The organism is Pedobacter foliorum (assembly GCF_013266735.1).
Lineage (GTDB): Bacteria > Bacteroidota > Bacteroidia > Sphingobacteriales > Sphingobacteriaceae > Pedobacter > Pedobacter foliorum.
Window position 1 is genome coordinate 1 of sequence record NZ_JABSNU010000004.1, and the last position, 57,671, is coordinate 57,671.

49 protein-coding genes and 1 tRNA gene (1 of these 50 running past the window's edge) are annotated in these 57,671 nt (G+C 36.7%); 45 read left to right on the plus strand and 5 right to left on the minus strand.

Annotated features, from left to right (window positions below; all coding sequences use genetic code 11):
* The first annotated feature begins 472 nt into the window (after positions 1 to 472).
* The 9 genes from HQN83_RS09750 to HQN83_RS09790 all read left to right on the plus strand — a co-directional run bounded on the left by HQN83_RS09750 (position 473) and on the right by HQN83_RS09790 (position 5,953).
* A tRNA-Asp gene (locus HQN83_RS09750) sits at positions 473 to 546 on the plus strand.
* 303 nt (positions 547 to 849) lie between these two features.
* On the plus strand, positions 850 to 2,073 hold the full coding sequence (locus HQN83_RS09755; RefSeq protein WP_317172498.1) for a site-specific integrase: 1,224 nt from the start codon (positions 850 to 852) through the stop codon (positions 2,071 to 2,073).
* A gap of 69 nt (positions 2,074 to 2,142) precedes the next feature.
* On the plus strand, positions 2,143 to 2,643 hold the full coding sequence (locus HQN83_RS09760; protein WP_173090160.1) for a DUF6922 domain-containing protein: 501 nt from the start codon (positions 2,143 to 2,145) through the stop codon (positions 2,641 to 2,643).
* On the plus strand, positions 2,601 to 3,305 hold the full coding sequence (locus tag HQN83_RS09765) for a nucleotidyl transferase AbiEii/AbiGii toxin family protein (RefSeq protein WP_173090161.1): 705 nt from the start codon (positions 2,601 to 2,603) through the stop codon (positions 3,303 to 3,305). Before HQN83_RS09760 ends, HQN83_RS09765 begins: the two co-directional genes overlap by 43 nt.
* Before the next feature lie 350 nt (positions 3,306 to 3,655).
* On the plus strand, positions 3,656 to 3,934 hold the full coding sequence (locus HQN83_RS09770) for a helix-turn-helix domain-containing protein (RefSeq protein WP_173090162.1): 279 nt from the start codon (positions 3,656 to 3,658) through the stop codon (positions 3,932 to 3,934).
* Between the two features lie 4 nt (positions 3,935 to 3,938).
* Positions 3,939 to 4,232 carry a hypothetical protein gene (locus HQN83_RS09775; protein WP_246254430.1) on the plus strand — a complete coding sequence of 98 codons (294 nt, stop codon included), beginning with the start codon at positions 3,939 to 3,941 and terminating at the stop codon, positions 4,230 to 4,232.
* Complete coding sequence (locus tag HQN83_RS09780; RefSeq protein WP_173090163.1) at positions 4,225 to 4,431, plus strand: hypothetical protein; 207 nt, start codon at positions 4,225 to 4,227, stop codon at positions 4,429 to 4,431. The genes HQN83_RS09775 and HQN83_RS09780 overlap by 8 nt, the downstream gene beginning before the upstream one ends.
* 22 nt (positions 4,432 to 4,453) lie before the next feature.
* Positions 4,454 to 5,005 carry a BfmA/BtgA family mobilization protein gene (locus tag HQN83_RS09785; RefSeq protein WP_173090164.1) on the plus strand — a complete coding sequence of 184 codons (552 nt, stop codon included), beginning with the start codon at positions 4,454 to 4,456 and terminating at the stop codon, positions 5,003 to 5,005.
* 6 nt (positions 5,006 to 5,011) lie between these two features.
* Entirely contained in the window at positions 5,012 to 5,953 is a 942-nt protein-coding gene (locus tag HQN83_RS09790; protein WP_173090165.1) for a DUF5712 family protein, read from the plus strand.
* Here HQN83_RS09790 and HQN83_RS09795 read toward each other — a convergent pair.
* On the minus strand, positions 5,950 to 8,664 hold the full coding sequence (locus HQN83_RS09795) for a DEAD/DEAH box helicase family protein (protein ID WP_173090166.1): 2,715 nt from the start codon (positions 8,662 to 8,664) through the stop codon (positions 5,950 to 5,952). The two genes, HQN83_RS09790 and HQN83_RS09795, sit on opposite strands and share 4 nt — an antisense overlap.
* A 64-nt stretch (positions 8,665 to 8,728) precedes the next feature.
* Here HQN83_RS09795 and HQN83_RS09800 point away from each other — a divergent pair, with 64 nt between their 5' ends.
* Complete coding sequence (locus HQN83_RS09800) at positions 8,729 to 9,451, plus strand: phytanoyl-CoA dioxygenase family protein (RefSeq protein ID WP_173090167.1); 723 nt, start codon at positions 8,729 to 8,731, stop codon at positions 9,449 to 9,451.
* Positions 9,452 to 9,503: 52 nt separating this feature from the next.
* On the opposite strand, the gene HQN83_RS09805 is transcribed toward HQN83_RS09800, so the two are convergent.
* Together HQN83_RS09805 and HQN83_RS09810 are read right to left on the minus strand one after the other, a co-directional pair.
* Complete coding sequence (locus tag HQN83_RS09805) at positions 9,504 to 10,298, minus strand: hypothetical protein (RefSeq protein WP_173090168.1); 795 nt, start codon at positions 10,296 to 10,298, stop codon at positions 9,504 to 9,506.
* Entirely contained in the window at positions 10,299 to 10,883 is a 585-nt protein-coding gene (locus HQN83_RS09810; protein ID WP_173090169.1) for a hypothetical protein, read from the minus strand.
* 83 nt (positions 10,884 to 10,966) lie between these two features.
* On the opposite strand from HQN83_RS09810, the gene HQN83_RS09815 reads away from it, so the two are divergent.
* From HQN83_RS09815 to HQN83_RS09885, 15 genes are all read left to right on the plus strand, one after another.
* Entirely contained in the window at positions 10,967 to 11,611 is a 645-nt protein-coding gene (locus tag HQN83_RS09815; RefSeq protein ID WP_173090170.1) for a tetratricopeptide repeat protein, read from the plus strand.
* Between the two features lies 1 nt (position 11,612).
* Positions 11,613 to 12,371, plus strand: a complete 759-nt coding sequence (locus HQN83_RS09820) for a DUF4262 domain-containing protein (RefSeq protein ID WP_173090171.1) — start codon at positions 11,613 to 11,615, stop codon at positions 12,369 to 12,371.
* Between the two features lie 358 nt (positions 12,372 to 12,729).
* Positions 12,730 to 14,223: an alpha-L-fucosidase gene (locus tag HQN83_RS09825; protein WP_173090172.1), complete on the plus strand. Its 1,494-nt coding sequence runs from the start codon at positions 12,730 to 12,732 to the stop codon at positions 14,221 to 14,223.
* Between the two features lie 983 nt (positions 14,224 to 15,206).
* Positions 15,207 to 18,167, plus strand: a complete 2,961-nt coding sequence (locus HQN83_RS09830; protein ID WP_173090173.1) for a SusC/RagA family TonB-linked outer membrane protein — start codon at positions 15,207 to 15,209, stop codon at positions 18,165 to 18,167.
* A gap of 29 nt (positions 18,168 to 18,196) precedes the next feature.
* Positions 18,197 to 19,738, plus strand: coding sequence for a RagB/SusD family nutrient uptake outer membrane protein (locus tag HQN83_RS09835; RefSeq protein WP_173090174.1), 1,542 nt, complete (start codon positions 18,197 to 18,199; stop codon positions 19,736 to 19,738).
* Positions 19,739 to 19,791: 53 nt separating this feature from the next.
* Positions 19,792 to 20,472 carry a hypothetical protein gene (locus HQN83_RS09840; protein WP_173090175.1) on the plus strand — a complete coding sequence of 227 codons (681 nt, stop codon included), beginning with the start codon at positions 19,792 to 19,794 and terminating at the stop codon, positions 20,470 to 20,472.
* 10 nt (positions 20,473 to 20,482) lie between these two features.
* Positions 20,483 to 21,517 (plus strand): DUF5007 domain-containing protein, encoded by a 1,035-nt coding sequence (locus tag HQN83_RS09845; protein ID WP_173090176.1) that lies wholly within the window; start codon positions 20,483 to 20,485, stop codon positions 21,515 to 21,517.
* A 34-nt stretch (positions 21,518 to 21,551) separates the two neighbouring features.
* Positions 21,552 to 24,725 (plus strand): SusC/RagA family TonB-linked outer membrane protein, encoded by a 3,174-nt coding sequence (locus tag HQN83_RS09850; protein WP_217277367.1) that lies wholly within the window; start codon positions 21,552 to 21,554, stop codon positions 24,723 to 24,725.
* Positions 24,726 to 24,741: 16 nt separating this feature from the next.
* Positions 24,742 to 26,253, plus strand: coding sequence for a RagB/SusD family nutrient uptake outer membrane protein (locus HQN83_RS09855; RefSeq protein ID WP_173090178.1), 1,512 nt, complete (start codon positions 24,742 to 24,744; stop codon positions 26,251 to 26,253).
* Between the two features lie 83 nt (positions 26,254 to 26,336).
* Positions 26,337 to 26,999, plus strand: coding sequence for a fasciclin domain-containing protein (locus HQN83_RS09860; RefSeq protein ID WP_173090179.1), 663 nt, complete (start codon positions 26,337 to 26,339; stop codon positions 26,997 to 26,999).
* An 85-nt stretch (positions 27,000 to 27,084) separates the two neighbouring features.
* Positions 27,085 to 28,671: a DUF5008 domain-containing protein gene (locus tag HQN83_RS09865; protein ID WP_173090180.1), complete on the plus strand. Its 1,587-nt coding sequence runs from the start codon at positions 27,085 to 27,087 to the stop codon at positions 28,669 to 28,671.
* A gap of 26 nt (positions 28,672 to 28,697) precedes the next feature.
* Positions 28,698 to 30,437, plus strand: a complete 1,740-nt coding sequence (locus HQN83_RS09870; protein ID WP_173090181.1) for a DUF4983 domain-containing protein — start codon at positions 28,698 to 28,700, stop codon at positions 30,435 to 30,437.
* 6 nt (positions 30,438 to 30,443) lie between these two features.
* On the plus strand, positions 30,444 to 32,381 hold the full coding sequence (locus HQN83_RS09875) for a M60 family metallopeptidase (RefSeq protein WP_173090182.1): 1,938 nt from the start codon (positions 30,444 to 30,446) through the stop codon (positions 32,379 to 32,381).
* A gap of 22 nt (positions 32,382 to 32,403) precedes the next feature.
* Entirely contained in the window at positions 32,404 to 34,104 is a 1,701-nt protein-coding gene (locus tag HQN83_RS09880; protein WP_173090183.1) for a LamG-like jellyroll fold domain-containing protein, read from the plus strand.
* Between the two features lie 28 nt (positions 34,105 to 34,132).
* A complete protein-coding gene (locus tag HQN83_RS09885; protein ID WP_173090184.1) occupies positions 34,133 to 35,005 on the plus strand; it encodes a discoidin domain-containing protein in 873 nt (290 codons plus the stop codon).
* Between the two features lie 60 nt (positions 35,006 to 35,065).
* Here the strand turns inward: HQN83_RS09885 and HQN83_RS09890 are convergent, their stop codons facing one another.
* Entirely contained in the window at positions 35,066 to 38,407 is a 3,342-nt protein-coding gene (locus tag HQN83_RS09890) for a VCBS repeat-containing protein (RefSeq protein WP_173090185.1), read from the minus strand.
* A gap of 158 nt (positions 38,408 to 38,565) precedes the next feature.
* Between HQN83_RS09890 and HQN83_RS09895 the strand changes: the two genes are divergently transcribed.
* Complete coding sequence (locus HQN83_RS09895) at positions 38,566 to 39,102, plus strand: ExbD/TolR family protein (protein WP_173090186.1); 537 nt, start codon at positions 38,566 to 38,568, stop codon at positions 39,100 to 39,102.
* A 61-nt stretch (positions 39,103 to 39,163) separates the two neighbouring features.
* On the opposite strand, the gene metK is transcribed toward HQN83_RS09895, so the two are convergent.
* Positions 39,164 to 40,414: a methionine adenosyltransferase gene (metK, locus tag HQN83_RS09900; RefSeq protein WP_173090187.1), complete on the minus strand. Its 1,251-nt coding sequence runs from the start codon at positions 40,412 to 40,414 to the stop codon at positions 39,164 to 39,166.
* A 232-nt stretch (positions 40,415 to 40,646) separates the two neighbouring features.
* On the opposite strand from metK, the gene HQN83_RS09905 reads away from it, so the two are divergent.
* The 19 genes from HQN83_RS09905 to HQN83_RS09995 all read left to right on the plus strand — a co-directional run.
* Positions 40,647 to 41,537 (plus strand): diacylglycerol/lipid kinase family protein, encoded by an 891-nt coding sequence (locus HQN83_RS09905; protein WP_173090188.1) that lies wholly within the window; start codon positions 40,647 to 40,649, stop codon positions 41,535 to 41,537.
* The gene (locus HQN83_RS09910) at positions 41,527 to 41,880 is read left to right on the plus strand and encodes a translation initiation factor (RefSeq protein ID WP_173090189.1); all 354 of its coding nucleotides are present in this window, start codon (positions 41,527 to 41,529) and stop codon (positions 41,878 to 41,880) included. Before HQN83_RS09905 ends, HQN83_RS09910 begins: the two co-directional genes overlap by 11 nt.
* A 134-nt stretch (positions 41,881 to 42,014) precedes the next feature.
* Complete coding sequence (pckA, locus tag HQN83_RS09915) at positions 42,015 to 43,619, plus strand: phosphoenolpyruvate carboxykinase (ATP) (RefSeq protein ID WP_173090190.1); 1,605 nt, start codon at positions 42,015 to 42,017, stop codon at positions 43,617 to 43,619.
* Positions 43,620 to 43,924: 305 nt separating this feature from the next.
* Positions 43,925 to 44,767 (plus strand): MotA/TolQ/ExbB proton channel family protein, encoded by an 843-nt coding sequence (locus HQN83_RS09920; RefSeq protein ID WP_173090191.1) that lies wholly within the window; start codon positions 43,925 to 43,927, stop codon positions 44,765 to 44,767.
* Positions 44,768 to 44,853: 86 nt separating this feature from the next.
* Positions 44,854 to 45,471 (plus strand): biopolymer transporter ExbD, encoded by a 618-nt coding sequence (locus HQN83_RS09925; protein ID WP_173090192.1) that lies wholly within the window; start codon positions 44,854 to 44,856, stop codon positions 45,469 to 45,471.
* A gap of 9 nt (positions 45,472 to 45,480) precedes the next feature.
* Positions 45,481 to 46,011 (plus strand): ExbD/TolR family protein, encoded by a 531-nt coding sequence (locus HQN83_RS09930; RefSeq protein ID WP_173090193.1) that lies wholly within the window; start codon positions 45,481 to 45,483, stop codon positions 46,009 to 46,011.
* Between the two features lie 28 nt (positions 46,012 to 46,039).
* The gene (locus HQN83_RS09935; RefSeq protein ID WP_173090194.1) at positions 46,040 to 46,861 is read left to right on the plus strand and encodes an energy transducer TonB; all 822 of its coding nucleotides are present in this window, start codon (positions 46,040 to 46,042) and stop codon (positions 46,859 to 46,861) included.
* 234 nt (positions 46,862 to 47,095) lie between these two features.
* A complete protein-coding gene (locus HQN83_RS09940) occupies positions 47,096 to 48,001 on the plus strand; it encodes a substrate-binding domain-containing protein (protein ID WP_173090195.1) in 906 nt (301 codons plus the stop codon).
* 150 nt (positions 48,002 to 48,151) lie between these two features.
* Complete coding sequence (locus HQN83_RS09945; RefSeq protein WP_173090196.1) at positions 48,152 to 49,891, plus strand: tetratricopeptide repeat protein; 1,740 nt, start codon at positions 48,152 to 48,154, stop codon at positions 49,889 to 49,891.
* 77 nt (positions 49,892 to 49,968) lie between these two features.
* Positions 49,969 to 50,340, plus strand: coding sequence for an NADH-quinone oxidoreductase subunit A (locus tag HQN83_RS09950; RefSeq protein ID WP_173090197.1), 372 nt, complete (start codon positions 49,969 to 49,971; stop codon positions 50,338 to 50,340).
* Between the two features lie 107 nt (positions 50,341 to 50,447).
* Positions 50,448 to 50,990 carry an NADH-quinone oxidoreductase subunit B gene (locus HQN83_RS09955; RefSeq protein WP_173090198.1) on the plus strand — a complete coding sequence of 181 codons (543 nt, stop codon included), beginning with the start codon at positions 50,448 to 50,450 and terminating at the stop codon, positions 50,988 to 50,990.
* Positions 50,990 to 51,493 carry an NADH-quinone oxidoreductase subunit C gene (locus HQN83_RS09960; protein WP_173090199.1) on the plus strand — a complete coding sequence of 168 codons (504 nt, stop codon included), beginning with the start codon at positions 50,990 to 50,992 and terminating at the stop codon, positions 51,491 to 51,493. Before HQN83_RS09955 ends, HQN83_RS09960 begins: the two co-directional genes overlap by 1 nt.
* Before the next feature lie 3 nt (positions 51,494 to 51,496).
* The gene (locus tag HQN83_RS09965; RefSeq protein ID WP_246254435.1) at positions 51,497 to 52,708 is read left to right on the plus strand and encodes an NADH-quinone oxidoreductase subunit D; all 1,212 of its coding nucleotides are present in this window, start codon (positions 51,497 to 51,499) and stop codon (positions 52,706 to 52,708) included.
* On the plus strand, positions 52,701 to 53,213 hold the full coding sequence (locus HQN83_RS09970; protein ID WP_173090200.1) for an NADH-quinone oxidoreductase subunit NuoE family protein: 513 nt from the start codon (positions 52,701 to 52,703) through the stop codon (positions 53,211 to 53,213). Before HQN83_RS09965 ends, HQN83_RS09970 begins: the two co-directional genes overlap by 8 nt.
* On the plus strand, positions 53,213 to 54,580 hold the full coding sequence (gene nuoF / locus HQN83_RS09975) for an NADH-quinone oxidoreductase subunit NuoF (RefSeq protein ID WP_173090201.1): 1,368 nt from the start codon (positions 53,213 to 53,215) through the stop codon (positions 54,578 to 54,580). The genes HQN83_RS09970 and nuoF overlap by 1 nt, the downstream gene beginning before the upstream one ends.
* A gap of 5 nt (positions 54,581 to 54,585) precedes the next feature.
* Positions 54,586 to 55,590: a 2Fe-2S iron-sulfur cluster-binding protein gene (locus HQN83_RS09980; protein ID WP_173090202.1), complete on the plus strand. Its 1,005-nt coding sequence runs from the start codon at positions 54,586 to 54,588 to the stop codon at positions 55,588 to 55,590.
* Positions 55,590 to 56,627, plus strand: coding sequence for an NADH-quinone oxidoreductase subunit NuoH (nuoH, locus tag HQN83_RS09985; protein ID WP_173090203.1), 1,038 nt, complete (start codon positions 55,590 to 55,592; stop codon positions 56,625 to 56,627). Before HQN83_RS09980 ends, nuoH begins: the two co-directional genes overlap by 1 nt.
* Before the next feature lie 36 nt (positions 56,628 to 56,663).
* Positions 56,664 to 57,161, plus strand: coding sequence for a NuoI/complex I 23 kDa subunit family protein (locus tag HQN83_RS09990; RefSeq protein WP_173090204.1), 498 nt, complete (start codon positions 56,664 to 56,666; stop codon positions 57,159 to 57,161).
* A gap of 59 nt (positions 57,162 to 57,220) precedes the next feature.
* Positions 57,221 to 57,671 carry the 5' portion of an NADH-quinone oxidoreductase subunit J family protein gene (locus HQN83_RS09995; protein ID WP_173090205.1) on the plus strand. The gene runs 47 nt beyond the window's last position, so the window shows 451 of its 498 coding nt (coding positions 1-451); its start codon is at positions 57,221 to 57,223; its stop codon lies beyond the right edge, outside the window.

The following is a 57,671-nucleotide window of genomic DNA, read 5'->3' on the forward strand; positions in this document are numbered from 1 at the left end:
TTCTGGTAATAATAAACTGATAAGGGTTTCTGCAGCTGCGCTCAAAATGAAAATTGTCGTTTGATTTACAATCGCAAAAGAAAGAAATTATTTTCTTCCCCCCAAGAATTCCGCTTGATCCTTAAAAACTGAACTAAATTTGCAGCGTTCTATCAATTTAAAGATATGGTTTCAGGGTCTAAAAAGTTCTGAGTTGCGGCTTAAAATATAGTCGTCTCATGCAGCACCTTTAAACGCACTTCGTTCGGACCTTGTTCGACGGGTGCCGAACGAGGTCCTTACTAGATACGTATCAGATAGGAGAGAGTTGAAAAACCCAAAAAGGAGCCGATTTTTTTGAGACATAACCTAATTGGCTTTAATAAATTGTTTCTTATTCTACTTCAATAACTAAAATAAATGTTGGAATTTTAAATAAAGACGCTATATTTGCAATCCCAAAACGAAACAAAGAAACGAAATTAGGGAAAACGGACCGGTAGTTCAGCTGGTTAGAATGCCGCCCTGTCACGGCGGAGGTCGCGGGTTCGAGTCCCGTCCGGTCCGCAAGACAAGACGTCAAATACATTAGAAAGCCTGTAAATCAAATGATTGCAGGCTTTTTTCATTTTAGGCTCCCTCCGGAATATTCGGATTTCACCATGTAATTCGTGAGTAATTCAGTGAGTCATGCCAACGGTTGTGGAACTCAGGGTAACAGTAATTAAATGAAGAATTCGTGAGTCAGAGGTCGGATGACATTACTCACGGATAGACTTATAATGTTATGATTTTCAACTTGTTTTGAAATCGAACATCTTGATTACTACTCACAGCAACGCTAATTTTGTTTAACTTTTAATCTGTAAAATGATGAAAAACAACTTTAGTTTGCGCTTCTATTTAAAGAAGCCAAAGAATTATGTGTCGGGTAGCATGCCGATATATATGAGAATTACTGTTAACGGAATGCCGAACGAGCTTGCATCGGGAAAACAATGTGTTCCTTCAAGATGGAATACGAAAGCTGGTAGAGTGAATGGATCGAGACAGGAGGATAGATCAATCAATGCTTATCTTAATGCCTTAGAGAGACGAGTTGGGGAAGCGCATACAGACTTGGTAAATGCTGATAAGAAAATCACTGCTGAAAGCATTAAAAATAAATATCTTGGTATTGAGGAGCAGGAGAAGCAGCTTATAGTTGTCTTTAAAATGCATAATGAGCGAATTGAAGCGCTTTTGGGTAATGGGTTTGAGAAAGGAACGTTGACGAAGTATAATGCGACCTTAAAGCATCTTAAAGCCTTCCTTCGTTTAAAATACAATACTGTTGATATCCCGGTTTCTAAAGTTGACCATTATTTCATTTCTGAATTTGATTTCTACGTTAGGACCACAGGGAAATGTGCCAATAATGCAACAGTCAAGCACCTTAAAAACCTTGGGAAGATAATGCGCATCTGTTTGGCTAATCATTGGATTACTCATGACCCATTTCTAAACCACAAGAACACTATTGAAAAGGTGACTCGCGTAATTCTTACACCGGAAGAAATTCAAGGATTATATAACAAGGAGTTTGTAATTGGTCGGCTAGCTTTTGTCAGGGATGTTTTTTTGTTTAGCTGTTACACGGGATTAAGCTTTGTAGACTTGCAAAGATTGCATAAGTCAGAAATCAGAAAGGGGATTGATGGTTCGTTATGGATTTTCAGAAGCAGGGTAAAGACTAACATTGTTACCAATATACCGCTACTGCCTATGGCGCAGGAAATAATGGAACGTTATGCTGATCATCCTAAATGTGAGGACACAGGGAATGTATTTCCGGTATTTAGTAATCAGAAGATGAACGCTTACTTAAAGGAGGTGGCGGATCTTTGTGGAATTTCAAAACACCTTACCTTTCATATTGCCAGGCACACTTTTGCAACAACGGTGACTTTAAGTGATGGTGTACCAATAGAAAGTGTAAGCAAAATGTTGGGGCATACCGATATTAGGACAACTCAGATTTATGCAAAAATATTGGATGTTAAGGTGAGCAAGGATATGCTTTCTCTTAAGCAGAAATATGGATCAAATAATTAATTATAAACCTTCAGTTGACCAATATTTGTAAATATTTGGCATTTCGTGAGAATTATGTTAGATTTGAGTATGATATCTGAGGTAAATAAAAGAGTAGTTGTGGTGCAATGGAAACGTTTTGCCGGAATGGATATTGATGTTTTTTCGAGCCTTAAAGGCTTTTGCGAGAGCTATCCAGACTATAATTATCATACACTTAACAATTACCTGTCAAAAAAGAAAATCCCGTTTGAGAACGATGAAATCAAAATAGAAAGGCAGCCTTTACTCAGTAATGTAAAAAGGCCAAACTTGCCAAGAGTGCTATTTTGGGACTTGGATTTCGATAAAATTGACTGGAAGCGATCTTACAGAATGGTTATGGAGCGAGTGCTGGATAAAGGCAATACTGCGGAATGGGAAGAGATGATTAGGTTTTATGGGAAGGTAAGTGTGATCACTGCGCTAAAAAATGACATAACCTATCTTTCTGACATGACTGCTGATGCCGTTTGCACGTATTTTCAGCTGAGTAAACAAGAACTCAAATGTTATTTAAAGAAACAGTTAAACAAGGGACACTGGATTTAATTTCCAGACTGATGCAGGATCAGCTCCTGCATAGTTTTTACCTAGTGGGTGGTACGGCCTTATCCTTAAAGATCGGGCACCGGGAATCTATTGATATCGACTTGTTCAATTCTGGGGATTTTGATGGCGATCATCTTGCCGGGTACATGAAGGAGGTCTATGGAGCGGACGTTAGACGACATAAAAGCAATTATGTCAGCGGAAGCATTGATAATGTAGATTTTGATTTCATCTCCCATAAATACCCATCTATTAAACCTTTGGAAACGATTGAAGGAATCAGAATGATGTCACTTCAGGATATTGCGGCGATGAAAGTTAATGCTATTGTAAACAGTGGAGAACGGGTGAAGGATTTTATTGATATTCATTATCTACTTAAAGGGATGGAGATTAGTGACATACTTGATCATTATTGCTATAAATATCCAAATGTGGATGTGAACACAGCTATATCTTCTTTAAGTTACCATCAGGATGTGGATTTGAATGTGCCTGTTGTGTTAAAAGACAAAACACTGAAATGGCAAGATGTATCCAAAAGTATAAATCATGCTGTGCGTAAATACCATGAACAGCAGAAGAGTATGAAAAGCTATCTGAAAATCAAGAAGAAAGGTAAAGACCGTGGCAATGATCCGGAACAAGGATTAGGCTTATAGCAAGTATATTTTATTTAGAGCGTATATCCACAAGGGTATGCGCTTTTTTTATTGGAGAAAACCTCATTCTTATCTACAATCTTTCCCATATGGGATGCACTACAAACTTGTATCTGTTACTTTGATAAGAAGTACTGGTATTCCTAAAAACTCATTGATAGAAGCTGATAATAAATTAGGGGAGTCCCCCTAAAACTCCTGAATGCCTATTTGCCTGTGGCGTTAAATTTGAGAAAATATTAGGAAGGTGGTAACAAGGTGTGAAAAATATATTTATCACTACTAGAGATTTGATTAATCAAAAAATCAGGTACTTGCCTGACTGAATAGAAACATAAATTATAAAGCCTATGACTACATTGGATTTAATTACCAGAGAGGATCTGGAAAACTTTAAAAAAGAACTCTTTGAAGAACTAAGGAAGCTCAAAATTGACGGTGCGGATAAAGCTCAAAAGAAATGGCTTAAAAGCGCGGATGTAAGAAAGATGCTTGGCATTTCTCCGGGGACGCTGCAAGCCTTGCGTATCAATGGTACACTTCGTTTTACCAAGGTTGGAAACATTCTGTATTACAAAAATGAAGACCTCACTAAAATTCTAGAAGAAAACCTGACTGAAACTTATTAAGCCTATGAAATTATCATTTCCTATCGAGAACTTTTTGGAAATGGCGGCTGATGACAGTCGCCTATTGCCCTCGCATATTAGTCTTTTTATGGCTATATTTTATTACAGTCCTGCTGACCCAAAGGCGGTGTTTCGGGTGTGCCGGCGAAAGCTTATGCAGTTTTCCAGAATCAGGTCTTTGTCAACCTATCACAAATGCATGGCGGAATTGGTGGCCTATGGGTATATTAACTATCAGCCATCTTACGATCCCATTCGTGCCAGCACAGTTTCCTTAATTCATATAGAGAATGGATAACGGTCTATTTGCAGTTCTTGTGGCATTTAGGTTTGTGGATGGTGCGATAGTCCTTTTCTCAAAAGAAAAGGAGCAAGCGGAAGTTGGGCAGAGCCCTACTTTTCCAGCTTTTAGCTATCGCCAAGCTGGGTCGAAGTATACTCCGGGTATACTTTCGTGCCTTTTTGGTCATTACGTTGTACAAAACAGTATACCATAAGGTATACCCCAAAGTATTGCCTATGAAAATTTTAAAAAATAAGACCATTCGCTTTACAAGCGATTTAGATCAGAAGCTGGAGAAATTAAGCCATAAGCTTGGAAGAAACAAGCTTATGGTGTTTGGTCAGATGGTTGAATATTTCTATCGAACTGGCAAAGATCCGCTGGATATCAATGATGAATTATTGAGAAAGGCGATAGTCAAAAATCATGATGCGTATGTCAGTTTTACAAGGGTACAGGAAAAAGATCTGCTGATTCCGATGAAAAATAGTATGGATTCGGTTTTTGAAGGGCAACAAAATATTGTGAAGTTTTTGAGGGAAAAACAAGTGCCAGAAATCCAGCAACTAAAACAATTACAGCTAAACCAGGCGAACAAGTTTTCAGAGACAGATAAGCTGATACATAATATCTACCAGCTGCTCGACGATAAGTATAAATTGAAAAACAAGTTCTCTTTGATCCTGGAAAATTATATAAAAGGGCGGGAGGAAATTTCAGGGGCCTTTAGAAGCAAGAGCAAAGAAGAACTCGTCGAGCGGTGCAGGCAAATGGTAAACGAATTATAGTTTCTTATGTATATTAGCATTACAGATAGCGAGAAAGGGAACAATAAGGGGAGCAGTGGACAACTGGTTCATTATTTGGATAAAGAAAACCGATTGTTTGGTGAACTGCAGGAACAGCACTGGTTCAATGGTGAGCAAAGCTATATCCCTTCTTATGAGGTTAGGGGTAGTTTGGATCAGAATGTTGCCAAGCTATGTCGGGACGATGCGAAGTTCTTTTTGATCAATGTCAGCCCAAGTCAAAAAGAAATAGGATTTCTAAAGGATGAGCTTGGTGTTGATGCGGAAAAGGGGCTTAAGGACTATGCAGTAAAGGTGATGGATGCCTATGCGAAAAACTTTAACAGACCAGGTATTAATAGCCACAAAGATCTGCTATGGTTTGCTAAACTAGAACGCCATCGATATTATAGTTTTCGGGATAAAGAAGTGAAAAGCGGGCAAGTAAAAGCAGGGACGGCAAAGCCTGGCGAGCAGATGCATGTACAGATTGTTGTAAGCAGAAAAGATATCGGCAATACGATTAAGCTAAGCCCAATGAATAAATCAAGAGGTAGGAATGTGGAACATTCCAAAAAGCTAGGTCAGTTTGATCGGACAGCTTTCAAGCAATCAGGTGAGGAGATGTTTGACAAGTTTTTCGGGTTTGATCGTAAGATAGAGGAAACTTTTAGATATGCGAATGTGCAAAAGAAGGGGACACTAGAACGGCGCATGAGCATAAAAGTAGAGCTAACCAAAGAATTACAAGATAGGAGAGCTAGTGTCCACAAGAAATCAAAGTCCATTGAGCTCAATGAGTCTAAAATTTCTTTTAAAAAACCCATTATAAGTGATTTTCTAAATATTGCACTTAAATCTCAGGAGCAGAATTATGCTGTACCGTTTCAGAAAAGGAAAAAGAAGAAGCGCAAAGGTCTACAGGAGGAACTGGGGTTGTCTCTTTAATGTCTCCATTTATTTACTCGCTCAATTTTATTTTCAAACTCTGATGCTAATGATTTGATTCTAGATCTCAATAGAGTTTTTCTACCCTCTATGGTTCTGGCAAAAATAAGATCACAAGATCCAACAAGCTTTTCCCATTCATCTTTAAAATATACAGCAGAGGCTTTATTTCGGCTTAAAATTTCAGGAACTGTATGGTAATCTTTCTGCTTAAGAAAGCGCATAAATAACCCTTTTCTAACGATAAAGTATCGTGGATTATCAATCGGCGCCAGGATTTCCTGTAAAGCATTGATAAATGAAGACCTCTCAAAGGTAGAGCCTCCTTCAAGGTGACAAAGAACAGCTCCATTACTGTCCATTGAAGATACAACGTGTAGATTTGAATGTTCAGTTTTAATGATTCCAGTAGTGATTAGTCCGTTTAATAATGCCTCACCTATTTTTTGGATATCCTTTGAAATATCTCGGTATTTAATGTAGAGTCGGAGTGTTTTAAGGGCTAAACCACCATAGAGTAAAAAGCCGATAACCCCCATAATTTTAAGATAAGCGTAGACGTCGTTTGGCGATTTCATGTGCCTGAGTGAACGCAAAAATATTTCAAAAAACATAGAGAAACCAAAAGCGAGTGTCGCAATTAAATTGGCAATGGTTTTACGGAGGTATAATTGTTTTACAGCTTGGTAGGGCTGTTCTTCTAGAAAAGGAATTTTAATTTCCTCAACAAGTGAAATACCTTTTTCAAGTGCGTGATCCCATTGCATTTTGAGTGACTGACGATCTGTCGCAAGATGGATAGTTTCAAGATTTTTCTGATCAACTTCTCCGGCAAGACGGAATTGTTTGGGTATGTTTAAGCGGCTAGCTCCATTTTCAATTCCCCCTTCTTTTTTAAAGGAAACGCCTACAAAGCTCTTAAATCTTCTTTTTAAAAGTTTTATATCTTCTCCTCCCATGTCAGAAGTTGGGTCAAGACAGGCAAGGTGCCAAATGTTACCTGTTTTATCTATACATCCTCGATGTGTTCTGATCGCTCTGCCACGCATTTGGTTAGAAGACACAAAAGAGCCAACAAAACTTGCCAGTATTAATGTGTTAATTGCTGGAGCATCCCATCCTTCACCTAATAAGGATTTTGTGCCGATGAGTACCTCTATTTCCCCTTGCTGGAAAATATGTGTAATGACATGGACAACATCATGTTTTAATTGCTCAGTTTGTTCAATTAGTATGTAGTTGTCGTCGAATGGAACCGGATTACAATTAATGTTTTTGATATTGTATTTTGCGGCTAGCTTCTCAAATGCAGAGTATGCCGATTTAGGAATAATGACAATTGAGCCTGTAAGCACTCCAATTTTTATGTCTGTTTTATTTTCACGCCTTAACTTTTCAAAAATTGTGATAACTCCAATTTTGTTAAGTTCCAGGTTGTTTTCAGATGTGTTAACGTAAAATTCTTTTCTAATGAAATCCGATAGGATTACAAGCCTAAGTGCTGAACCTAACTGCTTGTACTCGAAATTAACAATTTGCTGTATAGCGGTTAACTTGTTAATGCTTGTAGTTAGGATGTTGGTGATTTGTTTGTTTTGAGACAGATTTATCTGTCGGTTCTCAATGGCGCCTTTTCTGCGTAGCTTGTGTTCCAGGTCTTTTTGATGTTCTACAAATGGTTTAAAATTTATAGGATCTTTAAATAGATAGAACTCCAAAAGGGTTTCAGCCCATTGGTAATCAAAATCGGGAATTTTTAAACTTTTGTCGCCAATAATTTCAATGTGAGTTTCTGGGATTACTTGCCTATTAGCATTTAAATAAATAAGCGATGCAGAATAAAAAGGTAGATTCGTATATATCCATTCGAGATTATCGGTCGGATTAAGCCAAATAGGATGATTAGCTAAAGCAGTGATAATGGTCTCATCATTTTTTATGACTTCAAACAGATTTTCAATCCCTTTTCTAAATTCAATTATATGTTGGTTCTCTGTTGGGGAAGGAAGCGCATAGAAAATATAGTCCTGATGTGGGCAGAGATCCCCTTCTATAACCAATTCGGGAACTGAAATTTCTATGTCAACGGGGCCGTTTAACTCTGTATATCTTTGCCACTCCAAAGGTGTAACATCATAGGGGGGCGTAGCGGTAAGTCCTACAATAATAGGGTCAAGCGCTTCTTTAACTTTTGTTAATGTTTGCCACCATTCGTTTTTTAGGTGATGAGCTTCGTCTACAACTATAACACCTACCTGTTGTTTTTTTAAACCTTGGACAATGTTGATTAGGTTTTTGTTGGAAGATTTAATGACTTCATTTTTATCTAAATCGTCTTCGCATTCCGATTCTTCATCAATCGCTTTCAGATTGTTACAAGCAGCATACAGTCCTTGATAGGTAACTACAGTCAAAAATTTCGGATTATATATGTCTCGGGAAATCCAATCCGGTGTAATATCTGTTTGTAGAAACAGTTCGCAAAATTTTTGGACCCACTGATTGCGGATAGCCGTAGTTGGCGCAAGAATTAAAGTGGGTTGGTTAATTCTTAGTGCGACCTCCAAGCCTAATATAGTTTTACCTGAACCGGGTGGAGCAATGACGTGTAAATGCCGATCCTTTAAATATTCATCCAAGCTGTTTAGTACACGTTGCTGATATTTTCTCCAGGTGTACTTGAATTTTATGGGGTGCGGAAATTCTGTCAATTCGAAAGCTTAAAATTTAAAGCTACAAGTTAACAATTTCAATCATATCAGTATCTTCGTTTTGATGATAAATCTTGACTTTTATAAATCACAATTAGAAAGTAGCGGTTTTACTACAATAGACCATATCTTTTCGAATGAGCAGATTGAACGGATGCTAAAACTGATCAGCCAGGTGGATACGTCGAAAGGGACATTCAGAAAATCTATTGACCTATTTGCAATCAGGCAATTTTTAAAAGAAGTACCTGAAATAGATAAGCTAATTCTTAATGATGAATTTAAGCTGTTCATTCATGGTCTTTTTGGTTCAGATTACTTTATTGTAAAATCTATTTATTTCGATAAGCCGGAACAATCTAACTGGTTCGTTTCCTATCATCAGGATTTGACAATATCGGTGGACAGAAAGGTAGAGCTTGATGATTACAGTAAGTGGACTGTTAAACAAAATCAATTTTCAGTTCAGCCACCTTTGGATGTCTTAAAGCAGATATATACCGTTCGTATTCATCTTGATGATACGGATGAAAATAATGGAGCGTTAAAAGTTGTTCCTGGCTCTCATTTAAAAGATGTCTTTAGACCTCAAGATATCGATTGGTCAAAGGAAACCGAACATATTTGTGCCGTTCCTAAAGGTGGAGTAATGATCATGAAGCCGTTATTGTTGCATAGCTCTAGTCGTACTACCAATAATAATAAACGGAGAGTGATCCACATTGAGTTTTGTAATCAAGAGCTGCATGAGGAATTAAAATGGGTAGAACGAATAAACTTTCTGTAATGCCCCACGCTCATTTGCGGCCTGCGAAAACCGGAGGTTTTCGCTTTGGGGTTTACGGAGTTAATGCTCCAGTTTTTTCAGTCCATAGATATTTACTATCATACTTCTGATTGTCTTTCACTGTTTTGTATTTAATGTCCTCTCTGTTATCGACAAGATAATATTGAATTAGGTCGTGATATTGTTCATTAGAATAAAAAATGAGCGAATTGTTTTTATCCCAGGTCCCATACAAGATGTAGTCAGAGGTATTATCGGCTATGAAGTAATTTCCATATTTCGGTATTTCTCCTCCTTTTGGAATTACAGAAATATGGATGAAATTTAAATTATTGTCATCTTTTAAATACCTGTATGCAACTAATTCGTGTTTCCCATTGGGAGAGGTTTCTCTATGCTCAATTTGTAAATGATAATCCGATCCTATATAATCTAAGGGGGAAACCTTTACAGATACATCATTTATTTTTGTGTCTGTAATTTTTATTCTCTCACCTGACCTTATGGAAGGTATTATATCGACTTTTGCAGATATAGTTTTGTTGTCGACCCACTTTGTATAAATAAGGGTGTTCGGAAGAGAGAACGGTCTTAAATCTTTAGTTGTATCAGCTGTTTTCAGTATCGCAGTTCCTGCTTGACCATATCCGAAGGCACCTTGGTCAATACTATAATTAATTAAAATCATTGAACTGTCCGGGGAAAGTTCTCTGTAATTTTCGACAAAATCCTGGTCAGCCATAATTACACTTTCCTTTCTGTCATACAGAGAGCAGGAAGATAAAGATATTAGTATTAGGAATATAGTTTTCAAGTTTGGGAGTAAACATCTTCGATTATTGTTCATTTATAATAGGTTAGATGTTTTGGAGTTTCTACCCATTGTTTTATGTCTCCAAATCGCAATGACATTACAATCTGCATGGTGTTCGTTTGGATTATTTTCCAGCAACCTCTTCTTAATCGCGTAAGCTTTTTCGAATTCTGATATTAAACCAACATCATTGATATCAGAAGGTAAAAAGGTCTCATCAAAGCCTCCACAGTTCGTTAAGGCACTAGTATCATAGGATTGATCTAATAAATCATACCCCATGAATTCAAAATATTCAATAGTTATTGAGTTACACTCTTTTGTTGGTTCTTGCGTTACGGTTAAAAGATTGAATATTGGCGTTTGCGGCATTCTCTTTATGACATAATCTAAATCGGTAAAGCATCCTGTTTCATAAAGGCGGTTAGTAACAATATGATCCCAATCCTCGGCATTATTGCGATCAGGCTCCACTAAAAGTTCGTTAAGCATCATGTCTAGAGATACAACTTCTTTAAGTTGTGATAGCTTGCTCCATTCAATATACTTTTTCCATGACATACCATCTCGGTCATAGTACTTATCATAAGTTCCCCGAGCGGTGTACCAGAATTTCATTTTTGAGAGTTTATCATATGTTGCAAGTTAATTATTTTTCGATGTATATTTATATTTGTTAGATTGATGCCTGACAGACATATATGATAGATTGGTACCGAAGGAAGACCTGGACAAACAAAGACGAAGAGGAATTTTTTGCTAAGCTTAAACGGGCAAGAGTCGAGGGACGTGCTCAATACCTAAAAATTCAAGCGATTGAATTGGTTGAAACTAAGGAAAAACATTTGTTAGATATTGCGGAGGCCTTATTGAACAAGGTTTTGACGGAATATCCCGAAAGTAAGATCGAAACAAGTTCGGTTTTACATACGCTGGGGGATATTTACAGATTGAGAGCAAATTATGAAAAGGCCTTGGAGTATTATGGTCAGTCACTGGATTTCGAAAAAGTTTTTCCGAAGGTCATTACGACATCTTACTTGGATTTTTCTGAATTAGTGGTTAAAACAGCCAGTGCAAATCTTTATAATTTTACAGAAGCTTTGTTAGAAGACAAACTTGCGGAACAACTATTTCCGGTTGCAAAGTATAAAATGTGTTCGATATTGTCCATTATTAACCATGAAAAAGGCAATTTGGTCAAAGCAAAATACTACCATGACTTAGCGGAAGAAAATGCTAATGCTGAAACATCAGGTTTGCGTTATCATAAACACTTAGGTGTTGTGGTGAAACGTGACAGCTGGTTGGACAAGATGATGGGAAGGAACATTTCATTTTTGTAACATGAAAGCAGAACAAATGCACAGCTGTAGGGATAATCAAAGAACAGTATCTGACATTGAGAAATTTGGTCTATCTGTTATCCTTATTCAAGCGACAGATTATTTGCCATCTTTTGCATACAGTATTGGTCTTTGGCAAAAATTTGGTCATCCTGAAATTCTCTGCTTTGGATTAAGTGTAGAAATTTTGCATGGCCTAATAAATGATGTTGCGGAAATGGTAAAAAATGGCGGAACTATTGAAACAGGCAAACAATATAATGATTTTTTTGAAAGTGGTACTACGGAATTTGTAAATGTTGACCTCCGAAACCTGCCTGACTATTTTGGAACTGCAATTGATTTTTATGGCTCGAGTGATTTTTCTGCTCTTCAACTTGTTTGGACTGACAGAAATAATAAATTTCCATGGAACGAGGGATTTGAAAAGGAATATCTCTATAAACAACCGCTCCTTGACAGGAATGCTGAATTTAAATTTATAGAGGTTGCGAACTTAGGAGTATTCACTACACGACAATGGCTTGAAGAACAAAAACCTATTCTGCACGTTGTCCACGATGTGGATGGAGATTGGCAGTTTCTTACAGGAGATCAAATGCCAGAAGATATAAAAATTGTGGCATTGAAGGAATTGGTTTTTAGAGACCTGACTTTGAATCAAATTTTTGATCTCGAATATGGGGAGGAAGCAAAAAGAGATTTTGTAGGAGGGCAATGGACACGGGGTGAGGTTGAAAATAGTAATGATGAGGAATAATGAATGTTTTTTTACTCTAATTGATAGAAAATAGCGATATTCGTGCATATAGCGTTTGCCGATATATGGTAATTTGAAATCGTGAGTAATTCAGGGAGTTTTTACTGAAGAACTTGTAAAATATTGATTTAAAGGTTGTTTTGGGCTCGGGTTCGAGTCCCGTCCGGTCCGCAAAAGCCACTCAGTCGAGTGGCTTTTTTGTTTAAAGACAAACTTCCATCGGATAATTCATGTATTTAGCCTTTTAGTCTATTCATTTTATTGAATATCTCCTTTAATTTAGCAGAACCTAAACTGTTAAAACCTAACCAATTATTAAACCTTTTACGTCAGCTATCACTGACAGATTGTAAAATTTATGAAGAAATATGTACTTATCACATTCCTAATGGCTTTAGCTGTTAATTGCTGTGTTGCCCAACTATTGATTCCGGCTACGAAACCTAATTCGGCACAGCAAGCTATGATTAAAAGAGGCTATGGCATGTTTATCCATTTCGGTATTAACACATTTAATAATACTGAATGGTCTGATGGTACTTTGCCATTGGAGAGTTATAATCCTACAAATCTTGACCCTGATCAATGGGTACTTACTGCAAAAAAAGCAGGATTCCGTTATGTTTTGCTAACCACGAAACACCACGACGGATTCTGCCTATGGGATAGTAAGTATACAACTTACGACGTGGCCTCCTCTCCAGTAAAAATGGACGTTGTAAAGGCTGTATCAGATGCCTGTAAGAAGTATGGGATTCAATTTGCTGTTTATTATTCCCTGTGGGATAGGAAAGAACCTTCTTACAAGGATAAAGATCCACAAAAGTATGTTGACTACATGCTTAATCAATTGACTGAGTTGTTTACAAACTATGGTACAATTGGTGAGTTGTGGCTGGATGGTGGATGGGATAAAAAACCATCAGACTGGGGCGTTGATCAGATTTATAGCTTAGTTAAAAAGTATAATCCTAACTGTGCGGTAAGTGTTAACCATACCATCGTAAATGAAGAGGGAAAGCGTAATTATACACCTCCAGCTAATATGACAGAAGATAATAAGTACTTCTTTCAGTATTTCCCCTCAGATTTTCGTTTGTGGGATCCTGAGTTAGCAGCTAAGTCTGATAAGAAGCAATATTTGCATGATGGGAATTCGTATTACCTACCTTTTGAACATACTATTTGCATCAGCAAACGATTAAATTGGTTCGAGAAGACAGAACCATTGCCAACAAGAGATTTAGATGAGTTGGAGGAGTTGTTTTACTGGTGTACAGATAATGACAATTGTCTGGTGATGAATGTACCACCAGATCAAACTGGACGCATAAGGGAATATGTAGCTAATACGGCTCTAGAATTGGGTAAGAGACTTGATCTATCATTAAATAAGTCCTTGCCTAAAAATGGCAAGTTTATTTCGATGAATAGGCCGGTTGTAGCAACCAGTGTTTGGGATGATAAAAACGATCAATATGCAGGCAATGCAATTAATGATGGCAAAATGAAGAGCCGCTGGGCTGCTAAAGATACATTGGCCTCTGTGGAGATGGAGTTAAATCCTTCGGAGTCGTTTAATAAGATCAGCATATTTGAGTATCAGGATACAAAAAACTTACCTGATGGATTTTCTCAGATAAGAGTACCGCGTATACAGCAGTATAGTGTCGATATTATGCAAAATGGACAGTGGCAAACCATTTATCTTTCTGATGAGCCTATGGGCGACTGTAAGGTGATTAAACTACCGTTAAGCTATAATGCCAATAAGTTGAGACTTAAGGTACTCAAGGCAACTGCTCCGCCTTCAATTTATGAGTTGAATGTGATCAATATGCCGAAAAAATAATCCTGTTGGATAGGAGCATCATTAGCTTCTAAGTGGTAATTAAAATGGTGAGAATGAGTCAAATTTGTATGACGATTTCTCGCCATTTTTTTTGTAAACAATAAAATAAGATCTTTTTTATAAAAATTATCTAGCCTTTAGTTATTCTTTTTCTTAGGAATAATCCTAAAATATGTCATACTTGAGTGTAAACCTTCTTTTGTGAATAGCGAAAATTAGTAAAAAACTGATTTTTGTTGTTTTTCTGTTGTTAAGGCAGATATGGAAACGTGGATTAAAGGCTTGCTAAATCATTATTTCAAGCTAATGCAAACGGTTGTGTTGTGTTTTTCATCTTTTTACATTTTACAACTCTTTATTTCTTTCTTCGTAATGATATTATTTAATAAGTACGATAAACTTTTCGGTTTTTTTTATTCAAAAGACATTGTTTTAATCAAATTTAGTCCGTTATTCCTGTAATTAAAGAATATCGATCATGTTTTCTAAAAAATTATCACAATAACCATCAAAAAAGCAATTATCAATCGTTTGCGTTGATGTAATTAGGATTACATCATACATATTGATCTAATTTAGGTCTTAATATTTCTATACCAGCTATTTGATTATTAAGAATGGGACTACTACTAGTCGGTCATTTTAATACCTCATCTACTGAATTCGGAATATAAAATATTAACCAACCAAACCACCTAAAGCAAACTTTATGAACCAAACCTCTACTCTTTTCCAAAATCAAAGTTCCAATCGGATAATTAAGATTTAATATTCTTAGACAATCTCAAGAATACGCTTAGACAGTTTTGAAGTTAACCACTTGTTGCTGTTCTTATTGTTCTTGTTTCTGTGGTTTTTACGCCACTAGTTTTCAGTGATTTTTAATACGTCAGTTGCTTGTAGGTGCAGATGTGTGCCCGTGCAAGCAACAAATAATTTTAACAGAGATCCAACAAATCAACAATTATTTAATGCTAATGAAAATGATCCGAATTATTGTAGTTATTATTTATGTTGCCTTACTGTCTACTTTTAGTTCAACAAAAGTCCAGGCAGAAGCTTCTTATACTACGCTGCATTACAGTATGCTTTTTAGGCAAGATACTGATGACACTTCTCAAAAGAAATTGGATACCATGGTTATAGCTGACAGGCGAAGCATGGTAAAAGGTATTGCCGATTCGTTGAATGTGAAGCTATCAGCTCTTAGTCCAAATCTTTCTGTTCAACAGATGTTAAAGGGCAATATTGCCGGTCTTTATGTACAGGAAACTAGTGGAGAGCCTGGGACAGAACAGAGTATGATTATAAGAGGCTTATCGGCCCCGGTCTTTAATAAAAACGACATTTATAGTCAACAACCAACTGTTTATGTAAACGGGGTTCCGATGATTAAGGATAATCCATTCGTTTTTGATATTCAGAAATATGGTTTTAACAGAATTGGCCCGGCAACTAACTTATTGGCAGGAATTGATATTAGTAATATCAACTCAATTGAAGTAATTAAGGACCCTGCTGCATTGGCCAAACTTGGTCCGAATGCAGCTAATGGTGCAATCTGGATTACAACAAAGGCAGCTAAGTCTGGCCGTAGGGACTTAAGTGTAAATAGCTATTTTGGAATGGTGCAGGCAAGTAACATTTCGCCTATTAATGCGCAGTACGAGAATCAGTTTCGTAAACCTTTTTATCAGAAGTATGGTACGCAGGACGATTACCTAAATTATGTAGGCTATTTAAGAGATTCAACCAGTTTGGAGTATTATGGTCCGGCGCAATGGGGTGATAGGTATTATAAGAATACACCAATTTATTCAGTTGATTTAGGCCTTACAGGTGGCTCGGAACGAGCTAATTTCCGCTTTTTTGGCTCAGCTACTCGCAATGCAGGTAATTCTGATGATACTGATCTTAAAAGGTATTCAATGTCATTTCAAGTTAATATGGCTCCTTTAAGCTGGGTTACCATTTCAAGTATGGTAAATGTTGGGCGAATGGATAGAGACAGAAATAGAAATCTTCGTGATCGCTTCGCCGAAACCAGGTACATCCCCGATTTATACAATCCTCTTTCTCCAAACATAAATACCTATCAATCATTTCTTAATGAGTACGATAAAGCTATTGATGATAACAGAACAACTCAGGCACAAGGATATTTTGCTGTAAAATTGGATTTAAAGCCATTTAAGTTTGTTTCTACTTTAAACTTTGATTACAGTGAAGGAGTAAGAGATGCATTTTTTCCTACTACTTTGATGGAAGGAAATAACTTTTCTTCAAGTTACATAGGCTATAATCAAAGGTTTATGATTAACAATGCTTTAAATTACACTAAAGACATTGCAGAAAATCACAAACTTTATTTTGAGGTTGGACAATCTGTTCAGGATGATCGCTACAGGTATAACTATGCTAATGCGTACAATGGCCCAAATGATTTTATCAAAGTAAACGTAGTTGAGGGTGATCCGGACAAGGGAAATTATCTTAAGCCGGTTGGCTACCTGGTGTATCGCTATACCGATCAAATACACAGCCGTTTATTTTCTTTTTATGCATCAGCAAGGTATTCTTATAAAGACCTCTTAACCTTTTCTGCATTAATAAGGGATGATGGATCTTCGAATTCACAACCTGGAAATCGTTGGTTTGTTTCTCCGTCGGCAAATGCAAGCTGGAATCTGAAAAACCAATTTTTAAAAGATAACAGTCTGTTTAATAAGTTAAGAATGGATGTTTCCTGGTCAAGAATTGGAAAAACTTTCTCTGATGATAAATTCGCGGCAGGACCACAATATCGTGTTAATGCTGGGTGGACATTGGAGCCAACTATACCAGGGTATAATGGTATTGCAACTATTTCAAGACCATATAGTTCAGGCTGGGTTGGTTATGACATTAAATGGCCATACACAGATCAGTTAAACATTGGATTTGATGGTGCTATTCTTAAAAACAGATTAAGTGCATCGGCAACTTTTTACAGAAAGGATGATAAAAGGATGTTGATCAATACACCTCTTCCTGCTGAAACAGGTTTTGCTAGTCAATATGGAAGTGGTTTGGCTGTTAGGAATATAGGACTAGATCTGGGTATCCAAGGTCATATCATTATGAAGGACAATTTTAACTGGGAGTCTGGATTGAATTTCAATTTTAATAAAAATAAGCTAACTGCTCTTCCGAATGGGCTGGATGAACTTATAGTTGGCGATAGAAAACTCAAAGTAGGAGAACCTATTGATCGTTTCTGGATTTATGAGAACCAGGGAATTTATAACGCCAATAGCGAAGTTCCAATTGACCCTAAAACCAATAAAGCTTTAACTTTTGAAGGGACTACCTTAAAAGCCGGCGATCCTAAGTGGAAAGATAATAATGGAGATTTTGTTATCAATTCTGATGATAAAATCCTTGCTGGGAATTCAATGCCGAAATTTACCGGTGGCTGGTCAAATCAATTCCGTTACGGAAAATTCGATTTAAGTTTCAATATCGTTTATGCAATCGGTCAGAAAGCGTTAAATCAATCAGCTTCTCTTCAATATGATTTTATCAATAGAGAGGCAGCTAACGATATCAATTCAGTTAGGGAGATTTTCTCGTGGCAGGTTACTAGTGACCCATCAAAATATGCCATATACAATCCATGGAGTAGTGTTGTTCCTTATCGTTTAGAGCAAGACATGTTTCTTGAAAATGCATCTTATGCGAAGTTAAGAGCTGTTACTGTTGGCTTTGATTTAACTAAAACATCACTGTTTAAACGTAAATCAAGCATTAAGAAGGCTTATGTATACGTAACAGGAAACAACCTTCTAACAGTAACTTCTTTCTCGGGTAGTGACCCTGAGTTAATAGAATACAATGGTATATATAGCGGTTATGGCCTGGCCATACCAAGGACCTATACTTTAGGAATTAAGGTTGATTTGTAAGTGTTAACGCGTATAAAATTATTAAATGTATGATATCTTTTGTAAATAAAAATATTCAGTTCAACAGGACCCTGATAATTTTACTGGTTACTGTAATGGGGCTGAATGTCTCGTGTAAAAAAGTACTTGATATAGATTCCAGCAGGCTTTCGAAAGAAGATGATCATTGGAAATCTTTTCAAGATACAAGATCGGGATTGATGGCGACTTATGGCCTTATGCGTAGTGCATTGGCAGATAATAATGCACATTGGCTATGGGGTGAGTTTAGAAATGGTGATTTTACTGCAAGTAGCAGATCTGACCTTAAGGTGATCATTGCCGGAGACTTAAATGCTTCGTTTCCATTGCTTCAAAAAATCACTTCCTGGAGGGCTTTTTATGCAGTAATTAATAATGCAAGCTTATTTATTGAGCGGGCACCAGAAGTACTAAAAGCAGACATCCGTTATACTGAACCTAACTACAAAGTTGATGTTGCTCAGGCAAGAGCGCTAAGGGCATTTGCCTATTTCTATATGGTTAGAATCTGGGGTGATGTCCCTTTGATTACGGCATCTCACGATGGTAGTTTTGAAATGAAAGGCAGAACTGAACAATCTAAAGTATTGGCATTTGCTGAATCGGAATTGATAGCTGCGGCAAAGGACTTACCATATGTATATGGAGCTGAAGGAGATGATCTTCTTCCGGGTTTATATTATGGGTATGATTTTGAGCGCTGGAAAGGGGCGTTGTTTACTAAAATATCTGCCTATGCAGTGTTGTCGCATATTGCTGCCTGGCAATCGCATTATATAGATGCTTCCGTATACACGGAATTTGTGATGAACAATTATGCAAAAGCCAATGTAGCGTATTCTACTACAGCAGAATTAACGGCTACTGATGGAATATTTAATGCTCAATCTTATGATCAGATTTTAGCCTTTGGATTCAATGATCTTTATGGTGAATCTACTGTTAACGGGCATATTGAGCAGCTGGTATTAGCAGCGCCACTAATTTCCAGAGAAACGCCGGATCTTTATGTTTCTAAAGATTCTATAGCAAGTGTATTTAAAGATTTAAGCGATCAACGTTTTGGTTTAGATACGATATCAGGCCTGCCTCGTACCAATTATTTTGTGAATTATGGTAGCGCAATTCCAGTGTTTAGTAAAATCAAAGTACTAAGAGGCGGATCTACTAACGGTAATTTTGCTGTATATAGTTCAAGTATAATTTTTACTCGTTTAGAAGAAATTGCTTTGCTTAGGGCAGAGGCCTTGGCCGTTCTTGGTCAACGTATAGATGCTGTCAATTTATTAAATACCGTAAAGAAAAGTAGGGGTGGAAATGGAGTTACAGATGGCCCTGGAACTGACATTATCAAAGAGATATTTGCTGAACGAAGAAGAGAGTTAATGGGTGAGGGATGGCGTTGGTATGATCAGATTCGTTACAACAAGATTCAAAACAATAATCCTGCTTTCTTAAATCTAATTAGCCAAAAGGGTATTTATTGGCCTATTGCAAAAGAGGTATTGAATGCAAATAGTAAACTGGTTCAAAATAGCTATTGGAAATAATGGAAAAAATTAAAATAGGATTAGTATCCACAGGCTCAACAAAAAATATACAGATGAAGAATAAAAATAAGCAGGCTTTTTCCCTTGTAATTCTCATTTTGGTAATGCTTAGTACAACATTGTTTTCTTGTAAAAAGAACAATTCTGACTACTACAATTACGAGAATAGCTTGAAGCAGTTTGATGGTAATGCTTTAGAGTATCTGCAATCTCAAAAAGGAATCTACGATTCATTATTACTTGTACTTAACAGACTGCCAGATTTACAAGACTCATTAAGAAATGAGAAAGTAACCCTTTTTGCTGTAACCAATAAAAGCTTTCAGATCTCAGTAGAAAATCTAAATGCAGTTCGTAGAAAATTGAATAAAGCGCCCTTGTATCTGGCAGATATGAACATAAAGGAATTAGATACAATGACAAGTAAGTACATCATTCGTGGGGAAATGGTAACTGCCGATTTTCAGCGGTTTGTTGATGGGCTAATTGTGAAAAGTATAAATCACAATTATAACATGCACTTAAAATATGATAAAGCTGATGCTTCCGGTTTTATAGGAGGTGGTCCTGGAACAATAATTTTTACAGATCCGAAGAATTCAATTTTCGTGAGGTATTGGCAAAGTACCCCTACTAACTCTGTGAATATAAGAACTAAAAATGCGATCATAAACGTGCTTTCTCCAGGACACGATTTCGGATTCGGTGATTTTGTAACAAGAATTAATAATTAAGGCTAAAGAAATGAATAATAAATACCCATTAGCATCACTTTGTATTTTCTTTATTGGACTGGTGTTATTAGTAAGTACCGTCGGTTGTACAAAGAATCTACCGGAAAATAGAGAGTCAATCGGGATGGATACCCGTTTTACACAAACTGTATATAGCCCGGTGTTGGGCAGAAATACCCTTTTCTCGGATAATTTTTACCTAGGGTCTTCTTCTCAGCCACTAACTTTTAAAATTATAAACATGAGAACCAGGGATGGTGTAGCAGCCCCGGAGCTTACCAAAACTACTCCTGTTCAGGTTTGGACCCAGCCATATTTGGGAGATGAAAAGTCAGTTGCTGAGATTGAGGCAAAAAGAAAGATTGAAAACCGTCCTTTATTTGAAGTAAGAGAACATTCAGGGCAGTTTCTAATGTGGTCTGCAGCTAATTCTGCGGCTATAAAAACACAACCAGATTCGGGATATGTATTTGATGTAGAAATGTCCAATTCTGGTGGGCGTAGATATTTTAGGGACTTTAAGCTGATGCCTTTAAAGGAGCGTGCTTATGAACCATCTGAAATGGATCCTAAAACGGGGCTTTCTAAATATGTGGGATTGATACCCAATAGTATGTTTAACATACGCGGCGAGCGTACTGGTAACTATATGTTCTTTTCTGAGGTTGGGGTGTTGTTTAAAAAGAATGCCGGCGCGGGAAATTCACTGACCTTCAAATTTGTTGATTCGCTATTTAAACCAATTGATCCTAACAAATTTAATCTCACAAAATGGGATAAACTGGTACATGGTTTTAATATGGTAAAAACGAATGAATATGTAAAGTATGATGTTGCTTATCCTATTCCCCTAATTGCTTATAGAACAGACTATACAAATATACTTGGTGATAAGGCAAGAGTAATATTCAGGTATGAAAGACAAGGATTTGGCAATATAAGAGAGGAAGCATATCTAAATCTGGACTTTGCAATTTTTGAACCTGGTAATTGGGAAATAACGGTCTGGTTTACCGGTGAACGCCCCAAATTTAGTAATGATTAATAACATGGGATTTCTAATTTATATAAGATCTAATATGAGATATACGGTTATAATATTTTCTTTGTTTTTGCTGCTGGGTTTCAATGCTGAAACTAATGCTCAACAAAAGAAAGTAGTAGTTAAAGGAACTGTTATGGATAGGGCAGCAAAAACTCCAATCCCAGGTGCTATTATTTTATCAGGTAAGCCACTTGTTACTGTTGGGCAAACTGATGCGAATGGAAAATTTAATGTAAGTGTAAATGACGATGGTGAATTAACATTTAAATACATTGGTTATAAATCTATAGTAAGAAAGGTAACAGCAGATCATGTAATTAATGTCTCGCTGGAAGAAGAAGTAAATTCACTAAAGGAGTATGTCGTTATTGGCTACGCAAAGAAAACAAAGGAAGTTTCCACCGGTTCAAGTGTAATCATTACGGCAAAAGATATTCAGGATGTACCTGTAGCAAACGTTATGGAACTACTTCAGGGTAAAGTTGCAGGTCTTAATATTCAAAACAACAATGGTACTCCGGGGATGCGTGGTTCAATGAATATACGTGGTATCTCAAATGTGAATGTTTCCGGGGCTGGTGATAAAGCATTTTTAACCCCTACTTCTCCATTATTTGTTGTTGATGGTGTTCCGGTAGATGATAATTCAAATTATTCATATGGTTTCGAATCTGCTGGACCAGGTATTAGTCCGATATCTTTAATTCCTGTTGAGGATATTCAACAGATTGAGGTATTAAAGGATGCTCAGGCAACCTCTTTATATGGCTCTAGAGGTGCTTATGGTGTTATCTTGATTACTACAAAACGAGGAAACTCTAAAGTTCCAATTATTAGCTATACAACCAGTTTCAATATAGCAACTCCCCCATCATTAAGAAAGGTTATTGGTGGTAAGGGCGAAAGGTTGATGCGCATTGATCAAATTTTGAATTATGACACCAGTTTCTATGATGGTTTAAAGAATATAAATAATACTCCTTTTCTTGCGGATAGCTTAAATTCATATTATAACAATTCGACCAACTGGCAGAGTTACTACTATAGAACTACCCTGAATCAAACTCATAACGTAAATATTTCCGGGGGTGACCAGTCATTCAATTATAAAGTAAATACTGGTTATTACAATGAAAAGGGTATTGTGGAAAATACTGATTTTACCCGTTACAATTTGGGAATGAACGCACAGTACATGCCAAATGACAGGTTTAAATTGGTTGCGTCATTGGCTAATGCTTTAACAAATAGTAGCGCAGGTGGTGGAAATAGTTTATCACAAACCGGATTGGCAGATGGAGCAAGTTCATCATCGTTATTGCCGGCTCCTTCATTATATACTGCGTCAAATGGGTTGCTAAATACGTTGAATGTAAAGAACGATAATAAAGTAATCAACATTACTGCAAATCTAGATGTTGAGTATGAGATATTAAGGGGACTTCGTGCTTCAAATACGATGAGTTATACTTACATGACTCAGGGGACCGATAAATTTACTCCAGGGTCGTTAAGTGATGGTTTTAATCAGGTTTATAATTATTTCGATCGTAAAAATACACTCTATAACAGAACCAGGGTTGCCTATGTAAAAGAGATAGCCGAGAAGCATAATTTTAGTGCCTCGGTGTTTACTGAGCTAAATTCAACTGACTTTAGGGCAGATGCAATGAAGCAAAACAGTACACCTAATGATCATATTACAGGTCCACTTGGTAATGATTGGGCTAACTCTTTAGGCGGTACTTTAAATAACCTGAGTGATGTTAGATCAGTTTCTCTTGCCACTGCTTTCTCTTATAATTATATGCAGAAATATGTGTTGGACTTAACTTATCGTTGGGATGGATCTTCGACCAATGGGCCTGACGCAGGTTATTCTAAAAGCCCTGCTGTTGCGGTTAGATGGAACTTTAATAAGGAAGACTTCTTAAAATCTACAAGTAATTGGTTGGATTATGGGTCAATTCGTTTGAGTTACGGTAAAAATATTGTGCCAACCGGATCGGTTTATGATGTATATGGTAAATATATTGCAGGTGGCAATTACAATCAGCTACCTACTGTTGGTCTTGATCTAGGTGTTATACCTAACACAGGGTTAACGCCTACAACAACAACTCAATACAATGCTGCATTTGAAGCAGGTTTTCTAAATAGATTCAATTTAACTTTTGAAACTTATTATAAGCAGGTTGATAACATGCTTAGGGATAAGGAGATTTCAAACATTAATGCATTCGGTAAAGTAAAAACGAATGAAATGAGTGTTGTAAATTATGGTTATGAATTAAATTTAAGCGCTCGTATCCTACCGGCTGGTAAAGGGTTCTCATGGACTTTAAGCGCGAATGGGGCATTGAATAAGGATGTGATGGCACATCTTCCTGATGGAGTTAGTCAGCTAATGGTAGTTGATGCCAATACCGGACAAAATATCCTTTATCGTTTAGGTAAAAACAGTCTTACTAACGTTCTGTTAAATACCACAGGAGTATATGGTTCAAATTCGCAAATACCTGTAGATCCATTAACAGGGTTAAGATACAGGGCAGGTAGTGCTACCAGTTTTAATGGCTTAAGCTATTTTAAAGCAGGAGATCCAAGATGGACAGATGTTAATGGTGATTATATACTTGATGTAAACGACTATGTAGCTGCAGGTAATTCTCAACCACTAGTAACCGGTGGTATTAATTCTTTTATGCAATACAAAGGATTCTCGCTAAATGTTCAAGGTGTATTTACTTTGAAAAGAGATATTTTGAATAATGCTACTTCGGCAAGATTCCAGAATTTTTCTGATCCGTTAGATCAGAAAGTCGATAAAAAGGGGCTTCAAGGGTTGGTTCCACTTGAGCAGTTTCTGTATTGGAAGAAATTAGGTGATAATGCTACCTATCCTAACCCTTATGACTATATAAGATACAAAGACATAAATCCATTCCGCTTTGATCAAACACTTTTCCAGGAAGATGGATCTTACTTTAAACTTCAACAGGTAACATTATCATATAACCTCGATAAGAAATTTATAAAAAGATTCGGGGTATCCTCTTTACGTGTTTATGGAACTGCATATAATATATACACTTTCTCTAATTATTCGGGACCAAACCCAGAGAGCGTAACAGATCTTGGTAGAGATAATTCAGGTGGTTATCCTAGTGCCCGTAAATACATACTTGGTCTTAATGTTCAATTCTAATATTAAAATAGATTTTATGAAACGTTTTATATTTGCATTTCTAGTTTTAACTACCGGGACAACGATCATGTCCGGATGCAAAAAATTCCTGAATGTTGTTCCAGTTGATAACCTTTCGGGTAATAACTATTGGCAAAATCAAAGGGATGTAGAGGCATTTACTACCGGCATCTATAATCAGTTTAGAGAAAATACCCTTTCCTCAGCTTATTTTCCAACGGCGGGAGATTTACGCTGTAGTCCGGCTATAGCAACTCCTGGACTTGGACGTAATTATATTACGCTTATTGTTTACAATGAGCTGAATGCGTTAATTCATACCGATGATTATTTTTCAGAGATATTCAATTACAAGGGAATGACCCAGTGGGCTAATTGGTATAAGATGGTTCAATCGGCTAATATTTTATATGTACAGGCTGATAAAGTTGAATCACTAACCCCAGCGCAAAGAAAGCAGTATCGTGCTGAAGCTGTATTCCTTCGTAATCTAGCTTACTTTTTTATGGTTCGCCAATTTGGAGATATTCCATATTACACCAAAGCATACAACCAGGATCCTTTACCAAGGATGAACATGGTTAAGGTACTGGATAACTGTATAGCTGATATGCTGGCAGTTAAGGATGATTTGCCCTGGACCTACGAAGATCCTTCAATAGTAGGTATTCGTGCCATGAGAGGAAGTGCAATAGCTTTGTTAATGCACATGAACATGTGGGCTGCCGGCTTTGAGACAGGTGATAAAACTAAGTATTATAGTTCTGTAAATGAGCTAGGTGATGAGATCATGAAAAGCAGGAGTTATGAATTGCTGCCAATAACAAGAACAAAGGAGATATTTAAAGGTCGTACAAAAGAGAGTTTGTTTGAAGTGTTAAGAAGCTTAAACTACGGTGAGTATTCTAATGGAGATTATCTATATAATACATTTACTGATATGGTGTTACACTACCCACACAAACCTGTACAATCTATCACCAAAAGTTATCTTTATTATGATAGTAAATTCATTAATAAGCTTTACCCTACCGGTGAGCCCGATAAAAGAGCAGAATACTGGTTTGATCCTAAAACCATATATGCAACTGATGGAAGTTGGGAGTTGCTAAAATTCGTTAACATTTTTGCTGCCGAGGGAGAGGATGTTTTACCTGATGATGATTTAATTGTGTTTCGTTTATCCGATGCAATATTGTTGCGTGCTGAAGCGCAGGCTGAGCTTGGCGACGATGCCGGAGCTATGGCATCGGCAAATGTTGTTAGAGCAAGGGCTGAAGCAACTCCTTTTTATGCATTAAATGGTAAAGATTTAAAGGATGCCATCTGGTATGAACGCTGCAGAGAACTGATGGGAGAGGGGCATTATTATTTTGATTTGGTACGCACTAAAAAAGTACTGGATAGAGAATATTGTTTTCACCCGATTTCAATTGAGAATTTTAAGGCGGGAGCATGGGCATGGCCAATTGATAAGAGCGCACTTACGCACAACCCATATATGAATTTGAACGATTATTGGAAGTAATTTTTAAGACAAATAATAAGGAACTTATGTTAAAGATATTTAAAACGACAACAATAATAATGGCAGTCTTAAGCTGCATATTGATGTCTTGCTCAAAAGAGGATTACTTCTATGATACGGGCGTTCATAAAGCAAAGTACGATGGTACAATTTTACAGTATCTAAAATCAAAGCCTGTTCAGTTTGATAGTTTGGTGATGGCAATTGATGCAGCAGGAATGAATGATGTGTTTGAAAAAGAGAATATTACTTTTTTTGCTCCGGGTAATTCATGCATCTATAAAGCTGTTAAGTGGTTAAATGATGACTTAAGACTAAATGGAAAAGATACAGTATCGAAATTTACTCAGATTAAGCCGGAAGTTTGGAAGGAAGCATTATCTCTCTACATTTTCAAAGGGACTTATTTGTTAAAGGATGTCCCACAGATTGATACACTTTCTCTTAAAGCCTTCCCTGGTCAGGGATATGCATCTTATGGTGGAAGATCGATGAATATAGGCGTGTTTTATAATGATGCAGGAGGTATAAAATATGTTGGTTACAGACAACTGGTGTTATCTTTTATTCCTGATTTTTCAAACCCCCAAGTTGGTTTAATAAATGCCCCTATAGCCACATCAGATATTCAACCTACTAATGGGGTGATTCATGCATTGAGGTTTAGTACCCATTCTTTTGATTTTGAAAGTAGACGATTCATCGCCTCAGCTATTTCAGCAGGAATTGGAAAGGCAGATGAATAAAGTTGTTCAGATTAGTTTAACAGAATTATTATAAATATCAATTATGATTTCAATCAACATAAAAAATACAAGAATAGGCCTGATTATGTCAGTATTACTCTTGCTCATTATAATTAGCATTTCCTGTTCAAAAGAAGCTATCATTCAGGAAGATCCTTATAAGGGAGGTAAGGAAGCACTTGGAGTTAAATTTACAGGAGAAGAACCAATCCCAAATGCAGGTTCTCCAGGTGATGAAGTAACTTTTAATGTTTCGGGACTTAAAAACTATGCGAGCAAGTTTGAGTTCTTGATAAATGAAACAAAAGCCGAAGTTTTGTCTTCTACGGATTCTACAGTGACGGTAAAAGTACCTGAAAATGCAAGTACCGGGGGAACAACACTTTTATTAAATGGGCAATCTTTTTTCGGACCTAAATTTACAATACAGGGTAAGGTTTCAATAGATCCATCATTTAAAGCTGTAAATGGTACAAATGGGGCAATAACTGACATCATTTCTACTTCCAATGGCTATATACTGGTAGGAGGTTTTACAAATTTTGAAAGTCAGGCACCCGCTATACCTGTAAACCGTATCCTGGCTATGTCGAATGATGGAGTGTTACAGCCAAGTTTAAATGCGCGGAAAGGGGCGGATGGACCAATTCTATCTATTAATCGCCTGTCATCAGGTAAGTATATGATTTCAGGTAGTTTTGCTAGTTATAATCGTAGATTGGGTATAAATGGAATTACCAGACTAAACGTTGACGGATCTTTGGATTCAATGACTGTAGAGGTAGTTAACCCAAATCCTGATCGTCCTAGTTTTGGTTTGGATACTGTTCCTTCTTTTAATGGAGGAGTTTTAGGCCGTCCACCATTCTCGATTGCAAAGAGTTTTGTTAGAGATAATAAGACCATAATTTTAGGGAATTTCCTTTATTATCTGAGCTATTATTATCCACGGTCTACCCGAGAAAGTAAAATCGTTGATATTACAAAAATGTCTCAATTGGCTCGGTTAAAGGAGAATGGAGAATTGGATTCAACATATAATTTTGATCTTTCAATTAAAGGTGGATACCCTGGTGGTAATGGCCCTGTCAATGATGCTTTTATGCAGGAGGATGGTAGAATTGTCGCTGTTGGTGCTTTTTCGACGTTCAATGGGCTTCAGGTTAACAACATTGTTCGTCTGAATAATGATGGATCTGTGGATAAGTCATTTGCAACAGGTTCTGGAGCTGATGGTCCAATAACTACTGTTAATTATAATTCTACTACAGGAAGAATATTAGTTGCCGGGAACTTTAAAACATTTAATGGGAGAAGTTGCAGTGGAGTTGCGATGTTAAATGCAAATGGAAGTGTTGATGATGTTTTCAAATTCGGACAATTAGCTGGTGGGTTTCCAAACTATGCTGCTCAATTGAATAATGGTAAAGTATTGGTGTCTGGAGATTTTAATAATTATGGAGGTGTCATTAGACAGGGCTTTATGATTTTGAATCAGGACGGTTCACTTGCGAAAGGATATAATAATACCGGAGCCTTTCAGGGAAGGATAGTAAAAATGGTACAGACCAACTCAGCATTAGGTTACCCTGCGGTTTTATTGGTGGGGGACTTTAGCAAATTCGATAATAAAAGGGTTGGAAATATTGTACGTGTTGAGATTAAACCATAGCCTTAAACCTTATAAATAAATCAGACATGAATAAAATAAATACATATACTCATAAACTAGTTGCCATAATAACTGTAGCGCTATTTATTATGATATTCTCAGCCTGTAATAAGGATTTTCCAAACAGGTTAAAGGAATCATCACAGAATGATACCTCCGGTATCAGTGCAAAAAATCGTAAGGTACTTTATATCATTTTGGATGGGGTACGAGGAAAAGCGCTAAAAGCTATAAACCCACCGAATATTGCAAAAATTACCAATAACTCAGTTTATGCCTTTGATGCTTTATCTGATTTCGATGAAAATGTACTTACCAATGCCGGTGCATGGTCTAATATGTTAACGGGAGTAACTAAAGATAAACATGATGTAATCTCAAATGATTTTTCAGGTAATAAACTTGCAGCTTATCCAAGTATGATCTCACGTCTTAAACAGGCCAATCCTCAATTAAGAACAGTATCAATAGCTTCATCAGTAGCGTTTAATACTAATCTGGCAAGTGATGCTGTATTACATCAGGAATTTGAAAATGATGACCTCGCTGTTAAGAATGCAGTTAATGAGGAGTTAAAAAGAGACGATGCTACCTTTGTTTTAGCTCAATTTCATAGTGCTGAGCTTGCAGGTAAAGCAAATGACTATGAAGAAGGGACAATAGCATATGTGAATGCAATCCTTAAAATTGACAACTACATTGGGGAGATCATGACTTCGCTAAGAAGCAGAAAAACTTTTTCTGATGAAAACTGGTTGGTTGTTATTGCTTCAAGTAAAGGTGGAGAAATTGCTCCAGACGGAAGCGCTGTGGATAACACTTCTTATGGTGATGCAACAAGAAATAGCTTTATAGTTTTTTATAACCCTCGCTTTAGTACACTGTTTATACCTAAACCGGCCAGTGATGCAGTTCCTTATACTGGTACAGCACCAAATTTTGCTGGTAATGATTCAAAAATTAGTCGTGCAGTTATTCAAGACGCTACGGCATTTAATATGGGTTTAAATGACTTTACGGTTGAGGTTAAAGTAAAAGTGAATAATGGGGGAGAATATTATCCGCCAATTTTAGGCAAAAGAGCAACTTTTAATGGTAATGTTATTGGTTGGTTGTTTTTTCTTGAGGGAGATGACTGGCAACTAAACCTTAGTTCAACAAGTGGAGGGAATATACAGGCAAATGGAGGTGCAATTAGAGACGGTTTTTGGCATACACTAACGGCTAAATTTTATAAGGATGGTGCTACACGTAAAGCTTCTGTATATACTGATGGAGTTTTAAAGAAAACAATAGACATTACATCTCGTGGTAACATAGATTCTCCAGCGCCGTTTACATTGGGATACATTACCGGTTCAGGCGGGTCAATTGATGTGATATTGTCGGATATACAATTCTATAATGTGGCCATACCAGATAATGTTATCAAAGCTCAATCACGTAAAACCTATGTAGACTCTTCGCATCCATATTTCAATAATTTGATTGGATACTGGCCAGGAGATGAGGGTAAAGGGGATGTTATTAAAGATAAATCAAGCTACACCCGTGATTTTAGAATGCAGGGTACAGCTCAATGGCAACAGTTCAATGAGTTTACTCCGTATTTAGATCCGATTATTTCGTCAGATTTTTACAAAATAGTACCTAACTCAGTTGATATCCCCTTTGAAATTTATCAATGGTTAGGTGTTTCGGTTCCAAAATCATGGAATCTTGATGGAAAATCATGGAACCCTATTTATTCTGATATTAAACCTTAATTTGATATGAAAAGTACTTTTTTTTCTACTAAAATATTAATGGCTATGTTTTTATTGAGTTTAGTCTCATGTAAAAAATATGGTTATGAATTTGAAGATGGCTATAATAAACCTGGGACACCTAACAGTGAACAGACTCTTGATACCTCAATGAATTACGTTGATAAATCTTTATACGCAAGAGCTCGAATTTTTCCTGGAATGGTAGAGGCGGCAGAACCAAGATTAAAAGACGTTAAATTCACTCTGGATTTGAATTTTTCGGCATCGAATTCCTATTTGTTGCGAATTGCTGTAGCACCTCAGCCACAGTTTAGTACTGGGTTTTATGCTCCTGCGGGTGAGTTAATCAAAATTGTTGTTCCAGAAGGGGTAAATGGATTGAGTGTTCAGGTAGGGGGACATACCGATGATCTTACCGGGCAATTAAATTTGAAAAGAGATCCTTTAATTTATACCGTTAAGCAGTTGTATCCAGGAGCAAATTTTGTACGTAATCCTTACGGCGGTACAATTTATATAAATGCGGCATTTGGAATTGAAAGACCAGTAGAGTTTACAATTACAGGAGCGGTTAAGTCACCTGATTTTGTACTTGGAAAAACAAATGATTCTGAATGGATAAAAGAAGTTAGAGCATCTACAGTTCCATGGTTGGAATTGCGTAGCAACAGGGTAATCTTCTTAATTCCGAGAGATTTTTTAATCAGAAATTTTGATTCTGCAAAACCACTAACAAATCCTACAGCATTGATGAATGCATGGAATACTGTGTTTGAAGAGGATTATAATAAATGGATGGGACTTTCGGATAATGCAATAGACAATAGAGATAGGAGCCCTCAAGCGCCATGGAGAGAAATATTGGATATTCAACCTTCAGTTGGTTACGGGCATAGTGGTGTTCCAGGAGCCCCTGCAATAGTTGCTACAATGGACGATGAGTGGTTTAATAGTGTAGTTAGTATAGATCAATTACTTCATGGTTCGAATTGGGGTACTTACCATGAGTTTGGGCATAATTGCCAGCAACATTCTATATGGAGTTGGAGTACGCTTGTTGAAACAACTAATAATCTTTTTAGCTATAAAGTAGCGAATAGAACCGGAGCAAGCTTTGCAATTCAACATGGTGATGATTGGGTTAAGCCGGCTTTAGATTTTGCCGCTACTAACACCGCTTTAAATGTATTCGATACTGATAAGAATATGAATGATGCATTTAAAAGAATGATTCCATTTCTTCAAATATTTGGTATATATGGTTATGATGCAATGCCTTATCTATATACCGAAGCAAGACACGCACAACGTTATTCAATTAGTGATATTGATAAGCATGATTTTGTATACGAGCGTTTCTCTGAATATGCAAAGACCGATTTAAAGTTGTTTTTTGAAGCATGGGGTATAGGGATTTCTGCTCAATCAAGAGCGAAAATCTCGGCTAAATATCCAGGATTAACTAAAAAGATATGGACATATAACCCGATGACCAAAGCAGGAGGTACAGATCTTATTGCTTTCAAAACAACGATTACTGCAAGTTCTGAAGAACTGTCAGGTGAGGGTGAAACAAATGGTCACGCATTTGCAATGTTAGATGGTCTTGATAATACATTCTGGCATAGTAAATGGGATGGAGGTGCAGATAATTTTCCCTATACTCTTATCCTTAATACAGGCACCACGGTAGCAGCTAAAGGCTTATACTTTGTGACTAGAAATTCGGGTGCTCAGAGGCCTAAAAATGCAGAAATATATACCAGTAATGATCAAGTAACCTGGAAGCTTGTTGGCTCAACAGTAATCACAAACGCATTCGCAAGGTACAATTATAATTTCCCTGCAACCGTAAATGCCCAATTTTACAAAGTTATCCTTAAGGATAGCTGGACAGGTGATGTATTTGCAGCCTTATCAGAGTTGAATGTTATTAAGTAAGTAATTAATTATTAAAAATTAGATGATGATAAATTATAAAAATAGGATCAGGATATTTTACAGTCTTTTGGCGGTAATGCTATTAACTGCATTTAATGCCTGTAAAAAATATGAAAACCCTGCTCAGATTTATGAAGAATACGGTGGGGATGTGAATGGGAAAGCGGTAAGGAAAGTGTTAATTGTTAATATAAACGGAGCAGTTGGTGCCGATATTAAAGCGATCAATCCTACAAATATTACGGCACTTGTTAAGAGCGGTAAATTCAGTTTTAATGAACTTAAGGATGGAGTGGCTACCGATGCCGGATCAATAGCGAGTATGTTGACCGGAGTGTCATCGGCTAAGCATAGAATAGTTGACAACAGCTATATTCCTGTTAAGGATGGTAATGATGATCATGCCCCAATTACAAATTATCCATCTATGTTTTCACGAATGTTAGATGTTAGACCGGAATTTAAAACAGTAACAGTTACTTCTGATGCTGCTTTAGATAAATATTTAATTCATGCTGATCGCAGTATTTTGGCCGAAAGTGATGCATTAGTTAAAGATTCTGCAGTTAATATACTAAAGGATAATAATGCAAAAGTTATCATGGTTGATTTTAGGTCTGTTAAAACTGCTGGAAGTAGAGATGGGTTTTCGCCAGATGTACCTGCGTATAAGGCAGCTATTGAGACTGTTGACGGTTATATTGGAGAAATGATGACTGCATTGAAAGGCCGTAAAGATTATGCCTCAGAAGATTGGTTAGTAATAGTTACGACCAATAGAGGTGGTGATGAAAAGAATTCTAAACCAGGCTTTGTTATTTGTTCTAATCCTAACTTTAAGGAACAAGGGATTTCAAAGGAAGGGTTTAATACCATGCACTTTAAGGGAACAGCTACAAATGCTTATATAAAAAATGATAATGGTTTATATGATTCAGGGGCTGATAAGGATTTTACTGTACAGCTTCAAATAAAAATGAATGCCAGCAATTACTATCCTGGGTTTTTCTCAAAAAGTAATGGAGTAAGTGGATCTTCGACTACCGGATGGACTATGTTTCAAGAGGGAGGAACTTATGGTGTTATTTTTGGCGGTACAAATAATGGGGGATCAGGTAAAACTCAGGTTTTAGGAAGCCAGATTATGGATGGTAAATGGCATACCATAACAATGACGGTTAAGCTTAGTGGTATTGTAAGGACTGCTACACTTTATACTGATGGGAATCAGGTGGGTACGCTTAATATTACTGCTACAAAAAACTTAAGTACCACAGAACCTTTAATGCTGGGGCATAAAAATGTTGATGGTAGTAGTAATTTAGATTTATATGGAGCTGATATGTTATATTTTAACACGGCTTTAGATGCAGCTACTATTAAGGATAATATTGCATTAAAAGACATCACTAAGCATCCTAAATATTCAAATTTAATTGGTTATTGGTCGATAGATGAAGGTGGCGGTGGTGTTTTGATAAACTCCGTACCGTCCGGGCCAAATTTCCTTATGAGAGGGTCAGGAGTATGGGATGCTCTTGGGAATGATATTCCGGTAAGCCGGACACCACAGACACTAACGGATGGGACATTGTCAATTGTTGCTACTGGACCTGATGTGACAGCTCTTACATTCTATTGGTTAAGAGTTCCGGTTAAAAGTGATTGGAGTTTAGATGGAGTTCCATGGATATCGAACTTTGAAATTGAATACATTAAGTAATAAATAGATTAACAAAAAATTGAAAACAATGAAAAGAAAAGATCTCTATTTATTCATGGTACTTGTTGCAATAACAATTTCATCATGCAAGAAAAGTTCGTCAAAGCCAGATATTAATACTGAACCGGAAAAACCGGTGGTAGTTGAAGATATAAATTATAAAACAGTTGCAAACACTATTGAAATTTCTCCGGAGCTTGAAGCCGCTAAATTTGTATGGCAGAATGCCTCTAAAAAGGCAGTTACCATTAAATTCAAATACACAGCAGACGGAATAAATAAGGAGGTACTTGTTGAAAATAATGCAGATGCGGAAGGCGCTATATCTGTGCCTATTTTTGGCCTTACAAATTTTACAATAGTAGTAACCAATACAGGTGGAAAAGCTATTGAAACAAGGTTAATGGGAATTCTACCTGTATTAAAGCCTGAAGTTAAATTGAGTAAAGCAGGCTGGACAGCTTCTGCATCAAGCGAAATTAATAGTGAAGATGAAGAGCTTAATGGGGCAGAAAATATAGTCGATGATGTAACTACAAAAAGCATCACCTCACCTAAGGTTCCTTCTTTCTGGCAGTCAGATTATAATTTGGATCCTATATTTCCGTATCCACACTGGTTAATCATCGATTTGAAGAAAGATATTAGGATAACGAAAATAGGACTAAATGCCCATACTGATGGAAGTCAGGGTTTTACTCAATTTAAGATTGAAGGTAGCGTTGATGGCATTGGATTTACGGATATTGCTGAGGGACAAAAAACATTTAATCCTCGCATTACTACGGAGCAAAACTTTAAAGTATCTCCGGCAACGCCAATCAGGTATGTGAAAATTACATTGTTGATTGGTTCTGATTATCCTTGTTTGGCTAATTTTGAAGCTTACGCAAGACAATAAACTTTGTAATATATTTTATGAGAAGAGGCCATGTTTTTGCATGGCCTCTTCTGTTTTACCTTACTTAATTTGATAAGCTTTTAAGCTTTGCTGATTAATACCGAATAGAAGTTTGTTGTTAATGGTAATTACACTTCTAACGTCGCCTTTTAAATTAAATCCGGATTGTTGCTGAGGGATATAGTTAAACCCTCCTTTTCCATCGCCCTGAAGTAATACTCCATAATTTGCGTCATACTTTCCAAATCGAAGACGAGCCTGACTGATATTACCACATAGCAGTAAATCTTTTTTCCCATCTTTATTGTAATCCACAGAAGTAATGGTAAAAACGGGAGAAAGTTGGGTTTCTATTGGCAGGCTAAGCTCCTTGAATTTGCCTTTTCCATTATTTATGAAAGCAGTAGTTTTTAAGGAGTTGGCCTTTAGAATTGAGACTCCATTTAATTCTTCCTTGGTAAAGATCTCTTTCATCGACGCATCTGCATAGCTTTTGTAGTCAGGGAATCTTGTACGCATTATGCTCATCTGATCGAGCATCTCATCTCTGGTTACGTATGGATAGCTTTTTCCTTGAATGTAAAAGCATAAAATGGGATCGACTGATCCATTATCATCAAAGTCTTTGTAGTACATTTCTGCAGGCTCTTTTTCAGTTGCCTTGCATTGGGTGTTTAATCCCATGTTCCCTACTACCAAATCTGGGAATCCATCATTGTTTAAGTCCTCAATCAGTAACTTGTTCCACCATCCGGACAGTGATTTATCGAAATATTGAGCAGTTTTGTTGACTAACTTGCCATTCTCGTTAATCATTACTGTAATTGGCATCCACTCTCCTACAAGAATCAGATCTTCTTTTTTATCACCATTTAAATCTAACCAGGCAGCATCAGTAACCATTCCTGCTTTTTGAATTTGTGGAGCAATAGTTTTGATTTGATCTTTAAAATTTCCTTTTCCATCGTTAATCAATAAATAACTCTCCGGCGTTTCAGGATAACGGCCAGGTATTACTCTACCCCCTACAAATAGGTCTGGGTGTCCGTCGTTATTAAAGTCTGTAACCCTAACGCAACTTTTGCTACTTAGCATTTTAGGAAGTGCATTAACGGCTTTTCTGAAATTACCTTTACCGTCATTTAAATAAAGTCGGTCTTGAAGAGATGGATCATCAGGAGTGTAATTATCATAGCCGCCACTACATACGTAAAGATCCATAAAGCCATCTTTGTTTGCATCAAAAAATAGAGCATCTACATCTTCACTTTTTATATCAGAAGCAAAAGCTGCCTGTGTTTTTTTTGTGAACTCTCCATTTTTATTTTGAATATAAAGTGTACCGGCCTGTCCCTGACTTCCCCCAATGAATATATCTTCCAGGCCATCACCATTAACATCTGATTTGGCCATACACGGACCGGAAAAAGACTGAGGGTTGATTAATAATGGCTGTCTTTTAAAATCATTGATTGATTTCTTTTGTTGTTGAAAAGCTATTGGCGATTTAATCTCTTTAAATGTAGGAGCGGGTAGTTGTGGTTTTTTATAGGTTTCCTTTGCGTTTGTTTCTATTAATGATATTTGCTGATTAGCTTTTATACCTGAAATTACTTGTTGTTTTCCGCTACTCCAAACCACTCGAAGTGAGTCTATTGTGTTTGCTTCTCCTAACCCGAAATGTAAAATAGGAGAAACGCTTGATTGGTACCCACGAGATGGCATTTGCTCCAGGTATTGTTGCTTGTTTTTATTGTAGATCCATACTTTTGCACCAATGCCCGAGGTATTTTGTTTAGCCCCCTGTAGCTTTATTTTTAGAAATTGATTTCCTGCTTTTTTATCTGATTTGTTTTCATAAATGAATGCTGGTAGGTTAATGTTGTTTACCACCAGATCCAAATCTCCATCATTATCAAGATCAGCATATGCGGCTCCATTACTATTTGAAGGGGTAGCTAGCCCCCAATCATCAACTTTATTGGTAAATGTAAGGTTTCCGTTATTCTGATAGATATAGTTATTGACATTGGAAGCCGGCATTGTATGAATCAAGTCTAAAAGGTTTTCTTTTATTTGGGTAGGGTCGGTACTTCGTAAAAAATCTCCTTTAAATTTTAAGAAATCCATATTGGTATAATCTCGCATATAGCCATTGGATATAAATAGATCTTTCCATCCGTCATTGTTGTAATCTGCGAATAAAGGAGCCCAGCTCCAATCGGTGTTTGATATGCCTGATAATTGGCCGGTTTCGCTGAACGTGCCGTTGCCGTTATTTATCTGAAGCATATTACGCATATCCTGATAATGGAAGCCTAAGCGTAAACGTAGGTCATAGTATTCATAATTGTCAGGAGAGAAAAGTAGCTTCTGCCTTTTATTATCTTCAGGGAGCATATCTAAAGTAAGAATATCAGGAAGTCCGTCGTTATTGATGTCAGCAATATCATTACCCATTGAGTACAATGATGTGTGGCCTATTTGGGATTGAATTTGATTGGTAAAAGTGCCATCCCCATTATTTATATATAAATAATCTGGGGCTGAATAATCATTCGAGATGTATATATCAGGATAACCATCATTATTTATGTCGCTCACTCCAGCACCTAAACCGTAGGTAAAAGAGGAATTGTATAAACCGGCTTTATCTGATACATCTTCAAATTTACCCTTATTGTTTTTGTATAATTTAACTTTAATTGTTGGTGCAGGTTCTTTTAGAATTATAGGTGCGGAAATTTCATCGAGCGTAGTAAATACCTTCGGATTATGATTTATGAGAAACATATCAAGGTCATTATCTTTATCATAGTCAAAAAAGACAGCTTGTGTACTATATGCAGTATCTGCGAGCCCATATTCTGCAGCTTGATCCTTGAATATTGGAACCCCCTGAGCATCATTTCCTTGATTTATCAAAAGTGTGTTTGCTCTGTTCTTTGCAGGTAATGCCCCAGAGTAACATTGGTAAATATCTAAAAGGCCATCACCATTAACATCTGCCATAGTAACGCCTGTTTTCCATGAAGTTTCAATCTCCGTTATCCCAGCCTTATCTGTGATGTCTTCAAATTGCATATTTCCTTTATTCAGGTACAATTTGGCTTTTGTCATATTTCCTGAGAAATAAATATCATCCAACCCATCGTTATTCAAATCTCCAATAGCTACTCCGCCACCATTATAGAAATATTGATAAGAAATGATATTTGCTCTGGTGTTCTCGATGATTGAATTGTTAAAGTCGATATGGGTTTGATCTGAAGGGAGCAAAGCAAATAGCTTATTTGTATTGGACTCTGTGCCTGATTTATTCTCATTGTTTACGCAGGCTGATAACGAGAATAGGCCGAAAAGCGCTATGCTTAGATACGATTTGGAGGTTAAAGAAGACATTTGGTTAGTTGGTTTGGTTTAATTCTTTATCAAGATAACGACTTTATTTTGATGTATCATAAATTTTACTCAAAATCAGACATAAGCTTAGGAATGAATATTTTTGTATTGTTTATGAAAATTGAAGGCTGTTGACATCATAACTAAAACATAGAACTATGGCAACCTTAAACATTCCTCAAAATGGCCAGGCCCTGAAAGGAAAAAACAGAACGCGAAAAGCAGTCCCTTCGGTAGATCTAACTGCAATGGTAGATTTAGCATTTCTTTTAATAACGTTTTTTATGCTTACTACTTCATTGTCTAAATCACAGGCTATGGACGTAGCCAAGCCAGTTGTTGATATCCCTGATCAGCCTTATCCTGCATCAAGGACAATAACTGTTCTTTTGGGTAAAAACAATAGTATTGTTTGGTATAAAGGGGAGATGGAGAAGGCCACTCCACAGCTAGCTAATTTTAAGGGAATAGCAAAGGTTTTAGCTTTTAATAAAAAGGAAATAGCCAGGCTGCATGGAAATGATCCTGGCAAGTTTATGATTGTCATTATTAAGCCGACAGAAAAATCCACCTATAAGAATTTTGTTGATGTGTTAGATGAAATGAGTATTTCATATGTAAAGTCTTATTTGATTGATGATAAGAGCCTGCAAAGCCTGGAAAGAGGATATATGGAGAAGTTAGGTGCTATATAATAGCAAAAGAGGGCTGTCCAGTTTAACCGGACAGCCCTCTTTTTGTTAATGTTTTGAGTGATTATAAAGAAAAGGCAGCTTTTACCTTATCAACAAAGTCTAATTTCTCCCAAGTGAATAATTCAACTGTAACAGTTTTTTCTTCACCACCTGGACTTTTGAATGTTTTGGTAACAGTTTCTGGTGTACGACCCATATGGCCATAAGCAGCAGTTTCACTATAAATTGGATTTCTTAATTTTAAGCGTTGTTCAATAAAGTAAGGGCGCATGTCGAACAGATCTTCAACGATCTTGGCGATTTCACCGTCTGTTTTGTCTATTTTGCTTGTTCCGTAAGTGTTAATGTAGATGCCCATTGGCTTTGCAACACCAATAGCATAACTAACCTGAACTAAAATTTCCTCCGCAACACCTGCAGCAACGAGGTTTTTAGCGATATGACGTGTTGCATAAGCGGCACTTCTATCAACCTTACTTGGATCTTTCCCAGAGAATGCACCACCACCATGTGCTCCTTTACCTCCGTAAGTATCTACAATGATTTTACGACCAGTTAAACCGGTATCACCATGTGGACCACCAATTACAAATTTACCGGTAGGATTGATATGATATTCAATTTTGTCATTAAACAGATGAGCGTATTGAGGGTATTTTGCTATAATCCTTGGAATAAGAATATCAACTAAATCCTTTTTGATTTTAGCTAACATTACTGTTTCCTCGTCAAAGTCATCATGCTGGGTAGAAATCACAATGGCATCGATACGAACCGGTTTATTATTATCAGCATATTCTAATGTTACTTGCGATTTAGCATCAGGGCGTAAATAAGTAATCTCATTGTTCTCACGTCTTAAAAGCGCTAACTCTTGTAAAAGAGTATGAGATAAATCTAATGCCAAAGGCATATAGTTTTCGGTTTCGTTAGTTGCATAACCAAACATCATACCCTGATCGCCTGCACCTTGCTCTTCTTTAGAGCTTCTATCAACACCTTGATTTATGTCTTGAGATTGTTCGTGAATAGCAGAAAGAATGCCACATGAGTTGGCTTCAAACATGTATTCACTTTTTGTATAGCCAATTTTTCTGATTACATCACGTGCAATTTGTTGCACATCAAGGTAAGTCTGTGATTTTACCTCGCCGGCTAAAATAACCTGACCTGTGGTAACTAATGTTTCACAAGCAACCTTAGATTCCGGATCGAAAGCTAAAAAGTTATCAATAAGCGCGTCTGAGATTTGATCTGCTACTTTATCCGGATGGCCTTCAGAAACTGACTCGGATGTAAATAAATACGACATTTTAAATAATTAAAATTTTAATTTAAACAATTATAAAAATGGAATCAGATCCTGTATTACAGGCTGTAAAATGAAGTGTATGATAAGGTTAGCACTTTTTTTTACGTGGTTGCAATCCCGCTATTTTTATATAGCATCGCAAATCAGTCCACTTTGATGCTGCAAAATTAGTATATATATTTAAATAGTCAAAAAATATCAATTATTTTGTACTATCATTAATCAAAAGGTTTTGTCGAAATCAAACATTTTATTTATTATTAATCCCATATCGGGGGGGAAGGATAAGCTAAAGATACCAGCATTGATAGATGCCCACCTCGATCGGTCTAAATTTAATCCGAATTTTAGCTTCACAGAATATGTAGGACATGCATCCGAAATAGCTGAGGAAGCTGCAAATAAGAATTTTGACATCATTGTTGCCGTAGGTGGCGATGGCACAATTAATGAAATTGCTACAAAAGTAATACAGCAGGATAAAATACTAGGAATTATTCCATTTGGTTCTGGAAATGGCTTAGCCAGATTTCTAAAAATACCAATGAATACGGTTGCCGCAATTAAGGTGATCAATGATTGTAATGTTGAAATTATCGATACAGCAAAGTTTAATGATAAGTGCTTTTTTAATATGGCAGGGATGGGCTTTGACGCACATATCAGCTCCGTATTTGCCGGGAATAAATCCAGAGGGTTAACCGGATACTTAAAACTAGGGCTAACGGAAGTGTTGAACTATAAACCTCAAACGTACCGTATTAATATAGATGGAACAGATTATGTGCGCAAGGCATTTGTAATCAGTATTGCTAATTCGTCTCAATATGGAAACAATGCACATATAGCACCTAAAGCCTCAGTGGTTGATGGATTGCTTGATGTTTGTATAGTTAAAGAATTTCCTATGTACAAGTTGCCGGTATTAGCATATGAAATGTTAAGTGCCAGAACAGATCGCTCAAAGATAGTTGAGATTATAAAAGGTAAAAACATAAAGATTACCCGAAGCCAGGATGACGCTATACATATTGATGGGGAACCATTCTTTATGGGTAAAGAAATAGGCGTATCTATTGTGCCGTTATCATTAAATGTTATTATTCCGAACTATGAAATCTAAAAAGAAAACATTGAGTGATCTTGGAGGAATTATGTATTCCACTGATCCATCTTTTGTTTATGAGGAAGAGAGTGCCGATTCTCAGGAGTTAGTACCAAATAATCAGCAAGACTTAAGGGTAATGCTAGACCGGAAAAATAGGGGAGGAAAAGCTGTTACTTTAATCACTGGATTTGTTGGTAGTATTGATGAATTGGACAAGTTGGCCAAAACGTTAAAGACAAAATGTGGGGTAGGAGGGGCATCAAAGGATGGCGAGATCATAATTCAGGGAGATTTTAGAGATAAAGTGCTTATACTCTTGCAGAAAGAGGGCTATAAAGTAAAAAAATCAGGGGGATAAATATCTGTTTAATTGCTTGATTAATAAGTTGTTTGATGTAAGTGTATATGCGACAATAAGTTAAATTTTTCTTAAAAAAAGGTGCTTTTTACCTTTTTATCTGCATAACTTTGCCTGACTAACTTATTATTCTTATGAGCAAAGCTTTTATGCTTAGGCCTGATTTGAGCTATCTGAATCTCGATTCGGATTTGGCTTTATATCAGCTTAATGTAGCACAATTGGTTGAAGAGGCCCTGAAAAATGGAGAGGGGACCCTTACAGATACCGGCGCACTGGCAGTAGATACGGGGAAATTTACTGGTCGTTCTCCAAAAGACAGATTTATAGTTTGCGATGAAATAACGCGTGATTCAGTGTGGTGGGGGGATATAAATATCAAATTTGAACCCGAGAAATTCGATGCCTTATATAAAAAAGTAACGGCACACCTTAGTAAAAACAAGTATTATGTAAGGGATTCATATGCTTGTGCTGATGAGTCTTATAAAACTACGATTAGGGTTGTAACTGAAACGGCCTATCAAAATCTATTTTCGAACAATCTATTCTTAAGACCTGACGTAGCCGATTTTATTGAAAAACCAGAGTGGACCATTATTGCAAGTCCATCCTTTTTGGCAGATCCGGATTTAGACGGAACCAGGCAAGCAAACTTTTCTATCCTCAATTTTTCAAGAAAAATAATACTTATTGGTGGATCGGGATATACAGGCGAAATTAAAAAGGGGATTTTCTCTGTATTGAATTTCATTCTTCCAGAACAAAAGCGGACATTATCAATGCACTGTTCTGCAAATGTTGGGAAAAATGATGATTCAGCAATATTTTTTGGCCTTTCGGGAACAGGTAAAACTACACTGTCAGCAGATCCTGAGCGCAGATTGATAGGAGATGATGAGCATGGATGGGGAAATGAATCCGTTTTTAATTTCGAGGGAGGTTGTTATGCAAAATGTGTTGATTTAACAGTTGAAAAGGAACCTCAGATCTTTAATGCCATAAAATTTGGTGCACTGTTAGAGAATACCAATTACTCTGAAGGAACTAGAACGGTTGATTTTTCTAATATTGATAAAACAGAAAATACCAGAGTTGCCTACCCAATAGAGTATATAGATAATGCTATAGTGCCTTCAATAGCTCCAGAACCTAAAAATATTTTCTTTTTAACAGCTGATGCTTTTGGTGTTCTGCCTCCAGTTTCAAAATTGAATACTGGACAGGCAATGTTTCATTTTATTTCAGGATATACTGCAAAGGTTGCAGGCACAGAGGCAGGCGTTACAGAACCTCAGGTAACGTTCTCAGCTTGTTTTGGTAAAGCTTTTTTACCGCTTCATCCTACTCGATATGCAGAATTACTTGGAGAAAAAATGAAAAAGAACAACATTAACGTATGGTTAATTAATACTGGTTGGAGTGGGGGAGCTTATGGGGAAGGAAAACGTATGAAATTGGCCTATACCAGAGCAATGATCACGGCTGCTTTAAATGGGGATCTGAAAAATGTTGAATTTGTAACAGATGCTGTTTTTGGATTACAGATTCCTATGAGCTGTCCGAATGTTCCATCAGAAATTTTAAATCCAAGAAATACCTGGGCTGATAAGAAAAAATACGATCGTAAAGCAAATGAACTCTCTCTGGAGTTTGTAAATAATTTTAAACAATTTGAGGCCTTCGCAAGTGAAGAAATGATGAGTTCACTCCCTAAAATAACCGAAAACATAGTTTAAAGCTTTTTTTTTACCTAAAAATTTGCATTTCAGTTTTTTTTTAGTTTTAATTGCGAAAGATTGTCTCCGCAACGAGACAATCTTTTTTAATTATACAGTAATACGTTAGGTAAAACAGAAGTGCAAACGGGTAAAATTGACGGGCAAAACGAATTAGCAAGCTAACAATTATTTAATTTGGAATTTAAATCAAAGTTCTAAATTTGTTACGGCAACAATTGTTTGTAATGTTCGTTGTGTGTATTACGGAATATTTAATCTAATTTTAAAAAACAAAGTACTAAAAACTAAAAAACTAAAAAAAAATGGCAAACGCACCAAAACCAACAACAGTAAAAAAAGAAAGCTCTTCTACAGCTTCAAATTTATTCGCAACTCTTACTATTCCAATTTGTATCATTATCGGAATATGTGTTTACAAATTTATTTTTGGAGATAGAGGGAATTTCATCGATGGCGCTGATCCAGATCTTCATGAGACACTTCCAAAAGTAGGTAACTACATGGGTATGGCTTACAAAGGTGGGGTTATCGTTCCAATTCTATTAGGTATGTTCCTTATGGTAATTGTATTCTCTATCGAGCGTCTTATTGTAATTGGTAAAGCAACTGGAAAATCTAGCTTGGATTCATTCGTGAAAAAAATCCAAGGGTTTTTAAACTCAAACAACATCGAAGCAGCCTTAACTGAGTGTGATAAACAACAAGGTTCTGTTGCTAACGTAATCAAATCAGGATTGAAAAAATATCGTGAGATGGAAACTGAAGCAAACATGGATACAGATCAAAAATGTTTAGCTATCCAAAAAGATATTGAAGAAGCTACTACTTTGGAAATGCCAATGTTAGAGCAAAACTTAACTGTAATCGCTACTTTAGTATCAGTAGGTACATTAACAGGTCTATTAGGTACAGTAACAGGTATGATCAAGGCCTTCGGTGGTTTAGCTAACTCTGGTGCTCCGGATCAGGCTGCATTAGCAACTGGTATTTCTGAAGCCCTAATTAACACAGCTACTGGTATCGGTACTTCTACTTTCGCTATTATCATGTACAACATCCTTACTTCTAAAATTGACAAATTAACTTATGCAATTGATGAAGCAGGTTTCAGTATCATTCAAACTTACGCCAGTACACATAAATAAAAAATAATGAATTTTTTTTTACCGGCTTTATGGAAAACCGGAAGAATTAACATCATTAGTAAAAAGTAAGTTTATTTATAAATATTATGGCAAGAGCAAAGGTTCAAAGAAAGAGTACTTCGATAGATATGACCGCTATGTGCGACGTGTCTTTCCTGCTACTTACTTTCTTTATATTAACAGCAACAGCACGCCAGCCGGATCCATTGGAAGTTAAAATTCCAAGTTCTACCTATAAGATTAAAGTTCCTGATTTGGATATGGGAATTTTATCTATCGGTCAGGGTAAGGTTTTCTACGAGATTGTAGGAAAGGACGTGAAAATGGCAACACTTGATAAAATAGGAGAGCAGTATAAGATTCAGTTTACTCCTGAAGAAAGAGAACGTTTTGGTGTTCTTGGATCATTTGGTGTTCCTGTAGGTAGCTTGAAAAAGTTTATCATGATGAGCGGAGATGAAAGGGAAAAGTTTGCTAAGGCTAACATGGGCATTCCTGCTGATTCTACTAACAATGAATTGAAAGAATGGTTATTGCAATCTCGTAAAGCGGTTGCTGAATTACACCAGACTGCAATGAGGGTGAGTATTAAAGGTGATGCGGAAGAAGAATATCCTGTAGTTAAGAAAATTATTGATATCCTTCAGGATCAAAAAATTAACAAATTTAGTTTAATTACATCGGCCGAGGGCGATGCTAAATAAAATCATACTATGGCAGAATTAGATACCTCCAGCGGGGGCGGGAAAAAAGGCAAAGTAAGAAGTAAGAAAGCAAACACCAAGGTAGATTTAACGGCGATGGTGGATCTTGCATTCTTGTTGATCACTTTCTTTATGTTAACCACCTCGTTGTCAAAGCCGATAGCAATGGATATTGCAAAACCGGATAAAGAGGATAATGACGTAAAAAATGAGCTTCGTGCATCTCAGACTATGACAATACTATTGGGTAAAAACAATAAGGTTGCATGGTATATGGGAGAAGCTGGAAAGTCTGCACCGAATATTGAAGGTTTTACTGAAATCAGAAAATCAATATTAAAGAATAAAGAAGAGGTACTTAAAGGTACCGGCCGACAAATAGTAATAGTGGTTAAACCAACAGAGGGCGCTACCTATAAAAATTTTGTTGATATAATGGACGAGTTAAACATCGCAAAGATTAAAACTGCTCCCGCTATTGATGATGTGAACATTCTTGATAGTGAGAAAGATGCGATGAAAAAAGCTGGAATATTATAAATAATTATAAACATAAAAATATTAGGCTATGTTTGGTTCTAAAATAGATTTATTAAAAAGGGATTGGCTTGATGTTGTATTTGCCAATAAGAACAAAGCCTACGGAGCTTATGAGCTTCGTCAGAAGAGTTCTTCTAATACAACAAAATCACTGCTGATAGCTTCAACAGCATTCGTGTTGTTGTTCTTATCCCCTAAGATCATGGAGTTATTCAAAGGAAAGGCTCCAGAAGAAGAAGTGGTTAAACAAACGGAAGTAGTGGTACAACCTCCACCTCCTGTAAACCCGGAAACACCTCCACCGCCGCCGGTTGAGCCACCGCCGCCAAAACAGGATCAGGTTAAATTCCCTCCTCCAGTTGTAAAACCAGATGAATTGGTTCGTGATGAAGAACCAGTTGAGATTGAAGACTTGAAAAAGGCTGATCCAGGTCAGAAAACTATTGCAGGTGATCCAGATGCTGATATTGTTATCGCAACTGCTGCCGGTGATGGTCCTAAACAAGCTGCGGTTGTAGAGGATACCAAAGTTTATGACTTTGTTAGTCTTGAGACTCAGCCAACTTTCCCTGGTGGTATGGAGAAATTTTATGCTTATTTGAAAAAAGCAGTAAGATACCCTCCTATGGCTCAGGAAAACAACATTCAAGGTAAAGTGTTTTTATCATTTGTTGTTGAAAAGGATGGTAGCTTAACCGATATTAAAGTTGATAGAAAACTTGGTGGTGGTACTGATGAGGAAGCTGTTAGAGTACTAAAAGCAAGTCCAAGATGGATCCCAGGAGTTCAAAACGGTAAAAAGGTTCGTGTGAAATATAACATTCCTATTAGTTTTACCTTATCACAATAAGATCAATGTTTAATTTAAAAACATTTATGCAGAAATCGCCTCAACAGCGATTTCTGTTTATTTTAGGGCTAGTTATGTTTGCCTTTTACTTGGTTTTAGGAGTGACTTTAATTGTCTGGAAGGATATGCCGATAACAATAGAACGTACTTATAGAATCCTTCTTGGAGTTTTGTTAATCGTTTATGCCGTAATAAGATTTACTCGTGTAATTAATCAAAAGGATAATTAAAGTAATGAAGAATCTAGGTTTTGTATTCATTTTTTTTGTGCTATTCTCTTGTAAGAATAAAAAGCAACCCGATGTTGTAGAACAAACTCGTACATCAGGCACTGTAAAGATTCTTGTAGATGAGTCTTTTTCTTCAATTATCGCTGATCAGATAGAAGTATTTAAGTCTGATTATAAAAATGCAGAGTTTACAACTATTGCAGGTAACGAGAATAAAATAATGCCTGCCTTTTTAAATGATAGTATTAGGGTCATGGTATCATCTAGAATGTTAACACCAGAAGAGGATAAGATATACAGAAGCCGAAGTATTGTCCCAAAGACTTCAAGGTTTGCTATTGATGGCATCTCATTGCTTACTCAGAAGAATGATTTGGACTCAAATATTACGGTTGACGAAGTGATTCAAATATTAAAAGGAACTTCTACAAGTGGAAAACAACTTGTTTTTGATAATGCTTATTCAAGTACGCTTAGATATTTTAAAGAATTGGCCCAGATAACCGAACTTCCAAAAAAAGGAGTTTATACTTTACAGAGTAATAATGACGTTATAAAGTACGTTTCCGAAAATAAGAATTTTATAGGAGTAGTTGGCGTAAATTGGTTATTATCTAATAATTCCAATATGACTTCTTATATTGCAAGGGTGAAAATGATGGGGGTGAAGAATATTAAGGGTAAGAAGGGGGATAATGCATATTATCGTCCGGAACAAGCGAACTTAATTAGCGGTATTTATCCATTTTTAAGGAATGTTTACATCATTAATTGTGAAGGACGTGACGGTTTAGGCACGGGTTTTGCAAATTGGTTAATGAGTCCTCGCGGACAATTAATCGTACTGAGGTCTGGATTGGGACCTCATAAAATGATGTCCAGGGATTTTAACTTGAAGAATACAAACTAAATTTTATATTTGGGATATAGAAATAGGAGACAATGTAATGTGAACCAGAATTTGGGAATGTCTGCTTAATAATTAAAACTAAAAACAAAATATCGAACCATGAAACCTGCAAAGCAAGCTTCATACAATTAAATTGAAAATAGAGGAACTATGAAAATGACAAAGAAAGCAATAACCTTAGGTTTAGGTTTAGTAGTGATGGGTTCTGCCTCTTTTGCTCAGAGCATTACCGATGCAAAGAAGGCGATAGATGCCGAACAATACGCTAAAGCGACTTCAATGCTTAAAACATTGGTTGCATCGCAAAAAGGAAAGGGAGAGAACTACTTTAGTTTAGGTGATGTTTATTTAAGAAGAGATTATATTGATTCTGCAAGAGCAGCCTTTACTCAAGGTGTAGCCGCAGATGCAAAAAATCCATTGAATTATATAGGTTTAGGCCAAGCTGATCTTGTTTCAAACAATGCAGCATCTGCTAAAACAAATTTTGATAAGGCAATTGAAGTTGCATCTAAAAAGGATTTTACTCCATATTTGTATATAGGTAAAGCTTATTTAGTTGGTGATAAGCCAGATTTTGCAGCTGCATTGCCTAATTTACAAAAAGCAGAAGAGTTAGATGATAAGGATAAAGAAGCTGAAACATTTGTTGCTTTAGGTGATTATTATTCATTGCAAAGAAAAAATTCTGAAGCACTACAGAATTATATGAGAGCTTTAAGTATTGATCCAGCATTATACAGATCTACTGTTCAAATCGGAAAAATGTATAAAGAATCAAGAGCGTTTAGTGATGCTGAAGGCGAGTTGAAGAATGTTGTGGCTGCAGATCCAAACTATGGTCCTGCTTATCGTGAGTTAGCTGAGCTTTATATGCAGTGGGGAAATCAAGAGCCTGCGAACTTTGATGCTAAAGCTGCTGAAGCCTTAACCAACTATAAAAAATATCTTGATTTAACTGATAAATCTTACGATTCAAGATTACGTTATGCTACTTTCTTATTCTATGCAAAAGATTTTAAAACATTGGAACAAGAAACTTCGGAGTTAGCATCATTGAATCAAAATGATCCTAAAAGTTTGATCGTTTCAAGATTGAGAGGTTATTCTGCTTTTGAGAATGGAAATTTTCCTCAGAGTTTACAATACATGAAAGAGTTCTTTGCTAAAGTGAAAGATACTTCTCGTATTATCTCTGATGATTATATGTACTTGGGTAAAGCTTTAATGAAAGATAGTACTGATGCTGCTAATGATAGCTTAGGCCTGGTTAATGTGATTAAAGCTGTTAGTATGGATTCTACGAAAGTTGAGGCTCTAGCTGCAATTGCTAAATCGTACTATGATGCGAAAAATTATAAGAAAGCTATTGCTACTTATGATGTAGTTAACCATTTGAACCCAGAGGGTAAAGGATCACTATATAATTATTTTTACCATGCTATCGCATCGTACGTGTCTTATTACAAAGCCTATACAGCAAAAACTAATCCTTCTAAAGATATTTTGGTTAAAGGTGACGCATCATTAGCGAAATTATTGAAGTTAGCTCCATCGACATATGATGCTATTCTTTACAGAGCCAGAATAAACGATTTTATGGATGATGAAGTAGCGCCAACTGGCTTAAAATTGCCTTTTTATCAGCAATATTTAGATTCTGTTGGGGCACATGTTGATAAACAGACGCCTGCAGTTAAAAAGAATATGGTAGAAGCTTATAATCAAATTGCTGGTTTTGCTTCATTTAAAGATGACAAAGAGAAAGCAAAGTTATATTGGGATAAAAGTTTAGCGATTGATCCTGCCAATGCTGTTGCATTAGAAGGAATTAAATCATTAACTGCTCCAGCTCCAAAGGCTACTACTGCAAAACCAAAGAAAAAGTAAGAATTTTATAATAAAAGAAAAAGGCGGGGTTGTTATCCCGCCTTTTTCTTTTATTTTTGCCTCATAATTATATTCAAATGGAAACTCAAAGTGTACCTGTAGATTTTTTACCAATTATATTTCAAGTAGTTGTTGCCTTAGGATTTGTTGTTGTTACTTTAATTGCAACACATTTTTTAGGCCCTAAGAGGAAAACATCTGATAAGCTGTCAACATTTGAGGCTGGTATAAAGGTGATAGGTAATGCACGTCAGCCATTTTCTATTAAGTATTTTCTAGTAGCTATTCTCTTCGTCCTGTTTGATGTGGAGGTAATATTTATGTATCCCTGGGCAGTTAATTTCAGAGCACTTGGAATGGCTGGAATGATAGAGATGTTTATCTTTATGGGAACATTATTATTAGGCTTTATTTACGTTATAAAGAAGAAAGCACTGGATTGGAATTAGATTATTTAGATTGTTTCTAAATGCCCTCAACTTAATTCATTTGCTTTTAAAAAATTGTAGATTTGTGGTTCATTCTTTACAGGAATGAACCTTTTTCGTTTTGTATCATGAGTAACATCAATATAGTAGACGCGCCTCCAGGCATAGAAGGATCTGGTTTTTTTGCTACTTCCTTAGATAAGGTTATTGGCTTGGCCCGTTCCCATTCATTATGGCCTTTGCCATTCGCAACTTCATGCTGTGGTATTGAGTTTATGGCTACCATGGGATCTCATTATGACTTTGGTCGATTTGGATCTGAGCGTTTAAGCTTTTCTCCACGTCAGGCAGATTTATTAATGGTAATGGGGACAATAGCCAAGAAAATGAGTCCGGTTCTTAAGCAGGTATATTTACAAATGGCAGAGCCTCGTTGGGTGATTGCTGTTGGTGCTTGTGCATCAAGCGGGGGTATTTTTGACACTTATTCTGTTTTGCAAGGGATAGATGAGATTATTCCGGTAGATGTGTATGTTCCGGGGTGTCCACCAAGACCGGAAGCTATTTTAGATGGCTTTGGTAAAATTCAGGAATTGGTTAAGAATGAATCTTCAAGAAGAAGGAACTCAGATCAATATAGAGAAATGTTGGCTTCATACGGAATTGAATAATGGCAGAGGTTACTAATCAGGAATTAATACAACAGCTAACTGAAAAGTTTGGTGGAAAAATAATTGGAATTACCGAGCCTTATGGGTTACTCACTTTTGAAACCACAAAGGATGTTATTATCGATGTTTTAGCTTTTCTAAAGCAAAATACATTAGCCAGCTTCAATTTCCTTACAGATATCACAGCTGTGCATTATCCGGAGAAAAAACATGGTATCGCAGTGGTTTATCACTTACATAGCATGGTTAATAGAATCAGGGTTAGAGTGAAAGTTTTTATAGACGAGCATCACCCTGAAATTCCAACTGCAACTCCCTTATGGAATGCAGCTAATTGGATGGAAAGAGAAACTTATGATTTGTTTGGAGTAAAGTTTGAAGGCCATCCGGATCTTAGAAGAATATTGAATATGGATGATCTTGGTGTTCATCCAATGTTAAAACAATATCCTTTAGAAGATCCAAACAGAGTAGATAAAAAAGACGAATACTTTGGTAGATAAGAAATGATGAATCAACCGGTATATACAGATAACGACCCGCAGAATGAATTGGTTACCTTAAATTTAGGCCCAACTCACCCTGCCACACATGGTGTTTTTCAAAATGTAATTCAGTTAGATGGTGAACGCATCGTTAGTGGTGTATCTACTATTGGCTACATTCATCGTGCTTTTGAAAAAATTGCAGAACACCGTCCTTTCTATCAGATCACACCTTTAACAGATCGATTAAACTATTGCTCTTCACCTATAAATAATATGGGTTGGCACATGACAGTTGAGAAGTTATTGGGTATTGAAATGCCTAAACGTGTTGATTACTTAAGGGTAATTATCATGGAGTTGGCTCGTATTTCAGATCATATTATCTGTAATACAATTATTGCTCAGGATACAGGTGCAACCACCACTTTTTTATATTTATTTCAATTCAGAGAACATATTTATGAGATCTATGAAGAGATTTGTGGAGCAAGATTAACTACTAATGTTGGACGTATCGGTGGCTTTGAAAGAGATTTCAATGAAATCGCCTTTGCTAAGATCAATAAGTTTTTAAAAGAGTTCCCTGTAGCATTAAGAGAGTTTGAAAGCTTACTTAACCGTAATCGTATTTTTATAGATCGTACAGCTAAGGTTGCTGCGGTATCGGCTGAACAAGCTCTTGATTATGGGTGGACAGGGCCTTTATTGCGTTCAGCAGGTGTAGATTACGATGTTCGTGTGAGTGATCCTTATTCATCTTACGGAGACTTTGATTTTGAAGTTCCGGTAGGAACAAGTGGTGATATTTATGATCGCTACCTTGTTCGTAATGAAGAAATGTGGCAGAGCGTTCGGTTGATTGAACAGGCTTTAGAAAAAATAAAACATGAGCCTGCAGGTATTTTCCATGCAGATGTTCCTGAGTTTTATCTACCTGCTAAAGAAGAGGTTTACAATAACATGGAAGCATTAATCTATCATTTTAAAATTGTGATGGGCGAAATTGATGCTCCTAAAGCCGAAGTTTATCATTCAGTTGAGGGTGGTAACGGTGAACTTGGATTTTATTTGATCAATGATGGAGGAAGAACACCATATCGTTTGCACTTCAGAAGACCTAGTTTTATTAATTATCAAATGTTTGCACCAATGAGTAAAGGCATGCTTTTATCTGATGCCATTATTAACATGAGTAGTATGAACATTATTGCAGGAGAATTAGATGCTTAAAGTAGAAGAACAACAACCTGTGGAGTTTTCATCAGCTTTAAAAGAAAAGTTTGATGAGATAATTAGCAGATATCCGAAAGGTAAACAGAAATCTGCTTTGTTACCAATGCTTCATGAGGTTCAAGCCGAATTAGGTTGGTTAAGCCCAAATGCTATGGATAAAGTTGCTGCTTATCTTGATATACAGAGTATCGAGGTATATGAAGTGGCTTCGTTTTATAGTATGTATTTTTTAAAACCGCAGGGTAAGTATATGTTGGAAGTTTGCAGAACGGGACCTTGCTGTTTAGTAGGTGCTGAGAAGCTGATGAACCATATAGAACAAAACTTAGGTGTTAAAGAAGGGGAAGTTACGTCGGACGGCTTATTTAGCTGGAGAGGTGTAGAGTGTTTAGCTGCCTGTGGTTATGGTCCGGTATTACAGATTGGTCCTGAATATACATTTTACGAAAACCTTAATGAACAAAAGGTTGACGAGTTAATACAAGATTTACGCAAGAAATAATGGCCCGTAAACTATTATTAGAACACATAAACGTACCAGGCATCAATAAATTTGATGTTTATCGCCAAAAAGGTGGGTATCGCGCTGTAGAAAAGGCTCTAAAAACTTTAACTCCTGATGAAGTTGTTGAAGAGGTTAAGAAGTCTGGATTACGTGGTCGCGGTGGTGCAGGATTCCCTACGGGAATGAAATGGAGTTTTTTGGCGAAACCAGAAGGTGTAGCAAGATATTTAGTTTGCAACGCAGATGAGTCGGAGCCTGGAACTTTTAAAGATAGATACCTGATGACTCATATTCCTCATGCACTTATTGAGGGAATGATCGTTTCCAGTTTTGCACTGGGTGCTAATACGTCTTATATCTATGTAAGAGGCGAAATGATGCCTCAGATCAGAATATTGGAGAAAGCAATTGCAGAAGCAAAAAATGCTGGATTTTTAGGGAAAAATATTTTAGGAACAGGTTATGATCTGGAGTTGTATGTTCAGCCTGGTGGCGGTGCATATATCTGTGGAGAAGAAACTGCTTTATTAGAGTCGCTTGAGGGTAAAAGAGGTAATCCTAGGATTAAACCTCCTTTTCCTGCAATTGCCGGACTTTATGGATGTCCTACAGTAGTAAATAATGTTGAATCTATTGCGGCTACTGTGCCTATCATCAATGATGGTGGAGATGAGTATGCTAAGATTGGCATTGGCAGAAGTACTGGAACTAAACTGATCTCCGCTTCAGGTAATTTAGTTAGACCAGGAGTATATGAGATTGATTTAGGCTTACCGGTAGAGGAATTTATTTATTCTGATGAGTATTGTGGCGGTATTGCGAATGGTAAACGATTGAAAGCTACTGTAGCCGGAGGATCATCTGTTCCAATTTTGCCTGCAAATCTTACCTTGAAACTTGCTAATGGCGAACCAAGGTTGATGAGTTACGAATCTTTATCTGAGGGCGGTTTTGCGACAGGCTCGATGATGGGATCTGGTGGCTTTATTGCTTTTGATGAGGATCAGTGTATTGTTCGAAATACCTGGAACTTTTCTCGTTTTTATCACCATGAAAGCTGTGGACAATGTTCTCCTTGTAGAGAAGGTACAGGATGGATGGAAAAAGTACTGCACAGAATTGAGTATGGCCATGGTAAAATGAGCGACATTGATTTATTGGTTGATGTTTCTAAAAAGATTGAAGGAAATACGATCTGTCCATTAGGTGATGCTGCTGCTTGGCCGGTTGCAAGTGCAATAAGACATTTCAGAGATGAATTTGAATGGCATGTTAAAGAGCCAATCAAATGTTTAGATACTAATTATGGTTTAGCAAATTATGCTGAGCCAATTGCGAAAGCAGAAGTTACGACAGGAAATTAACAATCATGAGTGACAAAGTTAAGGTAACCATAGACGGGATATCAGTAGAAGTAGCACCCGGCACAACTATTCTAAATGCTGCAAGGCAAATAGGTGGTGATATTGTGCCTCCTGCTATGTGCTATTATTCTAAATTAGAAGGCAGTGGCGGAAAATGCCGTACTTGTATTGTTAAAGTAAGCAAAGGATCTGAAAAGGATCCGCGTCCAATGCCTAAATTAGTAGCATCATGCCGTACAACAGTGATGGATGGGATGGAAGTGCTAAACATTACTTCTCCGGAAGTTATAGAGGCACGTAGTGGAGTTGTTGAAATGCTGTTGATCAATCACCCATTAGACTGCCCTGTGTGTGATCAGGCAGGAGAATGTGATCTTCAGAATCTTGGATATGAGCATGGTTTGCAAAAAACAAGATATGAATTTGAACGCAGAACGTTTGAGCGTATAGATATTGGAGATAAAATCCAATTACATATGAACAGATGTATCTTATGCTATCGTTGCGTATTTACAGCTGATCAAATTACGAATAAACGTGTACATGGTATCCTGAATAGAGGAGATCATTCAGAAATATCTACCTATATCCAAACGGCTGTAGATAATGATTTCTCTGGAAACGTGATTGATGTATGTCCTGTTGGTGCGTTAACTGATAAAACTTTCAGGTTTAAAAATCGCGTTTGGTTTACAAAGCCAATTGATGCACACAGAGATTGCCCTACTTGTAGCGGTAAAGTTACCTTGTGGTATAAGGGAGAGGATGTTTTACGTGTTACAGCACGCAAAGATATCTATGGTGAGGTTGAAGAGTTTATCTGCAACACTTGTCGTTTTGATAAAAAGAAAACTGCTGATTGGGTAATTGAGCACCCTACTCATATTAGCGATACTTCGGTTATTGCTTCTAATCATTATGAAACCTTAAGACCGCTACCTGTTATTCAGAACAATCCTCAATTACAACAGGCAAATAAAGTAGAACTAGAAAAAACAACCAAATTCTAATGGATATAGCTTTTGTAATAGAAAAATTTGTACTGGTAGCCATCATTTTTGGTATCAGTTTATTGATTGCTATGTACTCTACTTATGCTGAACGGAAAGTAGCTGCTTTTTTACAGGACAGACTTGGTCCGGATAGAGCTGGTCCTTTTGGAATACTTCAGCCATTGGCAGATGGAGTTAAGATGTTCATGAAGGAAGAAATCATTCCTTCGAATGCAAGTAAATGGTTATTCATGGTTGGCCCTGGACTGGCGATGCTTACTGCATGTATTGGTACCGCAGTTATACCATGGGGTAGTGATATTACCATTGCAGGTCGCGTTATTCCATTGCAGGTAACAGATATCAATGTTGGTATATTGTACATCTTTGGCGTTGTTTCATTAGGTGTTTACGGTGTAATGATAGGTGGTTGGGCCTCTAATAATAAGTACTCATTATTAAGTGCTATTCGTGCTGCATCGCAGAACATTAGCTACGAGATCGCAATGGGTTTGTCAATTATTGCTTTGTTGCTTGTTACAGGCACAATGAGTCTTAAAGAGATTGTAGAACAACAGCACGGTTGGCATTGGAATGTGCTTTATCAGCCATTAGGATTCCTTCTTTTTATGATTTGTTCGTTCGCTGAAACAAATAGAGCTCCTTTCGATTTACCCGAGTGTGAAACTGAGTTAATTGGTGGTTATCATACAGAGTATTCTTCAATGAAGTTAGGTTTTTATCTATTCGCTGAATACATCAATATGTTTGTATCATCGGCAGTTATGGCTACGCTTTACTTTGGAGGATATAACTATCCAGGGATGGATTGGGTATTGTTACATACAGGACCAATAATTGGCCCTCTGATTGGAACTCTTGTATTCTTTATAAAAATATTTGCATTCATATTCTTCTTTATGTGGGTACGCTGGACAATTCCTCGTTTCCGCTATGATCAATTGATGCACCTTGGCTGGAAAGGATTAATTCCTCTAGCTATAGCTAACATCATCATCACAGGTATTGTGATTGCAATAATTGAAAAGTTTTAACTACCCGCATTAGCGGATAAATAATAAGGAGGTTTAATGGAACCATTAACCAGTAAAAAGAAAGTATTAGAACAAAAACCATTAACGTTTGCAGAACGCATGTATTTGCCTGCAATAGTTAAAGGTTTATCTGTTACAATTAGTCACTTATTTAAAAAAGAGGCTACAATAAGATATCCTGAAGTAGAAAGAGAGTTCTCTACAAATTTTAGAGGTATGCACTCTTTGAAAAGAGATGAAGAAGGAAGAGAGCGTTGTACGGCTTGTGGCTTGTGCGCCCTATCTTGTCCTGCTGAAGCTATTACAATGATAGCTGCTGAGCGGAAACCTGAAGAAAAGGATTTATACAGGGAAGAGAAATATGCTGCAGTATATGAAATTAATATGTTGCGTTGTATTTTCTGTGGTTTATGTGAAGAGGCTTGCCCTAAAGAAGCAATCTACTTAGATGGCCCAATTGTACCTTCTGATTATCTTCGTAAAGATTTTATTTACGGTAAAGATAAATTGGTTGAGGCACCATTGAATAAATAGTAATTTAGTATATAATGCCTGATAAGGGCCTTTTAATATAAACAGTTTAAACATAGATAATGGGTACTTCAGTATTCTATTTTGTAGCAACATTAAGCGTATTCTTTTCACTGATGGTTATTTTTTCAAAGAACCCTGTGCATAGCGTACTTTATTTAATTGTTACATTCTTCACATTTACGGTTCATTACATTCTGTTAAACGCTCAGTTTTTAGCTGTAGTAAATTTCATCGTTTACATGGGTGCAATTATGGTTCTATTCCTTTTTGTACTGATGTTACTGAACCTCAATAAAGATAACGAACCACTAAAATCAGGAGCAGTAAAAGTAGTCGGCGTTATAGCTGGATGCTGTTTAGTGGTAACTTTAATCGGGTCATTAAAAGCTACAGCGGTATCTGATCCCGTTATTTTAAGAAATCCAAATTTGGGCTTATTGAAAAACCTGGGTAAGGAATTGTTCGGCCCATTCATGTTGCCGTTTGAACTTTCATCAATTTTATTGCTTT

Excerpts from the sequence above, each read along its gene's own strand:
- HQN83_RS09755 (WP_317172498.1), top strand. The coding sequence starts at position 850 with ATGATGAAAAACAACTTTAGTTTGCGCTTCTATTTAAAGAAGCCAAAG.
- HQN83_RS09760 (WP_173090160.1), top strand. The coding sequence starts at position 2,143 with ATGATATCTGAGGTAAATAAAAGAGTAGTTGTGGTGCAATGGAAACGT.
- HQN83_RS09765 (WP_173090161.1), top strand. The coding sequence starts at position 2,601 with ATGTTATTTAAAGAAACAGTTAAACAAGGGACACTGGATTTAATTTCC.
- HQN83_RS09770 (WP_173090162.1), top strand. The coding sequence starts at position 3,656 with ATGACTACATTGGATTTAATTACCAGAGAGGATCTGGAAAACTTTAAA.
- HQN83_RS09775 (WP_246254430.1), top strand. The coding sequence starts at position 3,939 with ATGAAATTATCATTTCCTATCGAGAACTTTTTGGAAATGGCGGCTGAT.
- HQN83_RS09780 (WP_173090163.1), top strand. The coding sequence starts at position 4,225 with ATGGATAACGGTCTATTTGCAGTTCTTGTGGCATTTAGGTTTGTGGAT.
- HQN83_RS09785 (WP_173090164.1), top strand. The coding sequence starts at position 4,454 with ATGAAAATTTTAAAAAATAAGACCATTCGCTTTACAAGCGATTTAGAT.
- HQN83_RS09790 (WP_173090165.1), top strand. The coding sequence starts at position 5,012 with ATGTATATTAGCATTACAGATAGCGAGAAAGGGAACAATAAGGGGAGC.
- HQN83_RS09800 (WP_173090167.1), top strand. The coding sequence starts at position 8,729 with ATGATAAATCTTGACTTTTATAAATCACAATTAGAAAGTAGCGGTTTT.
- HQN83_RS09805 (WP_173090168.1), bottom strand. The coding sequence starts at position 10,298 with ATGAACAATAATCGAAGATGTTTACTCCCAAACTTGAAAACTATATTC.
- HQN83_RS09810 (WP_173090169.1), bottom strand. The coding sequence starts at position 10,883 with ATGAAATTCTGGTACACCGCTCGGGGAACTTATGATAAGTACTATGAC.
- HQN83_RS09815 (WP_173090170.1), top strand. The coding sequence starts at position 10,967 with ATGATAGATTGGTACCGAAGGAAGACCTGGACAAACAAAGACGAAGAG.
- HQN83_RS09820 (WP_173090171.1), top strand. The coding sequence starts at position 11,613 with ATGAAAGCAGAACAAATGCACAGCTGTAGGGATAATCAAAGAACAGTA.
- HQN83_RS09825 (WP_173090172.1), top strand. The coding sequence starts at position 12,730 with ATGAAGAAATATGTACTTATCACATTCCTAATGGCTTTAGCTGTTAAT.
- HQN83_RS09830 (WP_173090173.1), top strand. The coding sequence starts at position 15,207 with ATGATCCGAATTATTGTAGTTATTATTTATGTTGCCTTACTGTCTACT.
- HQN83_RS09835 (WP_173090174.1), top strand. The coding sequence starts at position 18,197 with ATGATATCTTTTGTAAATAAAAATATTCAGTTCAACAGGACCCTGATA.
- HQN83_RS09840 (WP_173090175.1), top strand. The coding sequence starts at position 19,792 with ATGAAGAATAAAAATAAGCAGGCTTTTTCCCTTGTAATTCTCATTTTG.
- HQN83_RS09845 (WP_173090176.1), top strand. The coding sequence starts at position 20,483 with ATGAATAATAAATACCCATTAGCATCACTTTGTATTTTCTTTATTGGA.
- HQN83_RS09850 (WP_217277367.1), top strand. The coding sequence starts at position 21,552 with ATGAGATATACGGTTATAATATTTTCTTTGTTTTTGCTGCTGGGTTTC.
- HQN83_RS09855 (WP_173090178.1), top strand. The coding sequence starts at position 24,742 with ATGAAACGTTTTATATTTGCATTTCTAGTTTTAACTACCGGGACAACG.
- HQN83_RS09860 (WP_173090179.1), top strand. The coding sequence starts at position 26,337 with ATGTCTTGCTCAAAAGAGGATTACTTCTATGATACGGGCGTTCATAAA.
- HQN83_RS09865 (WP_173090180.1), top strand. The coding sequence starts at position 27,085 with ATGTCAGTATTACTCTTGCTCATTATAATTAGCATTTCCTGTTCAAAA.
- HQN83_RS09870 (WP_173090181.1), top strand. The coding sequence starts at position 28,698 with ATGAATAAAATAAATACATATACTCATAAACTAGTTGCCATAATAACT.
- HQN83_RS09875 (WP_173090182.1), top strand. The coding sequence starts at position 30,444 with ATGAAAAGTACTTTTTTTTCTACTAAAATATTAATGGCTATGTTTTTA.
- HQN83_RS09880 (WP_173090183.1), top strand. The coding sequence starts at position 32,404 with ATGATGATAAATTATAAAAATAGGATCAGGATATTTTACAGTCTTTTG.
- HQN83_RS09885 (WP_173090184.1), top strand. The coding sequence starts at position 34,133 with ATGAAAAGAAAAGATCTCTATTTATTCATGGTACTTGTTGCAATAACA.
- HQN83_RS09890 (WP_173090185.1), bottom strand. The coding sequence starts at position 38,407 with ATGTCTTCTTTAACCTCCAAATCGTATCTAAGCATAGCGCTTTTCGGC.
- HQN83_RS09895 (WP_173090186.1), top strand. The coding sequence starts at position 38,566 with ATGGCAACCTTAAACATTCCTCAAAATGGCCAGGCCCTGAAAGGAAAA.
- metK (WP_173090187.1), bottom strand. The coding sequence starts at position 40,414 with ATGTCGTATTTATTTACATCCGAGTCAGTTTCTGAAGGCCATCCGGAT.
- HQN83_RS09910 (WP_173090189.1), top strand. The coding sequence starts at position 41,527 with ATGAAATCTAAAAAGAAAACATTGAGTGATCTTGGAGGAATTATGTAT.
- pckA (WP_173090190.1), top strand. The coding sequence starts at position 42,015 with ATGAGCAAAGCTTTTATGCTTAGGCCTGATTTGAGCTATCTGAATCTC.
- HQN83_RS09920 (WP_173090191.1), top strand. The coding sequence starts at position 43,925 with ATGGCAAACGCACCAAAACCAACAACAGTAAAAAAAGAAAGCTCTTCT.
- HQN83_RS09925 (WP_173090192.1), top strand. The coding sequence starts at position 44,854 with ATGGCAAGAGCAAAGGTTCAAAGAAAGAGTACTTCGATAGATATGACC.
- HQN83_RS09930 (WP_173090193.1), top strand. The coding sequence starts at position 45,481 with ATGGCAGAATTAGATACCTCCAGCGGGGGCGGGAAAAAAGGCAAAGTA.
- HQN83_RS09935 (WP_173090194.1), top strand. The coding sequence starts at position 46,040 with ATGTTTGGTTCTAAAATAGATTTATTAAAAAGGGATTGGCTTGATGTT.
- HQN83_RS09940 (WP_173090195.1), top strand. The coding sequence starts at position 47,096 with ATGAAGAATCTAGGTTTTGTATTCATTTTTTTTGTGCTATTCTCTTGT.
- HQN83_RS09945 (WP_173090196.1), top strand. The coding sequence starts at position 48,152 with ATGAAAATGACAAAGAAAGCAATAACCTTAGGTTTAGGTTTAGTAGTG.
- HQN83_RS09950 (WP_173090197.1), top strand. The coding sequence starts at position 49,969 with ATGGAAACTCAAAGTGTACCTGTAGATTTTTTACCAATTATATTTCAA.
- HQN83_RS09955 (WP_173090198.1), top strand. The coding sequence starts at position 50,448 with ATGAGTAACATCAATATAGTAGACGCGCCTCCAGGCATAGAAGGATCT.
- HQN83_RS09960 (WP_173090199.1), top strand. The coding sequence starts at position 50,990 with ATGGCAGAGGTTACTAATCAGGAATTAATACAACAGCTAACTGAAAAG.
- HQN83_RS09965 (WP_246254435.1), top strand. The coding sequence starts at position 51,497 with ATGATGAATCAACCGGTATATACAGATAACGACCCGCAGAATGAATTG.
- HQN83_RS09970 (WP_173090200.1), top strand. The coding sequence starts at position 52,701 with ATGCTTAAAGTAGAAGAACAACAACCTGTGGAGTTTTCATCAGCTTTA.
- nuoF (WP_173090201.1), top strand. The coding sequence starts at position 53,213 with ATGGCCCGTAAACTATTATTAGAACACATAAACGTACCAGGCATCAAT.
- HQN83_RS09980 (WP_173090202.1), top strand. The coding sequence starts at position 54,586 with ATGAGTGACAAAGTTAAGGTAACCATAGACGGGATATCAGTAGAAGTA.
- nuoH (WP_173090203.1), top strand. The coding sequence starts at position 55,590 with ATGGATATAGCTTTTGTAATAGAAAAATTTGTACTGGTAGCCATCATT.
- HQN83_RS09990 (WP_173090204.1), top strand. The coding sequence starts at position 56,664 with ATGGAACCATTAACCAGTAAAAAGAAAGTATTAGAACAAAAACCATTA.